We start from the raw sequence: 57671 nt of genomic DNA, 5'->3' as shown, positions 1-57671 counted from the left end.
CTTTAACAGTTTCATCGTTTAAATATACTCTTCCAGGGACTAACATCCCTTTTTTATAACTTGATGGGATTTCCCAGACACAATCTCTTATTTTTTTTAAAGTTCCTTCAACTTCCATAAGATAACTCTCCTATCGATGATTTATTTAAATTTAAAATTTTATTAGAATATTTAGCGTCTTAAAAAAGTAAGATAACATCTAATTTAATTTTTGATCGAACTTTTAAAAAAAGGTTTTTATATTTGATGTTTTTGCATATACAAAATATAGTCAAGTGCAAAAATTTTTAGATTATCTATTCAAATAAATGGTGAAATATTGAATTAATTTAAAATCATTGCACTGGACTTTCCAAAATATTATACATTAATTATGCTCCTACTATAAAAAATAAGAACTTTTGAATAATTTAATTTCAAGTTGTTAAGGATAATCCATAATTCCTACACGTCGGGGAAATTTTGAACAAATACCAGGATACATCTTTTTTCCTTCTAATTCCAATTTTTCAGCTATCTCTACCTCAAGTTCCTTTTTAGTTGCAGATATAAAAAAAGCATTTTTACAGATGGAAAACTTAATATCTTCTTTTCCAAATTTTATTTCAAATTCAACTTCCCTTTGATATTTCATATTATACAAAATATCGTTTAAAATATTATCAGACAATTTAAGGAATTTATTCTCCTTAGGTCTGTGTGTATTAGTTCCAGTAGTGATTTTTTCAATTAAAAATGGTTCACAGCCTTCAGTACTTGCGGCTTTCTTGTTTATCCAGTACAGGCCCATAATGATCTTTCTTTTGGGATGTATATTTCCAGTTATTTCAGCAGCACTCATTTTTATCCACATTTAAATAAAAAAGTTAATCCCTTTTAAGTATTTTGACTCTTTCGCTGAGCTGTGCATTTTGATCAGTTAAACCAATAATTTCATCAGGAATTTCGCCCAATTTCTCTCCATACTTTAACTTATCAGTAACAGTTTTTTGCCTTCGGATATACGTTCCGACGTGTATATTGAATCCAAAGGGTAGATGATTTTCACATACGTCCCTTACTTCATCCATAACTGGTTCTGCTTCGATTTCCATCAGAACTCTGCCTGTTTTAACCTGTAAATCAATTTCCTGGCCTTTAAGAGTTATAACCCTACGGTCAGGATGTCCGCTTTCAGCTGGAGGGAGCCTTTGTCCTTGTAAAACTATTCTTTTGACGCCTTCAATTTCATCAATGTCTTTTAACAAATTTTCAGTTGTATCAGCGCTCAAATACCTGTGCGGGAAAATTTCAATGTCCATTCCATCATCTCCTTAAATTTACAAAACTATACAATCCTTTCATTATATTTAATCGTTTTGAAGCCTTTTTATGCCATGATTAAATATTTGCATAAACTTATCCTTTGATACAAGTGGCCTGCTGACAGTATCCTGCATACTGATAGAGATTTTACCTTCTTTAATTAACTGGCGGCCAGATTCCCTGGCCGTTTCAATGATATCTTTTACAGGTGCCCCCTGCTCCAGCATGCGCTTAAGAAACAAAGCATGGGGTCTGAGAAGAGCCCCTGCAAACTCAAGATCAGCGTTTCTGCAATAAGCTTTGATATGAGAAAGCACTGCGTCGAAGTTATCCATCTCCCACAAGCCACAACTGGATACAAGTGCCAGTTTACCATGTGTTATTTCCCTGTGAGGATGTCTCGTGTGGCCTTTTCTCAGCTCGATGGATGGCATTGCTCGGGGCAGTAATCTCTCTAAAAACATCTGCATATACGTATTAATTCCATCACAGTACACCGGTGTGGCTAAGACAAGGATATCCGCCTTGATCGCCTTAGGCGCAAGCCAACGCATGTCGTCGTCCAGAATGCATTTACCCGGAGTTTTCATCCAGCAGCTGACTTCACCTTTACATGGCTGGATGTTGAGGTCATTAGTGCAATAAATTTCTACCTCAGCCCCTTCTTCTTTTATTCCCTCCAAAAATGGATGTAGAATCAGTGCCGTATTTCCTTTATCTTTATTTGGACTTGAATTAATCACCAAAACCCTCGGAAACAAAGCATGCGAATCTTCGATTCGCTGCGTTAAAATTCTCTGAATTTTAACAGTTTCCGGGGCCTCAAAATCGGAGATTTTAAAGGATTTCATATTATCACGTATTAAGCTAATTTAAGTATTATTTTTGCTTAAATTCACATTTCAAATATCATTCCACTAAATAAATCTAAAATATCATAAATTACCTATACTCATTAAACATATTCTTAAACCTCGGCAACAGCAAAATATAAAATTTTTTCAGACGGAAATCTGTTTTCGTTTTTACCCTGATAATATAACTTTTTAAGATCTTTAGTGGTTGAACCTTGTATATCTGAAAATCCAAACTGGCCTAAGAATTCCTCGAGTCCATTTTCCTTAATGCCAAACTTAAAGATATTAGCATCGGGTCTCTGCTTATTTCCTTCCTTAACTCCAGAATCAAGTAAATAATCAAATACTACAGCACTACCCTTACCTGAATTTTTCACTATAAAAGAAAGTGTTTCGGCAACAGCCTCTGGGGTAATGTAATAAATAAATCCTTCCATAATGAAAAGAGTCTTTAATGAAGCATTGTAACCTTTCTTAAATAATTCTTCACTGATTTTTTCCGATTCAAAATCAACAGGTACATATACCACATTTTCTAAGTTAGATTGGAACATTTCTTTGATTTTTAGGGTTTTATATTGTTGGGTGGTTGGATGATCAATTTCGAAGACATTAACATTTTCCAGTCCCTCAATCCTATAAGCTCGAGTATCAAATCCAGCTCCTAATATTACCAGTTGCTCAAGCCCTTCCTTGACTGATTTTTTCACAATGTCATCCAAATACCTAACTCTACTTACAATTGAATTAATACCTGCTTCAGTATCAGCTGCCATTTCCGGATGTTCAACGAGAACTTCCCACATCTTAGGATTTATAAAATGAATTGCCAATGGATCATAACAAATACGTTCATCTTCGCTTTTAGAAGACTCATATGCCCTTACATTTGCAATTAATTCAGCTTGACCAATTTCAGTTTTTAATTCTTCAAATTTTCTTTTATCTCCTTTATATTGGCTTGATATCTCTCTGGCATATTCCATTAAATCATTAAACTCTTTCCCTTCATTTTCTGTTGTATTTTTTTTCAAAATATCACCTCATTTCATTCAACCACAGCATATACAAATGATGCCATGTCATTAACTTCTCGGTTAGCATTCTTACCATAGAAATAAACTTTTTTGTAATCACTACCCATATTCTTTATTTTATAAAACCCTCTCTCAGAAAGGAACTTCTCAATTGGTTCATTTATGCTTGATTTTACAGGCTCTCCACGCTGTTTTGCAAACTCATAAACGTATAAAACTACTGGTTCTATACATGACCAGTGGTCGTTATTATAACCAATAGTATACAACATATATAAAACTTTGGATTTTAGAAATAAAGATTAAAGAAAGTAAATTGTTACTATCCATACATTATGGTGTAAAAGTTTTTAATATGTTAATAGCTCTTAAATAAACAATTAAATGCTAAAATAATAAAATAAATTAAAATTAGAGTTTAATAAAAGATATTTTAGTGGTTAGTTCAGTCTAGATCTTTTTTATCATCCATTTTGATATAAAGCTGGCTTATAAAATCATCAAGGTCTTTACTAAATTTCACATAATTGACCCCTTGACCTTTGAGTATCATCCTAAAATCGAATGGTAAATTACCTATATTTTCGCAAATTAGCATCTGTACAGCTGTTATTTTCAGAGGATCTACATCAGATCGTATTGTTCCTTCTTTTATACCTAGTTCTATAGAGTTATATAAAGTAACGAATATTTCCTTACGTAACTTAAAAATTTCTTTTATAGTTTCATTGGCATCAACTTTTAATAAATTAGATGGAAGATGTATAGAATAAAGCATACTCTGCATCATAATTTCAGAATAATCACTGTGCAGCATATCACTTAAATCAAATCTCCCTGATTGGAAGTAATTATAAGCTTGGAAATAGTCAGTATATGTTCTAATAAATTCATTATATGCCTTTTTGAACGCAACGAGTTTTTCAAGTCCAGTATCCTCTTTTTCAACTTTTTCTTTGATCATTGTACTTAAAATAGTGACCCCTCTCAAAACTACGGCATAAAAAAGTTCTTCCTTATTATCAAAGTAAATATATAGAGTGGCTTTACCTAGACCAACTTCTCTGGCTATACCATTCATAGAAACGTTATCATATCCTTTTGAAAAAAAAAGGGTTTCTGCAGCATCTAATATATCATTACGCCTTTGTTCTCTTTCCCTTTCCTTCCAATTTGAAACTGACATTCTCTCACCAAGATATATGTTGTTACTTGTTATCCTAATACTTTGACATTTATAATCAAAAGTATAATTAATTAAACTCCCAATTCTGGAAGTCCCAGTTAACGGTTTTAATCTATGAAATTCAATATTTCACAATTTCATTTGTAAATAGTATAATGATTTTTGCACTTGAATATAAAATCGTATCTATTGAAGATCAGGTACAGGATTTATCAATTAAAAATTCATGTAATAATTAAAAAATAGCAGTGCAAATAAAATAAAGAGTTTCATATCATATCCATTAAATGCACTGAAAATTAAATTAAAATGCACTTAAAGAATACATCATTCTATTTATTCATGATCATATGGCGTAAAAGATTTTCAACATCCATAAAATATTTTTCACTGTTAATTCCCCTGCTTTCCAGAATTCTTATGTGATCAGGGGGTACTTCTGACATACTTTTAGAAATTGCAGATAATAAAATAGAAACTTCTACAGGATCTACATCCGGCCTAACAGTTCCATCAATTATGCCAATTTTAAGGGAATCACGCATGATATCAAACCTTTCTTTACGCAAGCTCATGATCTCCCGGGTGTATTCACTTACTGGAGGAAGAAGCTGGAAATCAGTATTATGAACTATAGAATAAAGCCTTACATCTTTACTGATTTCTTCTGCATATTCCCTATTTACTATATTCTCCATATCAAACCGTCCAGACTGGAAATAGTTGTAAATGTGGATATAGTCAGGATAATCTTTTGTAAATTTATGATATGCAACTCTAAATGCAGCAACTTTGTCAATCCCATTTTCTGCAGCTGCAACTGCTTCTCTTATCATTGCATTTAATATACGGGTTCCTCGAAGTACTATAGCAAAAAATAACTCTTCTTTATTTTCAAAGTAAAGATAAAGCGTTGCTTTACTTAATTCAACTTCTTTAGATATATCATTCATAGAAACATTATCATATCCCGTTCTAAAGAACAACCTTTCGGCGGCATCGATGATGTCCTTTCTTCTCTGCTCTTTTTCCCTTTCTTTTCTGCTTTTTATGGGCATACCATCACCTTGCTGACTGACAGTAATATAATATCCGCTGGTTTATATATAAAAGATGAATTTATTAATAAAAGTTTGGTTTTAAACCTGAAATAAAGTTAAAAATTAGAATTAAATTTAATGTTCATCTGCATATTGTGTAAATGTTATCATCAAAATTATTATGTAATTGTTGATTAAAATGGAATTATTTTGAACAAATTCAACCTAACAGACTAATACCATTAAAAAAACAGTGAAATTCGCACTTACATGTATTATTTAAAAAAAACAGTCACCAATTAAAAATTATAATTCGTGTTAAAAGTTTAAAAAAAAGAGAAGGGAGTGGAAATAATCCACCGTTCTCTAAACTTAGTTTGCAGGGGAAATTAAATCCCTTTCTCCGCTAGGTAAGAACTCTCTGAGTGCTCCTTTAGCAATGCATTCTCTTGGTGCAGTAAAGTCAAATGTTAAGTTTTTATCTGCAAATGCAATTTTAATTAAAGGATTGACACAGAAAGCGTCGCCTCTTGCAGCGTGAGGAGCCTGAGCTATTCCAGCGTATTCAGGCTGGTGACCTACGTTCATAGCGTAGTTAGGGTAGTTAGGTCCTCTGAGTTCGTGGATTAAACCTTCGTCGCTTCTTACTGATAGGGAGTTAGAAGCTCCACACTGATCCTGAAGGTCGTATCCGTAGAATCCGAGTCTGCTGTGTACTTCTTTGTGTAATATCTGGCTTAAGTACCATCCGTTAATTCCAGCGTTGGAGTTTCCAGTTGCAAATGCGGTTGAACAACCTGCAGCTGCTGCAGCGACTGCTGCTCTCTGAGATCCACCAAAGTGGCTTTCTAAGAGTGTTGGAATTTCGTACTGTTCCATTCCGTAGAGAGTTACTTCAGTTGTTATGTCTTTAACAACATCCATATCTGCTTTAGCCTGGCATAAACCAAATTTATCTTCTACGTATTCTTTACCGTAGTATAAGAAGTCGTCGAGTATATCGTCAGTGTATGCTGCGGTAGCATACTGAGTGAATCCAACACCACCAGACATGTAAGATCCGAGCCAGATCTGATCGTATATTGCTGCACCAGCAGCTATAACTTCAAGACTTACTTTTGCAGGGTCTTCAGATACTCTGGAGGTCTGGATCATATCAGCTAAAACTCCGAACTGAATTCCACCAGGTTCGTTTGGTCCTCTTGCTCTTCTTGATGGTAAGATAGCACCCATTCCGATAACGTCAGCGTGTTTAGCTGCGTATGAGAAATCAGCAATTGCTGCTTCTCCTGCACAGAGTTTGTATGCTGAGATGAAACTCATACCGATCTGCATTGCAGACCATCTTGATACGGTACCACCGTCACATGATCTAACTACTGCTGTAGGGACTCTGCTGACCTGGTATGTTTTCTTTCCTACGTATTTTTTGAGCATTTCAGCCTGTTCTTCTGGGAACTCTTTGTTTATGTCTATGAGTACTCTTTTGTCGAGCTCATCAGCGAGGTTGTCGTCTCCAGTGAATATTTTAGCGTAACAATCGCCTACAAGACCAGGGTTTACTTCTACCATGTGTTCCTGTACAACAGCTCCACCAGGGAGTGCGTGGTTGATTGTTTCCATGTATTCATTGATTGTTTCTGGAGTAACTTCAACACCTAAACGTTTTTCGAGAACTGCGTGACCGGTATCCATACCTACAATAACAGTCCTTTTGATATCATCTAAAAGCTGCTGGATAGCTGCGTTGTTGATAAAGTGGAGGTCGTCTCCTTCAACATATGAGTCTGTTCCAGAGATTTTGTATGCCATTAATTTCCTTTGTCCTAATGGAACTCCTATATCAGGGTTGTAGAATGGGACTCCGCCCCTTTCTTCCATTAGTTTTTCAGCTTCTGCATTGAATTCTTTTTTCCTTGCAGACTGTTCCCAACCGCCGAAGCAGTAAAAGTTGGTGTGATTTTCATTTGGGTCTTCGTCAAATTTACCTTTTAAGGCTTTTGCGAAAAGCTTTTTTTCGTCTATCATTAGTCATCACCCAATTTACATTTTAAATCGTTTTTGAATACGCCTAATCCATATCCGCCTTTTGTTCTAGCGTCGTGTATGGTTTCGACTACTTCAATTGCTTCTTCATCATCTCTCATGCTTACGTTATCGTACCTGTAGATGGTGGTAATTTCTGATAGATGTTCATCATCTAATGGTTCTCCTACAGCTACAGGTTCGTCAAGAGGTCTTCCTACTTGGTCTTTAACATAGGATACTTGACCGTCTTCTTCGTTGTAAACGTATCTCTGAAGTGCGTCAAACATTAAACCGTTTTCATCGAGTCTTAATGAGTGCCCGTGTACGGTTGCACCTCTTATACCTGTTTTTGCAGGGTCGAATAATTCAGTTTCAATTAAAGTTTTAGACATTTTTTCTAAGTCAAGTTCCCTGATTTCTACAACTTGTCTTCCAGATAAAGTACCTGTGTCTACTCCTCTGAACCTCCACATGTAGGTTCGAGCCCTGTCATAAGGCTGTGCTGGAGCGTTGTACATGGAATCTGCAAATTGGACATATCTGGTCCTGACACCTTCTTTTGCACCAGGAATAGGTTCCACGAGTTCTTTCATCATGTCTAATTCAAAGTCCATTTCTTCAAGAGGAGGGTGTACTGTTTTGTATCCTTCCCCAGGGTTTCTGTGACCTAAAATTTTAACTATATCTTCATCTGCTACTTCCCTGATCTTTTTGAGTTCATAATCAGGGTTCATATGGTTCCTACGATTTTCAGCAATTTTTGTTTTTCCAGGTGTGTATTGAGCTTCATACGACATTTAATCACCTATTAATCTTACAGTTTCTGAGGATTTTGCACTTGGATCCACCATTCCAATCAACCGTGGATCAATACTTTTATCAAATCCTATACCGTATTTCATATAATCTGAAACAGTGATATTTGTTTTTGTGAAAATACCTACTGAAACATCATATCTGAAGTTAAGGGCATCACTTAGGATTTTTTCTAGTTCCTCTTTAAAGGAATCCAGTTTTTCATGGTTTACAGTTACTATGATTTCTCCAACAGAAACTAAAAGTTCAAAATTCTCTTCTTTTACCTTAATAACCTTTCTATCTTCGTGATTTACGATAGTTCCTTTTGCAGGTCCGTACCCCACAACTCGTGGTAAAGATTTACCATTTACAAGAACCCTTAAAATTCCATCAAGGTCCATTATAGAGTTCAGTATTTTTTCAGTTGTTTTGGGTTTTAAAAGTCTGTGGGGAAATATTTTAACATCCACAGCTTTAATTTCGTTCATAAAGTCACCTTAAACCTGCGGTTTTATATTTTGTCTTTTATCTCTACTGCACCTTCTGCAACGTATTTGATAGGTTCTCTAAGGTAGTCAATATCACTGTAAACAGTTCCTACTAAGCTAGAGGTAGATTCAACAGAAAACATCTGTGTACCTGCGTCTAAACACATGGAAGCTGCGTTACAAGGTACAGCATAACCTTTACTGTGTCTGGTTACAACGTGGTTTCCGTTAAAGGTTCCAGGACCTCCTCCACCGTATATACCGTGGGAGAAGAAACTCATACCTACACCAGTACCCTGTGCTCTTCCGTAGTCAACACCAGGAAGACCAGTTTCGTATTCTATTATATCGTTGTAGTAAAGAAGTGTAGAAGCAACACCCTGAGCAGCTCTGGATGCACCTATGTTTACTATTGTTGAACTTATTAATCCAGCAGCAGCATAAGCGTTCCATAAAGCCCAGTCAACAGGTTCATATATTTTGTATCCTGAAGGCATTGTTTTTGCTACTTTAATGACTCCGTCATCAAGTGCTCTTTCTACCAGTGAAGCGATTACTGTTCCTACAGTACCTTTTCCGTTTGCTTTAACCAGGTCGAAAACAATGTTATTAGCATTTAAACCCTGGTATGCAAGTCCTAATAAGTGGGACCTTTCAAATGCACCTAAAGCATCACCTATTTCAAACATTGCTGTTTGTTCTAATATTGCGGATAATGCTACTGCATTTAATGTGTTTTTCTTGGTTACTGCTACAATGTGGTTAGCTGCAATGGTCCTGAAACCGTAACCTAAACTGTCGAGCATAGCTGGAGGTGCAAGTAGTGCTGCGACGTTAGCTCCTTTGAAGTCTACACTCTGTGGGTAACTTCCTAAAACTGCGGTTTTTATTGCAGAAGCATCAAATTGATCTACATCGAATGTGTCTATGATTGCCTGGATTACAGCTCCACCAGTAACTAATGTGGAAACTGTGTAATCTGCTGCCATGTTCATTCTCTGTGAAGGCAGCTGAACAAGAACCTGAGCCCCATTGTTAATTTGTTTGAGATTGAAATCGTCATCTTCGTCTATTTGGATAATTTTTTGAAGTTTATCAGCAATTACGTCTACGTTTTCAACTATTGGTAAGTTTAATTCCCTTCCAGGAATAAAGTTTGCTTTTCCACCATAAGCTGCGTTTGCCAATGTTTTTTCTATCCCTGCTAAGTTAATAGCTACAGAACGTTTAACTTCCTGTACAATCTTAGAAATAGTAGGGTTGTACATTGGACTAATTGCTTCTAGAGGAACATTTTCTTCTAAAAGCTTTCCATCTACTCCATATAGGTCTATTTTATCTTCATATGTTGGCATAAAACTTACACCTCTTTATTTGTTTTCATTCTAAAATGAAATTTAAGGAGGATAAGAGACCATATTAGTCTCTCGCCCATTTAGCAGTTATTTTTTAAACAGAAATAGTTAAAATAAACCAATAGTGGCAAGTTATTCAGATAAGATCTCCCTAATCGGAGGGAAAATATGGTTTAACTCAACATTTTATTTCTGTTTAAAGGAAGTCATAGATCTCGTCGGAATTAGAAAATGATAACGTTAGGAGATTAATATAATCCTGGTTATTCGTTTCACATTTCCGTGGTTATGACTTAGTGCATTATTTGTAACCATCGGTAACCATGTTACTGGTGGTTACAATATAGCCAATGGTCATTATTGATATTTAAATGTTTTGTTTAAAAAAAGCAATGTACATATGAAGATAGAAGAAAACATAATTTTACTACATAAAACTGAAATAAATGTTTTCATAGAATTGAGGATTTAATATATCATTTTAATTAAAATAAATTTCTCTCAATTATTTTTTATTTGGATAAAAATATTACAAATATAACCGTAGGTTATTTTGTTACCAAATGATATTCTATAACTAGGAGTAAGTTAGTATATAAATGTTTTGGTTTTAAAGGCTGTATTTGGGCTAATTTCAAATTATTTAACACATAAAAATAAAATAAATTATTATTAACGCCAATTAAATCATACAATGCAAATAAAAAAAGATATTTTTAATCAGGGTTTAAATTAAGTATTAAAAATTAGTTAAATTCAATTTAATTATTATTAATAATTCCAAAAAATAATTTTATATATCCAAAATAACCTGCACCATATTCCCATCATCCTGTTTAACATCCATCATATGGTACGTAACTGCTTTAACCTCAGCCCTGCTTTCATGAATTTCGGGATTAAATTCTTCACCCCATGCTGTCCCTTTTAAAGAGAATCCTTCCTCTTTTTTCTCTATTTTGACTTTAAATTTAGAAAATATCAAAAAATCAACGTCCAGCATAACAAGAAATTCAGAAAGCCAATCATAGAGTAGAGCACATTCATCCTCTGATTCAACTTCGATTTTACGTTCTATTTCATGTTCTATTTTAGATGTATCTGTAATTACTTCAAACATTGCAAGGGCTGCATTTTCAAAGGCTTCTTCCAGCGTATTTCCATATGCCTTATAACCTACATCTGCTGTAACTTCAAAAAACTCAAACTTTTTGCTTTGACTATCGTTCACTGTGAAACCTCAAACTGTGTTAGAGAAAATATAGACATAAGGTTATATTAACCTTTGGATAATCTATGCAACTTCTCTTGGGAACTCTTCCCTCACTTTTTTAGCTTCTAACCCTCTTCCGAGTCTTCTTGCAACTTCTTCATAATACTCTTTAGTCTGTGGTGTTGTAGAAGGATTTACTTTATTTAAAGCTGCTTCAAAGTGTCTTTTTGAAACTTTTTCAATTTTAATATTTTCATGTAGGGCAATTACACCTGCTTTTCTGCACAATGCTTCTATATCTGCTCCAGAGTATCCTTCCGTCCTTTTAGAAAGATCTACAAGATTCACATTATCATCAAGAGCCATGCTTTTAGTATGGACTTTTAATATTTCAAGACGTGCCTTTTCATCAGGCGGTGAAACAAGCACAACTTCATCAAATCTTCCAGGACGTAACAATGCAGCATCAATTAAATCAGGCCTGTTTGTAGCACCAATTACAACAACACCCCTTAACTCTTCTAAACCATCCATTTCAGAGAGTAATGTGTTTACCATTCTTTCAACTACCCTTGGTTCACCTGCTGCAGATCCCCTCATAGGAGCTATAGCATCTATTTCATCAAAAAATATTATGCATGGCGATGCTTGTTTTGCCTTTTTAAATATTTCGGCTATTTTTCTTTCAGATTCTCCAAACCATTTGCTTAAAATCTCTGAGCCTTTAACTGATATAAAATTAGCCTTTGACTCTGTTGCAACCGCCTTTGAAAGCATGGTCTTTCCAGTTCCAGGCGGACCAAATAAAAGAATTCCTTTAGATGGCTGGATTCCAATCCGCTTAAAATCTTCAGAATTAGTTAACGGCCATTCTACAGCTTCCCTAAGAGTTTCTTTCAACTCCTGCAGCCCACCTATATCTTCCCAACGGATATCTGGAACTTCTATAAAGACCTCACGAAGCGCGGAGGGGTTTATTGATTTTAAAGCTTCCATAAAATTATCATTTGTTACAAATAATTTTTCCAGGACTTCTTGAGGAATGGTCTGCTCTTCAAGGTCTAATTCAGGCAGTATTCTTCTAAGTGCGTTCATTGCCGATTCTCGGCTCAAGGCTGCAAGATCTGCCCCAACAAAACCATGTGTTATATCAGCAATTTCTTCCATGTCTACATCATCTTCCAGGGGCATTCCCCTGGTGTGAATTTGCAGTATTTCACTTCTACCATCCCTATCAGGAACTCTAAGCTCTATTTCCCTGTCAAATCGTCCCGGCCTTCTAAGTGCCTGATCAAGTGCATCGGGCCTGTTTGTTGCACCTATAACTATTACTTTTCCTCTTTCTTTTAATCCATCCATGAGTGCAAGTATCTGGGCAACAACTCTACGTTCTACTTCCCCAGTAACTTCTTCCCTTTTTGGTGCAATGGCATCAATCTCATCTATAAATATTACAGTGGGTGCATTTTCTTCAGCCTCTTTAAATAAGTCCCTTATTTTTTTCTCGGCTTCTCCCACATATTTGCTCATAACCTCAGGACCGTTTATAGCAACAAAGTTTGAGCCGCTTTCATTTGCAACTGCCTTAGCAAGGAGAGTCTTTCCAGTACCAGGAGCTCCATGCAAAAGAACTCCACGGGGCGGATCAATACCAAGTCTATCAAATATTTCAGGATGGCGCAGGGGAAGTTCTATCATTTCCCTTACTTTCTCTATCTCCTGCTTTAACCCACCCACATCATCATATGTAACATCTGGAACCTTTTTTTCAACTATTTCTACAGCTTCAGGCCGCACCTCTATTTCTGTAACATCATTTATTCTTACAATACCAGCAGGGTTAGTTGATACCACTGAAAATTTAATTTCACCCAGTGAAAATGGAGTTGTAGATTCAAAAAATTCTCTAAAAACTTTCTCTCCCCCAGGGAATTCTCGGAAGGTCTCTCTCGTTCTCCGCGGAGATATTAAAGATAAAATATCTCCCCTTGCGGCTGCTCTCCCCATTATATTCCTTTTTATAATATCCCCAGATGCCATTATTCTTAATCCTTTTGTTGCAGGGGCCAGGGTAACTTTTCTGGCAATTCTTATTTTAGCATGCCTTATGGTTACAGTTTCACCTATAGATGTGCCTGCATTTGATCTGGTGAGGCCGTCCATTCTCACTATTTCAAGCCCAATATCTGCAGGATAGGCATGTCCAACTATTGCACCTGTTGTTCTTTTACCAATTATTTCAACAATATCGCCAGGTTCAACGTCCATTTCCGCAAGTAATTCATTATCCATCCTTATAATACCCTTTCCAACATCTTGCTGTAATGCTTCTGCAACTCTAAGCTCAACTTCGCCAAGTTCAGGCATTAAAATCCCTCCGTGAAAGTAAAATCAAATAATGGACAATATACTCTAATATTTATGTTAATACATTGATATATATTTTTGTAAAGTTATTCCTCCCTATTCTGATTACTTTTCATGCGCTCTCTATCTCTTCCTTTAAGTAACTGCAAATAGAGGATTTAAACAAGGAAGTGATTAATATGTTAAAAACTAGTAGAAATACCACAATTGATCTTAGAAAAAAACGAAATTATATAAATTTAGAAGAAATAAACATGGCATCCTGCATTACAATAGCAATGATTGTACTTATTTTCGTTTTAAGTGTTGCAGTATTTGCTTCATTCCCAAATTCAAATATGCCCGCAGGTATCTAAAACAAGCCATATGAAACTCCACATAACCAAATAGCCATACATTTATCTTAAATTCAATTATATTTACAGCAAACAACGTAACTTTTTATAATTATTTAGTGAAAATTAAATTTACATGCTTTAGAAATCATAGGATTTCATCATCAAAAATATTTGGTTATTCAGCATAAGTCAAAGAGATGTCTAAAGACGAGACATACATTTTTGGATTTCTTCCGTGTCGAATCTGAGTATTATAATCCTTGAGTTACCTTTTACTCCTTTTCCAGTGAACCTGGTATCTATAATCCTTAAAAATTCAAGTTTATTTAAAATACGGTTAAAAGAAGCATAACTTGACTTAGTTTTCTTACTGAACTGACTGTAAAGTTCACCTGCAGTTAAATCTACGTCTGAAGTCCGTATAAGATCCAGTAATGTTCTTTCATCATCAGATAAAGACTTGAGAGTATACATAAGATTTATAGAACCCGTATTTTTAAGTGCCTCTTGAATATGTTTTCGCTCTATTGTTTTAGATGCATCTGCTTCAGCTAGATTTCCGCTTATCCTTAAAAGGTCGATTCCTACCCTTAAATCGCCATTTGATACCGTGTATTCAGTGATTTCATCCAGTAATTCATCTGAAATCACCTCACTGTAAAAACCAATTCTTGCCCTTTCTTTTAATATATCTTTTATTTCTTCTTTTGAGTAGGGATTGAATATTATTTCCTGGGGGATGAATATGGAATTAACATTTTTATCAAGCATGAACCTGAATTCAATATCAGACAGAATAGCAAATACACCAGTTCTTACACCTTCAAATGATTCATGAGCTCTTAAAATATCATAAAATATCTTATTAGCATTCTTACTGTAAAATAAGTAATTAATATCATCTAATGCAACGATAAGGGCCTTACCTTCGTTTGAAAGGTGCTGCATTATATTTTGATAAATTCTTGAAAAGGGAACCCCTGTTTCTGGAGGAGTGTGTCCAAAAATCTTTTGATAAATCTGTGAAAATATGCCAAACCGGGTTGTATGTATCTGGCAGTTTATATAGACGCAAACCACTTTATCTGAGGTCCTTTCCACCATTTCAAAGATCTTTTTAATGGCTGTTGTTTTCCCGGTTGCACACGAGCCAAGTATAACTCCATTAACTGGCCTTCCGCTACGTAGTGCAGGCCTTATGCTGATTGCAAGGGCCTCCATTTGTGATTTTCGATACATGAAATTGTCTGGAATGTAGTCTGGATTAAATGCATCGATGTTTTTAAACAGAGTTTCATCATAGAGGAGAAGGTCATCAATGTCCATGTTCTTTACCTAAAAACTCATTATCTGAGTGGTTTTTAAATGTATTATTTTTATATCAATACTAGCTTTATTTTTATCTATTTCCTTATAAATCTATATAATACATACTACTTGTAGGCCCCACTATTTAATTATTTATTGATTCAATAAAAAAACATCATCCATAATCTATTTAGTGTAGTTATTAAAATTAAACAAAAAATAAAGCCACATATCTAATTTTTAAGGCTAGAGTTATGTAACTATAAAAAGATAAGTACTATATAATAATAAAACCCTTAAACAACTCTAATTAAGGTAAAATCCAGAACAATAAGATAACTATAATTAAAGTTAAAGAACCACAGCCAACCAGATTCCATTTTATCCGTTTATTATAATTAGATTTTAGTGGATTACTGCAAAATACGCATACTTGAGAAGTTTTTACATTTTCTTTTCCGCATTTATGACAAATATTGGAAGTATTGGGTAATTTCAATATTTTACCGCAAAATACACATATTTTTGAACTATTGATATTTTCTTTTCCGCATTCCGGGCAAATGTTTAACTTACTGGCTGATTTTTCTTGATTGTATCGTTTATGGAGTTTTTTAACATATCTTAAAGATCCTCCACATGGACACCTGCCAAAATTATCGAGGGATTCTCCCGCCTGAAGTACATAATAGCCCTTGCACTTTTCACAAACAAGATAAGGCATATAACCACCGTTTATGTTTTCCAAAATTCCATTAACTGGAATTTATCGCAGAAATTCTAAAATAAGAACTACTTCCACCACATAAACTATATATGCCTTAAATCTAATTCAGCTAAAATAACTGATATATCTAGAAATCTTAAAGCCGATTTCTTCAAATTATCTCCTCCTTTATGCCACATAATTATTTTTTAGAAGATAATAATATTATTTACTACTATATCCAAATAGAAAGAATTATATTATTTATTATTAAATAATGATAATGTTCCTGTTTATTTTATTTATTTAATTCCAAAAGAATGATTATATACGCTTAATAAAACTGAATTTTATTTTTTATATTAAATAAAAACATATTAAATATTTATAATAGGTATAATCATCCATAAGCTTTGATAATAGAGATAAATATTATCAATTAAATTTAATTCTAAAATTAAGTGTATTAACCTGCTGAAAACAGTTTAAAGCCCAACATGATCAATCCAGATCTAATTTCTTGGCCAGTACATTATTACCAGCATTCCCCTAAGACATATAATACCGCCTATTATATCAAAACGATCAGGAATTACCTTATCAACTTGCCATCCCCTAAGTAGCCATAACTATGAAAACTCCACATAAGCAGCGTAAACTCTTCCAAAATTTGCTGGCTGAAGGGTTGCAACTATTCCATACTAAAATTGCCCCACCTACAACTGCGATTCAAAAGCTTCCCCATCACGAAGCCAAATCCATATAAGATATCCTCCACCTATCCACAGAAGCCAGCAAGTACAAAACCCTCAAAAGCGTAGCATTCGAAAATTAAAAAATTTTTGATGCATGCGAAAAATTCCATTTTTCGCTGTTACGAAATTAAAAATTTTGTGAGTACCAAAAATCAAGCATGAAAAAATCTTCGATTTTTTCTGCCCCAAAAATCTAGATTTTTGAGGATTTTGAGGGATTTTCGAGTGTAACTGATTTAATAACTTCCATTTTGGCGTCTCCTCTTAAAATAAATGATTTATAATTGGCACATATCAACTAAAAAACTTACAAAATCATTTTTTATTATATCATTTAAACTATCTTTTTTTAGGCGTTTTTAACTTATTTATTTCAAGGTATGAAAATATATTAATAATATTCATCATAGTAATATTATTGTTTTGGAAATATGTTACTTAAATTCCTATTTCAAATGGTTCTATTTCCAGAAACACTTAAAAATCTTTAATTATTAGGAGAGTTTTATAATGCCAGATTGGGAAAAATACCATAAAGGTAGCTGGGAAAATTACTGGAAAGATTACTGGAAAGAAAGTGCTGGAGCAGACTGGACAGAACATGAACGAAAATACAGAGAAATGGGCAAAATTATGAATAAATTGGGAGAAACACAATTTAAAACAGCAGAACTTATAATGCAGCTTGCAAATAAAAAAGAAGGGGAAGAATACGAAAAAGAAATAGACAGTTTAGAAAATGCAATAAAAGATCTGAGGACTGTTATAGATAAAAAAAGCAGCGAATTAAAGTGAATTAATTTATTTCCATTATCTTTTTAAAATTAAATTAAGTATAAATAGTTTTTTTAAATATTAACACTCTAATTTTATTGTAAATCCCAAACAGTGCCCATTTTTATCATGGAAAATATTATTCAAACTTGATATCATCAACACCAGGCACGCTTTCTCCACCAGACATATTAACTATTTTTACATTTTCATTTTCTGCAGCCCACTGCGTAAGTTTTTTAGCATAATTCAACTTCATCTGCTTAATTTCATCAGCTTTACCTTCTGCTTCAGGTAAATCAGGCCTAGAATATTTGGTTACAATATCCCCAAAGTCCATTCCTGCAAGAAGTATAAACCTTGCCCCAAGTTCAATTGCCAGGAATATGCAACGGTCCCCATCTGTAAAACCGCCGAAATTGGACACATTTTCTAAAGGTACACTTTGAGTAGTCCCCAAAATTCGTTTTAACTCTGGAACATATTTTTTTATTTTATCAATATTATTTCCATGGGCATGAACAGCTAGAATCGCTCCTCGCTCGTTAGCCTCTATTATATCATCCACATTACCGTCTAAATCCGTAACTATAATGTCTGGAACTATATCTTTCTCTAAAAGTGCAGTTGTCGCCCCATCTGCTGCAATTAGCGTGAATTTATTTAGATCTAGTTCTTCCAGCTGATCCAGCTCGTCCAGTTCTTCGATATTTCCTTTAAGGGAAGGTCCAGCCCCAAAAATAATGGCCATATCCTTTATGTTAGTTTCGGCTATGGTTGAACTGTTATCTTCATTTAAAAGGCTGTCTAACAGTTCTGCAGATTTCTCATCATCCTCACGGCTGAAACTGAATTCTTTTAGTATTTTGTCATACCATGAAAACCAAGCATCAAGATTCATGAAAGTGGATATATTATTTTTAATAAATAAATTGTTGGAATTAAATTCAAATTTAAAAAATATGATTAATTGAAGTAAAATCATAAAAATTTAGGGTGATAAAATAGTTTGACTATTTAAGAATCAGGGACTGAAGTAAAGGTATATTAACTGTTTAATTGATAAACTTATGTGTATCTCAAAAAGAGAATCAAGTTTAATATAGTTTTTAAAATTGGAGGTTGAAGGAAAAACGGAGCGTGCAAAAATCTTCGATTTTTGCTACGCCAAAAATCCACGGTTTTTGACGTTTTTCCTGAACTTTTGAAAATTTTTATAAAAATTTTCGAAAGCCCGAACACTTGTGTTCGGTGGCCCCAAATATGTAATATTTGGAGGTTTTTTAAAATGGAGGAAACATTGCTAATGATACCCGGACCTACCAAAGTAGCTCCGCGAGTACTAAAAGCCATGTCAGATGCAGTGATGAACCACAGAAGTGCTCAATTCGCTGATATTTTAACTGAAGTCAATGAAATGATGTCAGAAGTATTCCAGACTGAAAATCCATCTTACACTATAACCGGTTCTGGAACAGCTGCAATGGAAGCTGCAGTTGGAAATGTCCTTAATAAAGGAGATAAAATTTTAAATATTGTTGGCGGAAAATTCGGAGAAAGATTTGCACAGATAGCTGAAGCTAACGGCGGTAATTTCGTTAAGCTTGATGTGGGATGGGGTAAAGCAGTAAATCCCGAAGATGTCAAAAATATTTTAGAAGAAGATGATGAAATTAAAGCTGTGACATTAGTTCACAACGAAACTTCAACAGGGGTCGCAAGCCCAATCGAAGAAGTAGGTAAAATTGTTAAAGATTATAACGCTTTATATGTTGTAGATACTGTTTCATCCCTTGGAGGGGACGACGTAGCTGTAGACGATTATAACATTGATATTTGTGTAACAGGTTCACAGAAATGTCTTGCCGCACCACCAGGAATGGCAGCAATCACAGTAAGTGATGATGCATGGGATGTAATCAATAAAGTAGACTCCAACTCATATTACTTAGACGTAAGGAAATACAAAAAATACGCAGAACATACACCATCAGAAACTCCATACACACCTTCCGTATCCTTAATGTACGCAATGCGCGAAGCATTAAACATGGTAATGGAAGAAGGTCTTGAAGCTAGAATAGAAAGACACAAATTAGCTGCATCAGCCACAAGAAACGCTGTTAAAGCTCTTGGTCTTGAACTATTTGCTGACGAAGAGGTTTCATCTACAACCGTAACTGCTGTAAAAATGCCTGAAGGCATAACTGATAAAGACATGAGGGGCACAATGAGAGATAAATATGGAATTGTGCTTGCCGGTGGTCAAGACCACTTAAAAGGCAATGTTTTCAGAATAGGCCATATGGGTAATGTTAACTACAGAGATCTTGTTGTTACAATGGCTGCTCTCGAAATGACTTTAAAAGGTCTTGGAATGGACGTTTGTCTCGGAAACGGAGTAGCAGCAGTAGAAGAGGCTTATCTTATAGGATAATTCTCTTTCTTTTTTACTATTTTTTTCGAACTGTTTTATTTATTCTGAAAATTAAAAAATAAAATCTTTACTTAAAAGAGCAAGTGCGGAATATTCATTTAGACATGTCTAAGCCGTAAACAGTTACAATAATTTGTGCAAGTGGGAGAACTGTCCAAGGGGCATTTCTTTTAAGCCATGCTGTAGAGCTTCTAATTTTAGAAGTGTTAATTTCATCTTTCTTTAATTCTTCCCTTATTATACTAACTTTTCCTATGACTTCATCTTTATTATTTAAATTTAAAGATTCTATCGTGTTATATATTTGATTAAAAGTATTTTTTATCCTGAGATCACTTGAAGTTGTAATTTCATCACTATTTTCTGCAGCTGTAAAATTAGACATGCTTGAATTTTCTATTAAGTTTATTCCTTTACCAGTTATTTTAACTGAGCTAAATTCTACTCCCAGACCAGGAGATATGTCTACATACTTTTCATCACGTAACTGAAATGCATTTTCCTCAAGTAATTTATCATCTATTTTTAATTTATCCAGCAAATAATTGCGGGCAAGATAATATCCCGGATTTTGATCGTTAAACTCGTTTAATATATCCAATATTTGTTTCTGTATCTGGTTCATAAGTTCACGCGCCTAGTTTATAAAATTAGTAATAGTCTAGAAAAATTGATTTATAAAGTTAGTATCTGTAATTAACAGTAGTACTAAAATTATTCTTCCTCTTCAGGCCATACATCCTGAACATCGACATATTCCAAGCTTGAATATGGTATCATCACATGTCCCTGGTTAAATTCTATCAAAACATATGTTTCTTCATATATTACGTCTGTAACATCTGCAAAATGCTTCTTGTTCTGCTTATTTTTAAAATATACATCAACAGTTGCCATTATTTCAACCCATATTATATTATATCCATTTTAAATTATAAAATTATCAGTACTAATAAAAAATAGGTTTATTTTTCATTATTTTACATAAAATAAATAAAATAAGCATATTTTAAAAAATGAAGTTAAATTAGATATGAAATCCGATTTTTAAGTAATTAAAAACATGAATTAGTAAGCTGTTTTTTAATATAATATGGCAACATATTACTAATCTAAACTTCAAAAATAACTTTAGACTGGTAATCACCGATTATAAATGTAATTCCAGTCTACAATCCACATTAAACTATAAATATAAACTTAACCTAAAAATAAATCCAAATCAAACATGGAATTATATTTCCAAGTAATTTTAAAGACCATAAATTAACAACTTATTTTTAATACTACATAACAACATATTAATAATTCAAACTCCAAAAATAACTTTAGACTGGTAATTAATGATTATAAATGTAATTTCAGTCTACAATCCCCATTAACTTATAAATAAATGATAAAAGGTGAAAATTATGCCATGCGGGACGATTGAGGAAGTAGAACCATTTTTAAAGGGTCTCCTGTACCCTGCAACTAAACAGGATATAATGGAACAAGCTAAGAAAAATAATGCAGATTATGTGGTTTTAGAAACATTAGGTAGTATGGACGAAAAAACATATTATGATCGTAAAGGTTTAGTGGGAGTACTCAGGAAAACAATTGCAAAAAGCTGAGAAACAATCATTCCACATTATAAATCATCGTTGGCCCATAAACATATTTTTTTATATTTTAAATAAGAGTGCTAATTTTAAACTGTAAATTTTTAAACGCTTTTTAATCACTCAAAGTTAACTTCTATTTTAGATCAGTTACCACAATATTTATTCATATTAATAACAGACTCATAAAAGTAGAATATTAATGGTGAAATTATGGGTTACCTTGTCTGTAAAGATTGTGGAGATTATTACGAGCTTCAACCTGGAGAAACTGCCAACGATTATGATCGGTGCCGGTGCGGAGGAAAACTCATATATAGAAAATATTTAAACAGCAGTATTGATGACTTTAATGTTTTATCTAAGGAAAAAAGCTCTAAAAGTAAACTAAATAGTTCAAAAATGATTAAACCTCTAGGATTAGGCATATTGTTTATCTTTGGCTTATTAATTAAATTCCATGCTTTTAATTACATAATATATTATTTTGCACGTTCTAATTCCAACTTTTTATTTTCGTCCCCAGTTTATATGGTCCTTTTAATAGTTTTGGGGTTCTTTTTAAGTTATCTTGGAAGATACGTCCGGTGATAAGCACCTAAAATAAAATAGTTACTGTAAAAAATTACAGCTTACTTATGTTTACTAACATCCTTAAGAATAGCAAGTATTGTTTTTAAAATAATGGGGCCATCCATACGTGTCTGGCGCAAAATATAACCGGGTCGAAGATAAAATTCCCTGAAAGCCTTCCTTTGCATTTTTCTAAGCTCTTCAAGAGAACAGTCCACAGTTTCAAGGACAGGGGTCATTAAAGAATATTTGGACCAATCATTTATCTTAATTAAGTTCTCTTCCTTTGCTTTCATGTAAAACCTGGTGCCAGGATAAGGTGTTGCCAGTGAAAAAATAGCATAAGACGGGTTTAAGTTTTTAACGAAATCTATTGTATTTCTAATGCTTTGTTTAGTGTCGCCAGGCATTCCAAGCACTGCAGATGCTATGGTCCGGACATCAAGCTCCCTTGTAAGTTCAAATGTCCTTTTAATTTTTTCGATGGTTGTCTGCTTATTTAAATTATCCAGCTGCTGCTGATCTGCAGATTCAACACCTACAAAAAGAGTTATGCACCCCGCGTCCTTCATTTTTTCTAAAATATCCTTTGACAGAGTATCTACCCTGGCTGTACATCCCCAGTATACATCTAAATCCCTTTCTTTCATTTTTGTGCATATCTCTTCAACGCGCCTCTTGTTTACAGTGAATGTATCGTCCATAAATGCGATCATATCAGCATCATGGTCGTTGATCAGGTGCTCCATCTCATCGACAATATTTTCAGCAGACCTTAATCTCAACTTGTGGCCGTGCATAGCTGCTGATGAACAAAACGAACATTGAAATGGGCAGCCTCTTCCCGAAATAAGTGTACCTACAGGTAATTTCGAATTTAAAATTTTATACTTGTCCATAGGGAGAAGGTGCCTGGCAGGAAATGGAATTTCATCCAGGTTTTCAATAATTGGCCGTGGAGGTGTTTTAAAATCTTTAGTAGCTATTCCCTTAACTTTTCTTAAATCACCGCCGCTTTCAATGGTCTCTGCAAGTTCAAGCATGGTGTATTCGCCTTCACCACAAACTACAATATCTACAAAATCGTTCTTTAAAACTTCATCATACGTAAAAGTAGAATGATATCCTCCTAAAACAACATATGCATCAGGACACACTTTTTTCCCAATTTTAGCAGTCCTGAGGCCCTGATCGATTGCAGGTGTCACTGCAGTAACGGCTATAATATCTGGCGAATACTTAGGAATTTCTTTTTCAAGCTCTTCCCAGCTCATTTCAAGGGCAGAACCATCTATGATCTTAACATCAACCCCATTTTCTTCAAGAACAGCTGCTATGTATGCTATTCCCAGTGTAGGGGCTACAAGACCTATGAATTTGTATTTTGAAGCGGTATCTGGCGGATTTATTAATAAAACTTTCATTGTATCACCCTTCGCCTTTTGTGTAAAATATTATAAATTTAAATCAATTCATTTAATATCGCATCATTCTAAATAATATTATTGTTTTAAGTAAATCAGTTAGTCATTTTACATAATAACTTAATAAAACATTTCTTTCTCATTTTCAAGTGAAGTTATTGTTTTACAACTATTCAAATAATGCCAATAATTATGTTACACTTCAATAATTAAATTAACGATATATAAAATTGCTTTAAGAAAGATAATTTGAATAATCTACTTTTTTAAATATTACAAGTAATATAAAATAATTAATTAATAATTTAGGGTTTTAATTTAGGTAAAATAATGCCTTCTTCCTTATCTACCATGATATCAATTAAATAGGGTTCATTTAAATCTAAAGCATTTTTAACTGCATCAAATATTTCACCAGGAGCATTCACACGTTTTGATTTGATTCTGTATGCATCTGCAATTTCACAGAAATCAGGATTTTCAAGTTCAACTTCGTATCTCTCCCTGTAATGCATGTCCTGCCACTGTTTTATAATTCCAAGGCAGCAGTTGTTTATGATACAAATTAAAATAGGAAGATTCTCCTGAGCAATTACTGCAAGTTCCTGTATTGTCATCTGGAACCCTCCGTCGCCGACCACCAGAACTACCCTTTCAGCAGGGTCTGCAAGTGATGCACCAATTGCTGCAGGCAGGCCGTAGCCCATAGGTCCAAAACCTCCTGAAAAAAGCAATGAAGAAGGTCTCGTTACTTTCTTAAGTAAAGTAACCCATGTAGTATGTGTTCCTGCATCACTTATTGTTGTTGAATCATCCGAAGCATCCAGTATCTCTTTTACAGCTCTTTGAGGTTTAACTGGAATATCATTATAATTAGTTTTAATTTCATAGGTTCTTTTATGATTATCTAATTCATGAAGCCATTTGCCAGTGTTTTTAACAGTTATATCTTTCATTTTATCTAAAAACTGGCCAACATTTCCCTGAATCTTAACATCTCCTTCTAAAACTTCGTTGTCAAGATTTACATGAATTATTTCAGGGTCTCCAATTCCGAGTACAGTCCTTTCTGAGAATCTACAGCCAAGTGCTATCAGCAGATCACAGTTTTTACCTGCAAAATTTGCAGCGGTTGTGCCTCTAAGTCCGATCATTCCAAGACAAAGTGGGTGATCTTCCGGTAAAACACCCCTAGCAGAATACGTTGTCGCAACTGGAATGTTATATTTTAAAGAAAAATCTCGCAGTTCGTTTACGGCATGTGCCCATATTATCCCAGTTCCAGCAAGAATAAGTGGTCTTTCAGACATTTCCATCAATTTAACTGCATCACCAACATCAGTTAAAGAAATATCTTTCTCTTCAACATTTTCAGAGGTAAGTGAGAATGTATCGACATAATCATTTAAAACATCTTTTGGAAAGTTTAAATGAATCGGTCCAGTTTTCCCATGCTTTATCATTTCAATTGCTTTTTTTAATTTCAAAGTACCATCGTCTGGGTCTTCAATATGGAATGTTTCCAGCGTAATTGGCCTGAAAACACCTTCAATATCAATATCCTGGAATACATTCGTTCCTTTAAGATCAGTGTCTACATCCCCAGTGATTACAATCAGCGGTATCGAATCTTTAAAAGCAGTTGCAACACCCATTACTAAATTTAAAGCTCCAGGGCCAGCAGTTGAAATACATACCCCAAATTCACCAGATACCCTTGCATAACCGTCTGCAGCATGCACTGCTCCCTGTTCATGGCGCATTAAAACATGTTTAATCTTTGAACTCCTCAGTGCATCGTAAAAAGGCAAAATCTGTTCTCCAGGATGTCCAAAAATAAATTTAACACCATTTGATTCTAAAATTTTAATCAGTGCATCTGCACATCTCATTTTATCATTCTTTAGATTCATCATGAATAAATATGGTTTTTATATCTATTATAGTTGCTGTTAGCGTTATTATTCCCATTAAATTCTTTTCCAGCCGCTATATTACCCCTATTACTGTCAACATTTTTATCTTGACTATTTTCATGTTTAAACAAAATAGTTGTACAATTTTACTAAATTCAAAATTTAAGATTATTTAATTTATATTCTACTTTAAAACAAGCCTTCAAAATATTCCAACGTTAAAGTCCATTATACGTTTGAAACTACATATTATAATATTAATTTTCATTCCGATTAACTAAATTAATTATTTAATTAATTAAATTTATATATTCCAATTATGAATATCATTAAATTATAGCAGGTTTATTTATAATTACAAACCCGCAGAAATAAATTTTATGTTAATATAAGGTGCTTATTAATGTCTGAAATTCCAAAAAAATACATACAATTTGATTTTTCAAAAATTAAAACGTATTTAAGAGCTAATGAAGAGCATAATATATTATATCTCCATGCATTAATTGCAGTAATAGGAAGTTTAAGCGCGTTGCTCATTTTAGAAGGTGGAAAAGAATCATTACCTTCCACCATACACTACTTACTTGTACTTATAGAAAAAACATGCGTAATTATTGTAATTGCTTATATTGTTTCACGTATTAAATATTTCCAGGAGATATTAGCAGGTAAATTCACCCTTAAAAATCAAGCTGTAGTTATTTTACTATTTGGAATAATTTCCATTTTTGGTTCATATTCAGGGATAGATGTATTCGGCGCCATTGCAAATGTTAGAGATCTTGGCCCCATGATAGCGGGTTTAATTGGCGGGCCAGTAGTAGGTTTAGGAACTGGACTTATTGGTGGGCTTTACAGATACTTCTTTTTAGGGGGACCAACCACAGTACCCTGTTCAATAGCTACAATTCTTGCAGGACTATTTGCAGGAATTATATTTATAGCAAACGGGCGTAAATTCATCGGAATCCTGGGCGCGGTGATCTTTGCAGTTTTAATGGAAATGTTTCATATGTTACTGGTTATTCTCCTCATACATCCATATTCACAGGCACTGGCAATTGTGGGTGAAGTTAGCGTCCCCATGATCTTCGCAAATGCCATGGGAATACTTGTTTTTTCGTTTATAATATCAAACCTGTTGAGAGAACAGAAAACTACAGAAGAACGTGACCTGTATTTTGACGAACTTGAGCGGAAAAAAAATGAGCTAAAAGTAGCACAAAAGATTCAGCAGACTTTTATACCAGACACAATTCCGTTATTAAATGATTATGACATCTCTGCTTTTAATATACCTGCAAAAGAAGTTGGAGGCGATTTCTACGATTTTATTCCAGTTACAGATGATAAACTTGGTATTGCGATTGCCAATGTTTCTGAGAAAGGTGTCCCTGCAGCGCTGTTAATGGCCCTATCCAAAACTATTGTCCAGACAAAAGCCAGGGAAACTCAGCATGTTTCTGACGTGATGGAGTACTTAAATAAACTTGTAATGATTGAAGCAGACTCCGGAATTGATTTAGCACTATTTTATGCAGTGCTGGATATGAAAAATAAAACTCTGCGCTATATCAATGCAGGTAACGATTCTCCACTGCTCTTTATAAAAGACAGTGAAAGTATTGTAAAGCTCATAAATGAGAACTTCCATTTAGGTAAAATAATAAACAGGGAGTTTGAAGAAAACGAAATAAACTTAAATTCTGGAGATATACTTATTTTCTACACAGATGGAGTCATTAACGCTTTAAATGAAGAAAAAGAGCATTTCGGAATTGAAAGACTTAAAACCCTCCTTAGAGAAAACTACAATCTAAAACCAGAAGAGATGATCCAGAAAATAAATCAGGAAATTTCATCGTTCAGTAAAGATAAGTTTCAAATCGACGATATGACCCTAGTTGTCCTGAAAGTTAAATAAATCGACTTTTGATAAATTCTGGAAAATATTATTTCATCTTTTATAATTTATTTTTAATTTTACTCAATTCTTATTTTTAAATTTTATTTTAAATAAATGACAGAAACACCTTGTTTTGTCTGCAAAATCAAATATTTACAGTTCTGAAAATCCTTGATTTCCCCTCAACATGCAAAAATTTCTAATTTTGCAATTACGAAACACTGGTTTCGTAAACATTGAAAATCATAGATTTTTGACATAAATTTAACATTACTGTGACTAAGTTTGCGAAAGTTAAAAGATCGGAAATTTTTAATATTGAGGAAATTTCCAATTTCCGATGGTTAAAAGTGGGAAATTTTTAACCATCTATAAAACAAAAATAGTATTACTGTAAAATTGAGGATAAATTTAATCACATGATTTCAAAAATCTTGAGGGATAAAATGCCAAAGGATTTGGAAGCTTTACTCAAAGAAGAAAGGATATTTAAGCCTACAAAAGATATTGTGGAAAAAAGCAACATCACGCAGTGGATGAATAAATATAAAATAAAAAATTATGATGAATTACTCAAAAAAGCTAATGATAATCCAGACTGGTTCTGGGATGACCTTGCAAAGGAACTTGAATGGTTTGAACCTTATAAAAATGTATTAAAATGGGACCCGCCCCATGCAGAGTGGTTTCTAGAGGGCAAATTTAACATAGCCCATAATGCATTAGATAGACACATTAAAAACGGCAAAGGAGATAAAATAGCTTATATTTGGGAAGGAGAAGATGGAAAAACCAGGAAAATAACTTACCACCAGCTTTGGTGTGATGTAAACAAATTTGCCAATGCATTAAGGGAATTAGGTATTGGGAAAGGAGACACTGTAAGCATTTACCTGCCGATGATACCTGAACTCCCAGTGGCAATGCTTGCATGTGCCAAAATTGGGGCTGTGCACTCCGTTGTTTTCTCAGGGTTCTGGGCAAAGGCATTTCAAGAGAGGGTAAACGATTCAAAATCAAAAGTGGCCATAACCACAGATGGATTTACAAGAAGGGGAAAATTAATACCTCTTAAAGAAAACGTGGACGATATACTCCAGAATACACCTACAATCAAGAATCTTATTGTAATTAACAATGCAGGCATAGATGTTAAAATGCATGAAGGCAGAGACCTCTGGTGGCATGAAATTACAGAAAATATGAGCGAAGAGTGCGAAACTGAAGTTATGGACTCTGAAGACCCATTATTTATTTTATACACCTCCGGGACAACAGGAAAACCAAAGGGCGTTGTACACGTTCACGGGGGGTACGCTGTTGGAATTTATACCACTTTAAAATTCGTTTTTGACCTTAACGAGGACGATATATGGTGGTGTGCCGCCGACATTGGATGGATAACAGGCCACAGTTATATAGTCTACGCACCGCTTTTACTTGGAGTGACATCCATCATATTTGAAGGTACTCCAGATTATCCGGACCCAGGAAGACTGTGGAAAATTGTAGAAGGTTATAAAGTAAATGTCTTCTATACTGCACCTACGACAATACGAATGTTCATGAAATACGGCCCCAAATGGCCTCAAAAATATGATTTAAGTTCAATAAGGCTTCTAGGATCTGTAGGTGAGCCTATAAACCCTGAGGCATGGGTATGGTACTATAAATACATCGGCAGGGAGAAATGCCCCATAATGGACACGTGGTGGCAGACAGAAACTGGAATGCACCTCATAACCCCTTTGCCAATATCGCCGCTTAAACCCGGCTCTGCAGTTATGCCTTTCCCAACAGTCCAGGCAGATATTTTAGATGATATGGGAAGGTCTCTGACTGAAAAAGGAGGGCACCTTGTAATCAAAACTCCATGGCCTTCAATGCTTCGAACCATTTACAGGAACCCGCAGAGGTACATCAAAACGTACTGGAGCGCATTTAAAAATATGTACCTGAGCGGGGACGTGGCGAGAAAAGATTCTGACGGTTATTTCTGGATTCAGGGCCGTGAAGATGATGTTTTAAGTGTTGCAGGGCATAGAATCGGGACTGCAGAAGTGGAGTCTGCCCTTGTAAGTTATGAATGCGTGGCAGAAGCTGCAGTGGTGGGAAAGCCTGATGAAATAAAGGGCGAAGAAATTGCAGCATTTGTTATACTCAAGGATAATTTTAAACCCACACAGGAACTAAAAGACACCCTTAAATATCATGTTAGAGTTGAAATAGGCCCTGTTGCAACTCCAAAATACATAAGCTTCGTTGATGACCTCCCAAAAACAAGGAGCGGAAAAATAATGAGGAGGGTCATAAAAGCCAAGGTTAAAGGTGAAGATGTGGGAGACACAAGCACCCTTGCAAACCCTGAAGCTGTTGATGGTCTTGACAGAGCATTGTAAGATTTAAATAAATATCAATAACCGTAAACATCAGTATTGGAGTCATGCTGGCCAGGTTTTACTAGATATAGCCCTTTAAATCCTTGCTCAACAAAATTTAGGCCGTTGACTTTGATAATCTGGTAAATTTCACTATTTTTTAGGGTAGTTTCATCTAAATATTTTTCAAAGTTCTCCACAGCTTTCTTTCCAATGCCTAATGCCATTCCATAAACCAAAAACTGGTTAATATCATCAGGAGAAATATCTGCATTAGTTATATCCCTGCCAGAAACATACGACTTAAAATCGTCCAATTCATTCATAAATTCTGTTGAATCTCCTCTAAAGAATTTATTATTCGAATATTCATTTTTGAGATGCTTTTCCCAGCTTTTGTATCTGCTTTCGAATTTTTTGGAAGCTTTTAAATTTTTTAAATCATCCTCTATAAAATATAATGAAATTACTCCTTTTTTATCATACCGCTTCAAAAAGTTAATTACATCTAGTTCATAGGGTTTAAGTTTATTTACACTCTTTTTTTTATTTATTCTAACGATAGGGCCTGAAGAATGGTTATTTTTTTTAGCAGAATTAGAATTAATTGTATTTGAGAAAATGATATAATTTTTATTTATTAAATCCAGTAAAGTTGCCTTAAATCCATCTTCATATCCATTTAAATCTGTTTTTTCATTTAAATAGGTATTTAATAATTCTGGAGAATAATTAAACATGTTTTTTGGAGTAAAAATGAAATTTGAATCATTTAATAATGATGATTTTTTTATATACTTCGTATAGACCACATAACTAACCAAAATAACTACCAGCAGTATGAAAAAGACCTCTAAGAGAACATTGAATTCCATTTAACACACCTTTTCATTTCAATTAACAGAATACTGTTATGGCGCACTATCTGTAAAATAAGTAATATAAAATTATCTATTTTTGTTATATTCAAAAAAAAGGAATTTAAAATGTATCCAAATAAAAAAGGAACTTAAAATATTTAAAAAATATTATTCCGACTCTTGATAACTTCCGTTATATTCTCCAGAGCCTGAAACCTTAAATACAACTGCTTGGGCGATTCTTTCCCCTTTTTTAATCTGGTAGTCGAATTCACCGTAGTTGTAAACCATGAACTGGAGCGTTCCATAAAATCCAGGGTCACCTACTGCTGTATGGACTGAAATAAAGGACCTGTTAAGGGTGGAACGCGGGCGGTAAAGCATTGAATATCCCTTTGGGATTTTAACTTTAGGCGCCACTGTGACTGAGTAAGCTGTTTTTGCTTTTAAAGTGTAAATTGGACCTTCAAGTTTTTCTAATTCTGGAAGATTTTTTTCGTTGTCAATTAGAGAGCCTGCACTTTTTTGAATAAACACGTCTTCTAATGGTAAATCGATCCCTGAAGGCTGTATGAGCCCTTCAAAATCTGGAAATAGTTTGATTAATTCTGTTTCGCCTAGAATACTAAAACACCTCTAAAATTTTTTTTACAAAAAAATTTTCGTGGTTCGAAAAATACAGTCAAAATCAAAGATTTTGACGCATAGAAAATCAGAGATTTTCTAATGCTTGTATTTTTCTCAACCTCACTTATACCTCTTTTTTTCCTACTAAACTCCATAAAATTCATATTAAATAATTATACTAATCGGATAAACCAATGTCTACATTTTTGATACATTTCACTTTTAGTTTTATAAAATTAACCCATATAAATCTTTTTAAATTTCCAAAAAATAAAATTATTTTTCAGATGATCTAATCCTTAAAATGTCCAATGTATAGTTTAATATACAACATAGAAAAATTTTAAGATAGAACTTATTTTTTATTCTAATAATGATATAGGTTCTTTTTTAAGTTCTTTTGACATTTTCAAACATTTTCTCGCTTGAAAGTTTTGATGTGTTCTCTCCAATGCTTTCCCTTTAATTTCCAATATCATATAGTCATTAGGTGTGTCTTTTAGCATTTCATCAGTTATTTTTATTGCGTCTTTATATTTTCGAAGTAATAGCAACGTTTTTGCCTTATTTAAATAAGTATAACCAACATATCTACGGCTCAATGATTTATTAAAATATTTTAAAGCCTTTTTAAAATCTTTATTTTTAAGACATAATTCTCCTTTTTTAGCTAAAATTAATGCATCATTAGGGTAATCAACCATTAACATTTTTAATGTACTTTCAGCTTCTTTAAGAAGTTTATTTTCCATAAGAACATAGAGTTTATTAGCCAATATTTCTGTACTATCCTTTTCAATTTCTAATGCTTTATCAAAGTATTTTTCTGCAAGATCAAGATATTTTTTCTTTTTTTGATATTCTGAATTAATTCCATATATAGCTCCTTTTGCATTTAATAGAAAAGAATCTTCAGGATATATATCCAAAAGACTATTAACCATTTCCATTGAAGGAACTAAATCCACCATCTCGGTTAATAAGGTTATTTTGGTATCTAGTAATATCTTAGAGTTCTTATTCTTTTTAATATAAGGATCTATAAACTCTAGCGCTTCTTCAGATCTATCAAAATCTCTTAATATTCGTGATTTGGTATGAATTGCAATTTTAGAGTTAGGTTCAATAGATAAAGCTTCATTTATTGTTTTTAAAGATTTTTTAAAATATCCTTTATTTTTTAAAATACTGGCTTTATTTATTAGAGCGAATTTATTTTGTTTATCTAGTTTGAGTACATCATTATAACATTTCAATGAATCATTTAGATTGCCTAATTCCATTAAAATATGGCCTTTATTTAATAAAACAGGAATATTATTGGGTGTAATCTTTAAAGATTCATTAGTAAAGAATAATGCATCCTCTCTCCGCTTTATGCTTAAAAATAAACCACTCATTTGCTGATAAATCATAGATTTTATATTAAGATCAATATTTTTTAAATCTAAAAGACTTTCTTTAATATTTGTGGCCATTTCATCAAGACTTTTTGGAATATTTTTTTCATTATTAATTTTAAGTTTAAATTTCATGCCAAAATTAGAGCCGGCTCTCTGTGTTATCTTTAAAAGTTCCTGAGGACTATCTTTATCTAAAAATCTTTCAGGAATTTTTTCGTCTGGGAAATAATCGTGAAAAATATCTTGATATTGAAAAAGAATATCTTGAAAACGTACTCCCGTCCAATCAATAATCTTACATTGGAAATTATTCATTGCATTTTCAATTTCATCTTTACAATCTGGAGTGAGATGCATGTTAGACATAATAAATATTTTTTCAATTCGACTAGAAATTGCTTTATTAATTTTGTCACTTATATCTCGATATGAAATACCATTAGAATATTTTTTGCATTCAAACCTACATTTTTCAAAAATTTCTGTTATACCATCTGGCATTTTACTTTTATAGATAGCATCTATATCTCTTCCGCCGTCAGCACTCCCATCTCTCAAAGATACATTAGTAAAACCATCCATTGAACGTACTAACTCATAGCATAAATATTCAAAATCTTTATCAGTTAATTCTCCTATTATTGATTTCCATTCATCGGGCAATTTTACTTTTTCTGATGTCATTTATTCACACTATTCCTATATTATATGAATTACGGGTTTCTATAGTTATATCTTTTTCATCATATTCAAATGACTTTATAACCTTTTTGAAAGTTTAACTATGCAATTTTGCTTAGAATACTAAAAAACCTCTAAAACTTTTGCTAACAAAAATTTAGGGGTTCAAAAAATTGAAAATTTCCCCTAACCTCATTTATATCTGTTTTTTTCCGAATAAACCTCATAAAATTCATATTAAATGATTATACTAATCAGATAAACCATTACTTACATTTTCAACGTATTTCATTTTTTAGTTTTATAAAATTAACCAATATAAATCTTTTTAAAATTGAAGAAATTTACAATTTCCGAAGGTTAAAAATCGAAGATTTTTAATCTTTTCAAAAAATAAGTACTTTTCAAATATTCTAATTCAAAACCTAAAAAATAATATCAATGTATGTAATAGCTGTTTAAATTGTATATTATCTAACATAAAGATTCGCCAGACTTTACTTTATAACTTTTTACTGATAATTCCATTTGGATAATATATAAGTTATTAGTCCCAAAATTGGATAAACAACATTGCTATTGTTTAGTACATTTTTGTATAAAATCAATCATTAATGTATAAAATAAAGCATATAAATTTTTTCTATATTTTAGTTTAAAAAAAGCACAAATTTATTTTTCATTGTTATTCTTTATTAAAATAGACTATTTTAACATAAATATTTCTATTTTAGTACAAATTTAAAATTAATCATTCTTTCTTAATAGAATTTCGTTTAAGTCGAGTTATTGCCCCGAGGGGCTAACTAAAAATTAAAAAATTAACACTGCTACATTAAATTGTGTCAACAAGAAGATCTAAGTCTATTATTTGCCATATATACGGTAAGGTTAATAATAACAACACTAATTTCTGCATTACATGTGCCCGTCCTTTATCTGAAAATTCTAAAAATGAATGCCCTTTTTTTGAAATGAAAAACCATAAATATGCAAATTACTGTCAAGAATGTGGCTCAAGATTGTAAATATATAATCATTTAAAATTAAATTTGATCTTAGATTTTTTTAATTAAAATAAACAATTTACTCTATGGAAACTAAAGATTCGAAAAGTTTTTTTTACCTTGTACCTGAAATAGCATTTTAATTGTTATTCAAATTTTTATATCATTTTCGTTTATTCATAATATACTAAAAAAAAGAAAAAAAGAAATATTTTTTTGATACTATTACACAAAATCAAACATTAGCTGCTACTGAAACTACACCGTCTTTATTTGATTTTTACAAGTCTGATTGCTGAACCAATTAACTAAAAGTAATGCCATCACCAGGCAGACGTTTTATATATTACAATCCCACGGCCTGAACTCCGTATTCAGCTTGCTGTTGTGTAAATCCTTCAAATTTGAGCTGTTTAATTAATCCAGATCGTGAAAACGACATGGTATCTAAGTAGCTTTGAGCCTTTTTTGCTGCTTGCTCATTCCAGTCAGCACCAGTTTGATCTACTCCGTATACAGCTTCCTGTTGTGTAAATCCTTCAAATTTGAGCTGTTTAATTAATCCAGATCGTGAAAACGGCATAGTATCTAAGTATTCTTGAGCCTTTTTTGCTGCTTGTTCTTGACCCACAGTTGCACTTGTAACTGAACTATCACTTGATGAGGTATCTGTAGATGGTGTTGTGTTGGTAGCTTGGCTTGATACTTGAGTAGACACCTTTTTTATTGTAAGTTCAACAGAAGTATTTTCTTTACCTGCTTTAACAGCTTCAAATCTAATTGTGGCACTAGTTACATTTGCAGGTATTTTTACTTTATATGTAAATCCATTACCTGAAGTTAAATTAATCCTTTGAGCACTTATATTCAAATCAGAAGAACTTACAGTAAGATTTGCACCATCCTCTGTATAACCACTTATAGTATATTCTGTAGTGGAATTGTTAACATCTATGTGATAAGTACCAAGACTATCATAAGTTGCATTATTAAATCCAATTGTAATATGTTTATCAGGAAATAGTACGCCTCCAATAGCTCCAATTATAATTACGCCTAAACAGCATACAGCAACACTTGTTAAAGCTTTACCTTTTGTATCCCGTGCATTCCAAAATCTTTTTATTTGATCAAGTATACCTGCTGGTTTATCTAATTGTTCATTTTTTTGAATATTGTCTTGCTTTGGTGTATTTGGAACTTTATTTAAAGCAGTTCCACAATCTTCACAAAATGATGCAGTAATTTTATTTTGTTTTCCACAATTTGGACATATTTTTGCCAATTCATTCATGCCTCCTTAATTTTAGTTTTTTCAACTAAACAAAATCCATTTCATGGCTTTAAACAAAATTCCAAGTCCTAATCCTGCAATTAAACCTGTGGTAAACCTTAAAGCATTATTACTTTCTCTAAATCCAAAAAATTGAGTTAGACCATCTAATAATACAGGTATTATCATCAAAAATGCGATTGTTATGATTATTGGGTTATATTGTACATAAACAAAGTAAACAAAAAAATAATAAGAGAACATACTGATATAAATCCCTGTACACCTTGAACATACTGGAAAATACCATTTACCTATTTTAAATGTTCGTTCTGGTAACCTATGACATATAAACACTTTTAAAAGACTGTCTACATGATTATTTGTCGCTACTTTGGAATTTTTGTTTTTCATAAGAGCCAATATTATGTCCTTTGAAACTTAAAGATAATATTTGTTATCACAATCAAATAGAAAGAATTATATATTTAATCAAAAAATTAAAGTTTTTAATACCTGAAAATGAGGTATACACCTACATAAGATTGATATTCTGATTAAAAATAAGAATGATTTGTATTAAAGCAAATAGAAAAAAAATTCAACTATTATTTTTCAAATGTTCTAACTCAAAACCCATAAAATATAATGCTAATGTATATACTAGGTGTTCAAATTTGGATGCTATTGATTCCAGAGTCAGGAAATGCGAAGATGTATCGACAATTATCGATAAGAAAATGAGAACTAGAACAATTAAGTTTGAAAAGTTTATTATTCCTTTAAGTGATAATAACCCATTTGAATTAAATGAATTTATAAAAGTACTTCGAAAAATCAGATTTTGAAAAAATAGGAAAAATGTTAAAGCACTTGAAGACCGAACGAGAACAATTAAAGAAAGAAATTAATGAACTTACAATAATGGTAGAAACGCAACGTAATTATATAAGTTCACTTGAAAAGCCATTGAATAATGGAGCAAAGAATAAAGATAAAGCTAGTATTTTAAAGAATTTAATTAAAATATAAAAAAAATAGGTCAAATGATTCTTACTGGTTTGCCCTCTATGATTCTAGAATCACCATATATACTTTTATTGTAGTATCTACCTACTGCTCTTACAAATTCTTTTAAAGCTTTTTTTGACTCTTCCTCAGGTAAAATAATCCTAGTACCATCTATATCAAAGTTTACATTATCATTTAGAGCACTTTTTATTTCAATAAGATTCTCTTCCTTAATAGATTCAAAAGCTTCTCTACAAATTTGATTTCTTAAAGTTCTCTGTAATACTCTATCTCCTTCAATCAGTTCTTTAACTTTAGTAGGTTCTTCAAAATTATTAAAAATACTACATGAAGATATAATTTCTTTAGCTTCATTTGCAAATTGGATATCTAAATCAAATATTGAATAATAATTCTCACAATTATTAATTAATCCAATTTTTAATTTTTCTTCCTCATCTTCGCTTTCTTCACTCTCATACTCAAATAAAAACATGAAATCAAAATAATTATCGATAGTTAAATCTTCTTTAATTTCCATTTTTTTAAAGATTTCATCACTAATAAAAATTCTCTTTTTACTGATCTTTTTATTATTATCCCTATCATTTTCTTCTTCAAGTAATACATTACGTGGCCATACTCTCCTTATTTGGCCTATTACTTTATTTTCATCTTTATAATATATTACAAAGCAATTTAAATCTTTTTTTATATCTTTTAAACTTGTAACTTCTCTTGATTCGGTAAAAGCTTCCTCAGAAAATTCTTTCCAATTTATTATATCATCTAGGTTATCTACCTTTACAAGGGACTTATCTAAATTATCATCAGCTTGATCTATTATATCATATTCATCAAGATCTTCAACATTTTTCTTAAGAAATTCTCCTACATCTTTCTCTAAATTTGGATCTAAATTAGTTCCATAAAAATTATACTTAGTTTTTCTAGTTTTCCCAGATATGCTTCTTTTTTGACAAAAAACTAACTGTGTTTTAATATCTCTATCTTTTACACTTTCAATCATTTCTTTGAATTTTTCTATGATTTCTTCGGTAATTTAAATTCCCCCCAATAAACTTCGTTGCTTATTCTTTTTACATCTCGAGCGTTGTGTCCTAAAGGAAGTTCCTGTTTTGTTAAAAGAAACGCTTTATACACTGCTTTACCCTTCTTTATATTAATTTCGTAAATATTATATCCCCAAATAAGGTTTAATAACGGATTTATACAAAAAAGAGGCGTTTTAATATAGATGAATCCAAGAAATATAAAGAAAACAATAAGTGCAATGAATAATCGTGTATCTGGTGTAAAACCAAAAAAAGGTACTAAATAAACTATAATAAATGCTAAAAACTCTGAATTTTTTGACTCTACCACTGAAAAATGTTCTATTTGATGATTTGAATCCTCAAATTCATCTATAACATAATTTACAATGCATAAAATAAGAACTATGAAAACTGCACAAAGACCTATACTTAAGAATACATAAGGGTCTAATGAAGCAAACCTGATACACATAAAAACAATTAACGGAACATAAGCTAATGCGAAAAATGCCCATTTGGATATTTTAGCTAGTTCTAACATTATATTACCTTTATTTTGTGTATCATATGGTATTACGATTTAATTATATTTAAATCTTAATAATTTTAATAATGTGCACAAAAATTGCTTAAATAAAGACTTAAAACATATACAATGATATATTAGATGCTTAAAATTAATTAATTTGTGAAAATTTAATTTTTATTTCAATATTAAGCCAATATAGCTATTTAAAAGTATAATGATCCCATATACTTATTAAAAATACTTATCAACAAGTCACAAATATTAAACTTAAGTTCTACTATATTTCATAATAGAAGTTAAGAAGTATCAATAGTAGAAGTACATTAAATAGTTAACAAACTTGTAAAAAGATTTGATTGCAAAATAAAACTACAAAAACTTGCAATTTGATGAATTTCATCGAAGAAAATAGTTTTTAAATTATTTTTAATGAGTAAAATAGATTGTAAATAATAAAGCAAGATTAACAGTATTTAATAGTACAAAACTCTATGGACGTTAGAGACTGTAATATAGTCTTTTTTAATTAAATATAATTAGGGCGTGGATATATTGGGCAATAGAGATAAAAAAAAGGTGTATGATACAATTAAACACGGAGATATGAGTTCAATTGTAAGAGCAGCTGAAATATTTAATTCAATAGATATGGATCAAGCCTACAGAAACTTTCAGATGATAAGTACAATAGATATGAGCCAATTTTGGATAAATACAGATATAATAAGTTCAATGAATATGAGCCCTATCTTAAACAAGTTTGAAATGATAAATTTGATAGATATGAGCCCCATTCTCAATAAAGCCGAAATGATGAGTTTAATAGATACTAGCCCTGTTCTCAATACAGCCAAAATGATGAGTTCAATGAATATGAGTTCAACCTTTAGAGCGGTTGAAATAATGAACTCAACAGATATAAATCCTGCCTTAAGGATTGCTGATACATTGAATTCAATGAATATAAGTCCCATAATTACTGAAATAATAAATTCTATGGATATAAGCCCAATCTTATGGGCAGCTGATGCAATGAGCTCAATGGATATGAGTCCAATATTGTGGACATCTAATATAGCGAATTCAATGATGACTCCCCTCTTGAGAGCAGCTGAAATAATGAACTCAAGAGATATAACTTCATTAATAAATTCATTTAAAGGAATAGATACTTTTTATATAAATAGTGAATTTTTATCTTCAGAAGTTTTATCTTCATTAAAAAGTAGGGAATCAGATAATGAAATTAGTATTGCAATCCCTGCAAGAGAACCTATAGACGGATGTGAACCTGTAGAAAATGATTTTAGTATTGTTCCTATAGAAGAATCTGATAAAATAGTAGAAAAACCCAATAAGTTAGAAACAGCTATTAAAGAACTTGAAAACCTTCTGGAAAGTAAATGTAATGATGAATCAAAATATCAATCTTTACTTAAAAATAATCCTGTACTGTTCGGACATATGTATTCTGAAATAAAATCTCATGAAACTTTTGATGACAAAAATATCCCCGATTTTACAGGTGTTCGCGTAATTGATGATTGCAATGACATATTTGAAATAAAAGCTCCATTTATAAACTTATTTGGTAAAAATGGAGAACCTTTAATAGCTTTTCATAAGGCATGGGCACAAATTGAACGTTATAGCAATTTTGCAGAAGACCACAGAAACTATCTTTATGAAGAGAAAGGCTTGAAATTCGAAAGTCCAAAAATCTTTCTTTATATAGGATACAATCTCGACGAAAATCAAAGAAAAGAAATTCGTAAAAGAGAAAGAAATTCTAGTCTTAATGTTAACGTGTATACATATAATGATTTATTAATATCCGCTAAAAATATGCTTAAGGTTCATAGAACACTCTTTGAAGGTGAAGAAAATTCTTAATAAAAATTAATATTAATAAATTGATTGAGATGATTATTTTAATTATGTAAATCTAAGATATTGCATCCAACAAAGAGGGTCAAACTTTTTTAGTTAAATAAATTTTTCAGACAGAGAATTAGTATTGAAATTTGATAGGTTATAACCACTCATGAAACAAATTTTAGTGTATTTATTGAAATTTATTAAACTACGTTATATACAGGTTATCAAAGCTAAAAAGTTATATTAAATACTACAACTACCAGAATAAATACACCTAAAAAGACAGTACAACCGAGCATTATATATCTAGAAATTCTCATAAACTTGTAAACGGATGTTTTTTTATACATTTCACGATGTTTCTCCAATTTCTCCAGATATTCCTCTCGATTTTCCTTTATTTCAGGGTGTTTATATGAAATATATTTGGAGTAACCAGAGATTATAATATAAATTACAAAGGCTATTACTAACAGAAAGCTAATAAAACCATAGATAGCACCCATAATACCAATAATTCCTAAAATAAATGGAAATATAGTAGATATCAAAGTTCCTTCACGATTTCTTATATATTGATTGACAGCCAAACAACCTACAATTATAAAAAAAATACCCATTATTAAAGAAATTATTAAATAAAATATAACAGGGATTACCATAATCAATCATTTCTAAATAAAATATAAAAATTTTTCGACAATCCCAAAAACAAGTAACAGGTAAACCTACCGTGACCCAAAATCCCAAGTACATCCCCATTAAAAGAAACATCCCCACTAATTTTATTTACATACTCTTTTTAACCTATGTCAGCATAGATATATTATCAAATTAAAATAATCTCAATGATTTATTTTTCGACTTTAAAAACCAGAATTTCAGAAATACTTAACTAATTAAAGTATGTTGAAAACTTATTTATCTTAATTTTTATAAATACAATTACCTGGGAGGATTTACCTTGAACCATGAAGAAAATGAAGAAGTAGAATGGGAAGAACCTAAATTAGAAGAAGCTGTTGATATTTTCAGGAAATATTTTAAAATTTCATTTGAAGCAGCAGGAAAAGAATGGACAGAAAAAAACGATGCAGAAATTAGATTTGCAGTATTAGAACTGGTAAATACTCCACTATATGATATAAGACAACTTTTACTCGAAGAACCCTGCGATTGTGATGATGAAGATTGTGATTGCAAAAAATAAAATGTTACAAAATTTTTTCAAAAACTTTGAATAAGTAAACTAAATTAATCTAATTTTCCAAGAATTTTACCTTTTTCTAATTAAATTCAAAATTTTAATTAACAAATCCGGAAAAGTGTAGTATACATAAAAAATCATCAAACTAGCTACAATTACAATAAGCAAAGTAATTATTGATGATTGATCCAAGAAATTAAGCACCGTCATAGATAGCAGGGCCTTTACGGCCTGCAGTGTGCTCGTTCTGAATTTTTAAACTTGATTTCAGTACGTAAACTGTTAATCTTTCCCATAATTTCTGAATTTTCTGCATTTCCTATACTTACGCCCCTGCTTGTAAAAAGTTCATTTTGAATATGTTTAATCTCATTTTCTAAATTATCTATTTCTTTTTCTAAATCCGAACATTTAGGCATACCCTGCATAACACATACCCCCATTATATCTAAATATATTAATAATATATTTTATATTTTTATTATTAATCGGTATTAAATGTAACTCTGAATAAAACCATTGCTTTTCAAACAGCAAAATTAAGATATAATGCCATATTTACAACCAATGCATTTAAAGTATGATTGATAAGATTGCTTTTAAACTTAACAGGGCAAATTTCGTGTAAAACTAAATATATGCACCTTATTGAAGCAATTAGAGAAGTTGAACTTAGATTTTTGGCTTACGAGTTTAGAAGGTGAAACTTTTCATGTTTCTGGGGAAGAGAAGTCTAAAATTTCAAGCAAACACGGGAGAAGATTAAATTAAAATGACCTGTAAAAGCAGGAATTATTTTTTAATTAAGTTTTTATATTATTTTAATCAACCTATTTTTAAGATTTCAGGAAAGGTGGATCAATGGGGCATGAAAATAAAACAGGAGAATTAATAGGTTTATTAGAAAATGAAAAGTGGCAAACACGATATAAAGCCTTAAGTTCCCTAATAAAACAGGACGATAATTCAGCGTTAGAAATTGTAAAAAAAATGTTAAATGAAGATGAAAATGCGCATGTACGAGAAATAGCAGTTGAATACCTTAAATTTAACAATTCATTTCCCCTAAAACCAATTAATCCTGAAAACGTGAATCTCTACCACTTTCCAATCAAAAATTCCCACACTAAGTTAGGCATAATAAATGCTACTTCTGATCCAACTTTATCTGAAAATGAAGCAATAGAAAATATTAAATATAAATTAAAGCAAGAGGCAGCGCAATTAGGGGCTAATGCAGTAATTAATATTAATTGTAGAAAAAAATTTTTATTACTTAAACAGTTTAAAGCTAAAGGATATGCAGTCCTTATAAATGATGCTCCTGAAAAGATACATGTTGAAAAGTCAAATAAAGTAATTTTACTGGGAATCCTATATATAATATGGGGCTTAAGCTATTTTCTATTTAACGGCACATTTAATCTATTCAGTATCTTTATTTTAGGTGGTGGTTTAATCATATTTACTGCCGGCATATTCAAAATTAAACAGTATCAAAAGGATAAACTTTATTTAACCATTATGGCCTCAATAATAATAGTTATGCTGATTTTAACCTATATACAAATGTCCCCATATATCGACTGGTGGTTATAACCAAACATATTGGAACCTATCCTTATGAAGACTATCAATCCATGTTCGAAAATGCCTAATATTAGAATATACGTAAACTATGAGCTATAGAAAAGAAGTATTCACTGAAATTTCTTTTAAATAAATATATAATATTGATCCTGAAAAAGCGTATTATGGGACAAATAGACGAAATAACTTTATAAAATGGTATGTACTTGCAGAATCTCTTTATATAATCTTAATGATGATAGGACTCCCCATAACATACTTTAGGTTTAACCCATCAAGATATTATAGATTTAATATTAACACCATTGGTTGTGTATGCATATGTTTACATTACCTGGCTAGATCACTAGCATTAATTTACAAATCAGACAAAAAATAAAAGATGTTTCTAAGTCAATTTTTTAAAGGTTCCTAAATGAACCCAAAAGTTCCGTTACCTCTTCTTCACCCACATCTGACCAGTGCTGGTACGCATCAGCCACAGCAAATGCCCATTCATTCCGGAGATTTGCGCAGTACACTTCTTCAACATTTGGGAGTATAAATTCCACAGCATTCAGGTTAGCAGTCGGCACTGCAATAATTATTCTGTTTGCACCTGCCTTTCTCAAAGCTTCCACAGCAACTAACATTGTAAAACCCGACGCAATTCCATCGTCCACCAGTACAGCAGGTCGGCCTGCTGCCTGAACAGGAGGCTTTCCTCCCCTAAATTCTGCCACCCTATTTCTAACCTTATTACGTGTTTGCTCAATTCCAGCCTCCATAATTTCCTCTTTAAGCCCAATTCGAGATATCATATCTTCGTTTAAACGTACCGTACCGTCAAAAGCTACTGCCCCATAGCCTGCTTCAGTATTCCATGGGAGCGTAATTTTACTTACAACCGCAATATCAAGTGGAATTTGGAGCTTAGAAGCCACTACTGCTCCAACTGGAACTCCCCCTGCAGGAATCGCAAAAACAATAGCTTCTGTATTTTTATACTGCATTAACATTTCTGAAAGAATTTCTCCTGCGTGTTCACGGTTGCGGAAAACCGCAGTCCTATTTCTAAAGTCTGGGACGTCAAAAAAGTTATCCTCCAAATGAATTACCATAAAAACACTCTCCAGCCATTTTAATGAAATATTCTACCGTTGAAATGATATTAATTTTTGAAACTGCGCTATTTAACTCATTATTACAATATCAATGAAATTATGAGTTCCTTAATTAATACTTTATTTAATTTTATTTATTTCTTACTAAAGTTGGACTTTGTATTAAAAATATTAAAAGCTGCCCCTTTAAAATTAGCCGTAATCACTGCTTCCTAAATATTTCAAGGGATACTGCAATTCCAGTTGCATTATTGTAAAATACAGATGCCAGTATCCCCACCACATTCCCATTTTGAATTATAGGAGATCCGCTGTCGCCGGGAAGAGGAAGTGTTTGGAATGAAAACGAGAGATAATGATAGGTCCTTCCAAGAGTCATGATGTTACATGGATTTTTAAATTTACCTTTAAGTGCATATGCGGACCCAATTTCTGGTTTTTCAATATTTGAAAATTTTAATGCAGATTCAGGTGCGTATACCTCTGCAACTGCAAGATCATGGTCAACAGATATCTCAATTACTTTAGCTTTAAATCCATTTACCTTTAAAGTATCACCTAAACTGCAGCCCCCTACCTTTAAAACATGAAATGCAGTTAAAATACAGTTTTTATTTTCATATTTCAGGACTGCCCCAATAACTCCATCTTTACCGTTACATACTAAAGCCCCGCCTGCCTTTACTTTTTGAGTTTTCATTTTAACGCTATTTTGTTTTAAATATTAATTTAGTATTAATTCTTTAAATAATATGAATATAAAAAAATATGAAAATTAAATTGAATAATCTGCAAATTAGATAAAATAAGTGTTTATATCATAAAATAGCAACTTTAAAGTCATTATATGCCTATAATTACATTATGGACAATTTAATATCCAAACATAAAATTTAAAATAGTTATTATATAAAACAAAATAGTAATATTTAAATTATTGATAATCAAACATTCATAAAACAGTTTAGTAGTTATACATAATATGAGGCCGTAAAGATGACTGATCCAAAACCAAAGATACATAAACCAAAAATCCCATCCTGGGAAAAGAATCTGTTAATGGGAATGAGCATATTCCTTTTAATCTCAGGTATTTATATTTTGATATTCGGCGGCGTAAACGGTACTGAGAGAATTTTTGGACTGCTTATCCTTATTGCACTTGTTATAATTTATACTCCATCATTTTTCACCCGTGGAAGGATACGAGCCATACCTGTAGAAATTGAAATTTTAATTCTATTAATGGTTTTATTTGAGCTTGTAGGAGGCGATGCCCTCGGGCTTTATGTGAGCATTCCGCATTACGATAACTTCATGCATTTCATGCTGCCGCTCTATATCGCTTTAATAGGTATGATGGTTATTTATACAATGTACTTCTACGGAAGGCTTAAGGCAACCATACCTGCCATGGCTGTGCTTATTGTGCTTGTAACCATAGGATTTGGAGGCGTACTTGAGATGGGAGAGTACACTTACGATAAATATTTATCCCACACAGTTATCGGGCAAATCACTGGAAATACACAAATGCAGGGCTCTCCAACACAGGATCCCCTTGATGATACCATGAATGACCTGTTTACAGATACTGCAGGTGCAATTGTTGGAGCATTTATTGGTGTTTGGTTAATTAGAAGGGCTGAAAAGCGGGGTTCGCACTGGGAAGTGGCTGACGAGATTGAAGAATTGATAGAGGAATGAGTTGATGATCAATCATTTCTTTTTAATTGAACCAAAATTATAACTCATAACTTTTTCAGGACATGCATCCACGCATTCCCCGCACATGATGCATTCTGAATCAGATATAAACTTATTTTTTACCCGTCCGGATATATTGATACTCATCGGGCATTTATCATTACATATATCACAGTTTATGCATTTCTGCGGGTCAGTTCTTATATATAAAGAAGGATATTTAGCCAATTCTTTTATCCTTGTTCCAACTACCATAAATGGAGCTAACCAGCAAATATAAAGACATCCTGCACGTTTACCAACGGTAAAAGCGAGGATTGTTATTATCCCAACTCCAGCATAATATATAATATACTCCTGCAGCTCAGGAATGTTAAGTTTACTCTGATATAACAAGTCTATGTGATTTAATCCTCCAGATTTAAATATTGCAACAGCTATTGCTGATACTAATCCAAGCCAAAAAATATATTTGAGCTTTTTGAATTTTGTCGACTTTGGAGTCTTATTAACAACAACAGAACAGTACTCCTGAATCCCTCCCGCTGGACACAGCCACCCACAGAATGCCCTACCTACAAAAAGAGATGATAAAAATAGAGATATGTAAATAACCAGTCCTCCGACTATAACTCCCTGAACTGTTCCCATCATTACAGTCACTGGAGATAGAAATGGCTTAAATAAAGGGAAAATAAGGAGAGCTATCAAAAGTATTCCTTTTCTTTTATTCTGGCGATCCATATTTATTTCCCCTTATTTCACATCTGTTAGTTTTAGAGCGATCATATCCACATAAAACTGGATTACTTCATCAAAATACTCTTCTCCAATCTCTCTTTTGTGGGTTGAAAGAAGCAGCAAGCCGCGTATTACATTCGCCATGAGTGATGGGTCAATTTCAATTATAAGGCCTTCTTTTTGTAGTTTAGATAAGAAAGCAGTCATAGGCCCTAAAAAATCAGCGTTATTCCCCGAATCTGCAGTTGTCATTTTACGCCGTACCAGTTCAAATTCTCCAGGGATTAGTAATTTATTTAAAATAGGGTTTGAGTGAATTTCCCCAATTGCATTAATTAAAAAGCTTTTAATTATTTCTTTAACCGGTTTTTCTCTATCAAGTGTTGTAATATTTTCTTTTGCCAGGTTTTTAATTTCTTCAGACATTATCTTGAAATATAATTCTTCTTTAGAATTAAAGAACGTGTAAAAACTCCCCTTAGCAATTCCTACTGATTTCGTGAGGTCTTCAATGCTGGTTTTTTTAATTCCATACACTGAAAATAATTCTTTACCTTTCTCCATGAACATTTTATTTAGATACTCTTTTTCATTTTTATCGAAGGCTTTCATTACATAATCCCCTCTTAAAACTCTATGACTACTTTGGATTTTTAGTCATATAAATATATCGACATCACCACTCCCCAATAAATGATTTATTTTTGCCCTTTATACAAAATTAAAACACCCAGCAACATTAAAATTCCAAATAATATTCTTAAAACAGTTAAAGGTTCGCCCAGTGCAAAATAAGCAGTTATAGCCCCAAAAAGAGAACTAAGAGCAAATATAGATCCTGTTCTTGTCGAACCGATAACCCTGAGTGAATAATATATCAATACAAGCGAAAAGCTCACAGCAACAATTCCAATAAAAAGTAGGAGAGGCAGCCGGAACAAAGGTAAGGTAAAGTTCAGCCCCAAAATTAAAGACAAAAATAATAAAATTGAACCCCCAATTCCTGATTTTAAAGCAGTTATAAATATTATATTCTGTTTATGGCTTAAAAATTTGCTTAAACTGGTATCAAGGCTCCAGAAAAATGATGCTGAAATTACAAGGAGACTTCCAAACAGGCCCTGATTAAAGGAAAGATCCCTCAGGTCATTGGTGCTTAAAACTACTGCCCCTATTAACAAAAGGGCAAACCCTAGAATATCTTTTTTATGAACTTTTTCTTTGAGGAAAAAAATTCCAATAATGATAATAAATAGTATCTCTACATTTGTTAAAAGAGCAGCATTTACCGCAGTTATCCTGCTTAAACCACTTAAATATAATGCAGGAGCTATAACTGAGCCAAAAATTGCAGTTAAAAACAGAATCAAATATTCCTTTTTAGATATGAAGTTTTCCACCCTGCTTTTCTTGTTTATGGTCTTCAATATTCTATTTTTAAGGGGAGAAAGGTAAACAAAAAACAGAAACACGCTTGCTATTAAATATGTAAGCGCTGCAAGGGCGAAAGGGTGAAGATATCCAAGCAGTATCTTGTCCAGTGAAAACCATACCCCAAAAAGAATGGCCACCATTAATGCGCTTAAATATCCCCACGAACGATTCATACTACACCTGAGAAACTTTGAATTTAATTAAATTCACCAATTGATACTGTTTAAGACCTTTAATTAAATATCCCACAAACGATTCATATTACCCCACAGCTTTGAATTTAAGTAAATTCACCATTTTGTTTGATACTGTTTAAGACATTTAATATTATAGTGAATGACGTAACTTTTTAAACTTATACATTTTAGGTACATGCAAAATCGTAAATTTTGACAGCTGGAGAAAAAAATGCTATGCATTTTATTCTACGCATCAAAAATCTATGATTTTTGACAGCTGGAGAAAATGCAACGCATGCAAAAATCTTCGATTTTTGCTGTGTCAAATCAGAGCTTACAAATCTTTGATTCGTGCCCCAAAAATTCTTTGAATTTTTGAGGGATTTGACAACATTTTCTGTGTTTGCGAATTGAAACATGCGAATCTTTCGATTCGTGCCCCAAAATTCCTTGAATTTTAAGGGATTCGCAACCGCAAAAACCTCTGGTTTTTGCAGGCATCAAAAACAAAGCATTCGAATCTTCGATTCGATGCGTCAAAACAAAGATTTTGACAGTTTTTGATAGTAGTCAAAAATATTTGGTCATTCACTATGGAGTTAATCATTATAATTTTCTTTTTTTTTAACATGCCCCTTATTTCAAAACATTTATATATAATGTAATGTATTTTTTACATTAGATGTAACATATTTTTTACATGAGGTGAAAAAAATAGTAATTAAAAATGCATAAAGGGTTTAAAATGACATGTTCTATCCCAAAACTTAGATAATGAATATTTAAATAGAGACTAATCAATTAAACGCAAATTACGCTGATTAAAGCTCTAAAGAAGAAATGATATATAAACTAAATGAATATCGGAGGAATTAAATGAGCATTTACAAGTTATCGTTCAAAAATTTCAAAAGACGGAAATTGAGAAGCGCTTTAACCATGTTAGGTGTTATAATAGGAGTAACTGCCCTGGTAGCACTGATGGGTATTGGTACAGGAATGTCATCCTACATGAAATCACAGACAGAGACCATGATGGGTGATGTAACGATTGTAAACAGTTCTGGTGGATCAGGATTCATGGGATCTGCGGGAACTAGTTCCTATCTAAATTCAAAAGCTGTCTCTAAGCTAAAAAATATGTCAGAGCTTTACGATTTTAAAGAACAGACCCAATTTAACAGCCAATTAGGCAATATGCCGATAGTGGTAGTGGGGACAACTGAATGGGATCAGGTAAAGATGAACGGGACCCCCGGTGTTGTTATCAGTAAGTCAATCGTAGATGCTTTAGGTTATAAAATTGGAAGCAATATAACCATTGAAGGTAAGAAGCTGACAGTAACAGGAATAAGCAACGAAAGTGGGTTTGGAGCAGGGATTGTAGTTTTAAATATAGATAAAGCCCTTCAGATGAACGATGGTAAGATGTCAGTTATTACAGCAAATACCAAAGGCGATCCCGATACTGTAAAAAAAGAAATTGAAAGCACAGTAAATGGTACCAGCGCTATAACCAAATCAGATTACAGCAAACAGATTGATACCATGATGAACGGAATAACTATGTTTGTAGGTGCAATTGCCAGTATCGCACTGCTGGTAGGAGTTATAAGCATTATAAACATCATGCTGGTTAACGTTTCTGAAAGAACAAGAGAAATTGGAGTGTTAAAAGCAATAGGATTCAAAAACAGAGAAATATTAGGCAGCATACTTGCAGAAGCTGGATTTTTAGGATTTACAGCATCTGTAATAGGTGTAATAATAGCTGCAGTTTTAATGCAAATTGGAATCACATTATTTGCACAGCAACTGGGTATGGGAAGCATCAGCTTAACCCAGATGTTACCGGTATGGCTGGTGGCAGGAGTAATTGCAGGTGCTACTGTTTTAAGTATTTTAGCAGGTTTATATCCTGCGTGGCACGCTTCAAGATTAAATGTAGTGGAGGCGCTGAGATATGAATAACAAAGTGCTGGAATTTAATGACGTGTGGAAAACGTATAAAATGGGAACCGAAAATATACAGGCACTCCGGGGTATAAACCTAAAAGTAAATAAAGGTTCATTTATTGCCATAATGGGGCCTTCTGGATCCGGAAAATCAACACTGCTCCACCTGGCAGGAATTCTTGATATACCAAGTAAAGGAACTGTTCTACTAAATGGAAAAAATATCAAAGAGTATACAGGGAATGAACAGGCCGAACTTAGAAGAAAAAATATTGGGTTCATATTTCAGCGTTATAACCTAATGCCGCAGCTTACAGCATTAGAAAATGTTATGCTGCCCATGATTTCACCCGATTCCAAAAAAGCAAAGGAATTATTAGACAAAGTAGGATTATCCGACAAATACGACCGTTATCAGACGCAGCTTTCAGGTGGAGAACAACAAAGAGTGGCCATTGCCAGAGCTTTAGCCAATGATCCATCTATTCTACTTGCCGACGAGCCTACAGGAGAACTCGATACAGTAAATACACGGAAAATAATGGGATTACTAAAAGATCTAAATCAAGAAAAGGGATTAACTATTATAATAGTAACCCACAATCCTCTCGCTGCAGAATTCGTAGAAGAAGTAATTAAAATGCAGGATGGGGACATTCTGGATTTAGGATGGTAATTTTGGGTTTAAACCCCTTATCTTATTTTTTTTAAGAAAAATAAGATAAAAATAATTAGAATCTAAAAACAAACTTGTAAATCAAGAATATGGTGAAAAAAATGGTAATTGCAAAACCTGAATGGTTTAAAAAGAAAAATAGGACATCTTCAATTTTTGATATACCGCTGAAAGGATGGATCTATAATATAATTGCAATGTCTGTGATCTTTATAGGAGTAATGCTGCCCCAAAACATAATAACAGAAACTATAGTTGCAGGAGTTTTTTTATTTTTAATTATGGATGAAAATATTGTTTCATTAAAGTCACTTGATGAACGGGAACATATGCATTACGCTATTGCGATGAGAAATATGGCCTGGGGAGTACTAATAATTATGATTACAGGCTCAATAATCCTGATTAATAATTTTAACGGCACTGATATTAAAACAGGGTTGTACATCCTAATCATGATTACCGCTGTTGGAGGAGCCTTAATAAATAATATAACCAGACATAAACTGGAAAAGGAGAATTAAAATGAAAAACGCATTATGGTACTTAGGATTTTTAAGCCCGCTGAGTTTGCTGTATTTTGTAACTGGAAACATTGGATTTGCAGGCTTTGCAGCATTTGTGGTCTATTTCACAATTTACGACAAAAATGATGAAAGGTTACAGGCAAATGTTGGACTGGCAACCCGAAATACATTTCTTTATGTTATATTCGCAGGTGCGATATCTTTAATTTACATAAGCATGACTAAAGATATGTCTTACTTCCCACAAGCATTCACTCTGCTTTTTTCAGGCAGTATAATAATCTGTGTACTTTCATATTTCTTTTACAACTTCCGGGAAGAAGTAATAACAAAATAATTTTTCCATAAGGGGCGCTTTACGTATGTCAATACAGTACAAATTCGGCAGGAACCTCCAAACATATTATTTTAATCATCTGCGTGTTTTTGTGCTTGTATACAATTTCATGGAAGAACACCTATGAAAACAAGAATTAAAGAATATAGAAAAGAACTTAAAATGACTCAAGAGGAGTTAGCAGAAGCTGTTGAAGTAACACGGCAGACAATTATAGCTTTAGAACAGGGTAGGTATAACCCCTCTCTAATTTTAGCCTACAGAATTACTAAAGCTCTCAAAAGGGGATACATTGAGGAAGTATTCGAACTGGAGGACATAGAACTATGATAATTAATTTTGTAATAAGTTATTGAATAAAATGTAATATCTGTATAATTAAATGCATTACTTAGATTTATTGTATGTTTGGAGGTTTCAAATGAGCATTTATAAACTATCTTTTAAAAATTTTAAAAGAAGAAAACTTAGAAGCGCCCTAACTATGCTGGGTGTGATTATAGGCGTTACTGCCCTAGTGGTACTTATGGGTATTGGTACAGGGATGACGTCCTACATGAAAGAGGAAACTGAATCACTTATGGGTGATATTACCATAGTAAACAGCTCCGGCGGATCAGGAATCACAGGATCTACCGGCGACACATTTCTAAACTCTGCTGCAGTTTCCAAAATAGAAAACATGCCCCAACTTTACGATATTAAAAAAGAATCACAATTCTACACCCAATTAAACAACATGCAGATAGTTGTTGAAGGAATCAGCGACTGGAATCAGATAAAAATTAACGGTACCCCTGGCGTTGTTATAAGTAAATCACTTGCTGATGATTTTAATTATAAAATTGGAAGTAACATAACTATTAAAGACCATAAATTAACAGTAACTGGGACAACCAACGAAGGCGGGTTCGGAATAGGGCTTGTATTCATAAACATAGATAAGGCTCTTGATATGAACCATAATAATGTATCTACTATTTCTGCAAATACTAAAGGCGATCCAGATACTGTTAAAAAAGAAATAGAAAGTTCTATAAATGGTACAAGTGCATTCACAAAAAATGACTACACACAACAGATAGATAATATAATGCAAACAGTAACCCTCTTTGTAAGTGCCATAGCCAGCGTTGCGTTACTGGTGGGTGTTATAAGCATTGTAAACATCATGTTAGTTAATGTTTCTGAGAGGACAAGAGAAATTGGAGTACTTAAAGCGATAGGCTTTACAAACAGAGAAATACTGGGAAGTATTCTTACAGAAGCGGGTTTATTGGGTTTTATGGCTTCAGTAATAGGCATAATTGCAGCTGCCATTTTAATGGAAATGGGAATTATGTTATATGGACCTCAGTTAGGTCTAGAAAATATGAGCTTTACCCAAATGCTGCCCTTGTGGTTAGTTGCAGGTGTAATCGTAGGTGCTACAATTTTAAGTGTTTTAGCAGGATTATATCCCGCATGGAGGGCATCTAAACTAAACGTTGTGGAGGCACTGCGATATGAATAACGATGTACTGGTATTTAATCATGTCTGGAAAACATATCAAATGGGAACAGAAGAAGTAATGGCGCTTAAAGGAGTTAATTTAATTATAAATGAAGGCACTTTTACAGCGTTAATGGGGCCTTCTGGATCTGGAAAATCAACACTGCTCCACCTGGCAGGAATACTCGATACACCCACAAAGGGAGCTGTTTTAATGAACGGGAAAAATATCAAAGAGTATTCATTAAAAGAACAGGCAAAAATCCGGAGGGCTAATATTGGATTTGTATTCCAGCGGTTTAATTTAATGCAGCAGCTTACAGCATTAGAAAATGTTATGTTACCTATGATTTCACCTGATTCGGGAAAAGCCAAAAAACTCCTTGACAAAGTAGGATTATCAGACAAATACAACCGTTACCATACACAGCTTTCAGGTGGGGAGCAGCAGAGGGTTTCCATTGCGCGCGCCCTTGCAAATGATCCATCACTTTTACTGGCCGATGAGCCTACAGGAGAACTCGATACTCAAAATACAAGGATAATAATGGAATTACTCCAGGAATTAAATCAAAATGATGGGTTAACAATCGTAGAGGTAACACACGATCCACTATGTGCAGAATATGCAGACAGGGTAATCAAAATGCAGGACGGCAGCATACTCCGTTAATTAATTTTTTTTTGACTAATTTCATTTAAATTCTATTTTTAACCAGTTAACGTATTGAATTTAAGATCAGTATCTTTTTATTTAAGCACATCAACATAATCTCTCATGTCTATCATCATATGCATGGTTTATACAGATTACATGTTTACGGGTTAATTTAAATTTGAGCTTGTTTTAAAAGAAATTCCATTTATTTAATCAAAAATTACATAATAATTTAGTACTATTTGCACAATACTCCAACATGAGCTATTTTAATTAAGTTATAATTTAATTAAAAATTCCACTTTTAAAAAAGTAATTAAAGGAATATAGGCCTATCCCATTGCCAGATATTCCTTTAAAGAAAATGTGTTATGATGAGTGGGAATTTGTATGGGATATGCCTATTAAATTATTATACATTAAACGCATTACAGCACCAATCTTTTATTGAAGCTACTAAATACTTATCGAAGATATTACTGGCCTTAATAAATCCAGCAAACTCATTAACATATTTTTCGCCCCATTAAAATGGCCATAACACGATTACAGTATTAAAATAACAAACACACTAAGGACTGTAATAAACCTCCTAATAAATCTAACAGCTGGTATAAAAAGCCACAGCAGTCTACCATGTTTCTCACCTCCTTTAAACTAATTTTATACTATGCTGGTGGCACTAAAATAAAATACCTAAAAGGGAACCTAACAAACCTCCTAATAAATCTAATAGCTGGTATAAAAAGCCACAGGTTTCTATCATGCTTTTCACCTCCTTTAAACTAGTTTTAATACTTCACAGTATTAAAATAACTAGCAGTGCCTGTAATAAATCTTTATTAAACATAAAGGGTGTAACAAGTCTGATAAAATGTTTTATCACACTTTTCACCCCATAAAGACTCCATTACGCCTCAAATATTATAATATAAGTCCTAATAAAGGACTTACTAGCCCGCCTACTAATGATATAACAGGGCTTAATAAAGCCAATAAAGCTTCCAACATATTTTTCACCTCCTATAAATCCGTATTTGATTTTATTTAACACATTCCTAATAAACATTGTTTAAGTATTAATATTTGACTATTCAAGATTGCAATGAGTCAAATCGTGGAATTATTAGGATTTATAAAAGGTTAAATAGAGTTATTAACACGTTTTTATTTATATAATTTCAAATTCATACCTATGGGAGGACATACAAATGAATATACATTCTATTGTTCATTATGACTACACAGGTACTATTTTTAAAATTTGCAAATTTTCAATAGGGGATCCTCTAAATTATACTAAAAATCTAAAAAATAAGATATCAAAGGCAAAATTTCCTATTAAAAAATAAAGTTGAATTAAAACATGAAATAGAAATCTCTATCATGTGTTAGCTAAAGTATATTCGGTCCAGTTAGGTAGTAAAACATACTTAACGATATTTAAAGAATGATTTACTATCTTAACTAAACCTTTGCAGTAAAATTAAAAAATTTTAGGCTTGACTTACTGCTTGCAGATACTTAAAAATTTTTTCTTCCATTATCTATTCTTAAGAATACCTGCTTGATATTTTCAATTGATCTGCAAATTTCATTCATATCTTTATCGTTGTAAAAAGAAAAATCTTCTTTCGTTTCTTCAATTTTACTTTTACGCCATTTATCCAGATATTCATCACCTTTACCCGTAAGGGCAATTTTAATTACCCTCCGATCGCTCATATCATGTAATCTCTGGATCAACCCATCTTCAACAAGTTTATTGGTCAGATAGGTCATATTTTGTTTTTTCATCCCAATTAAGGTTCCAATTTCAGATATGGATAGTTCTCCCCTTTCTTTCAATATTATCAATGTTAAATAATGGGCAAATGACATTTTTATACGCCCATTACTGGTCTTATACTTCAAAACGTTTTTTTGAAAAAGTTGGTATAACAAAAATAAATTATCCAACATTTCTCCTAATTTTTCCTCATCCATTAATAATGCCTCCTCTATTCATATTATAATGTTCTATATAAATATTAATGTGATAATGTATTACACCTCCCATAATGTCCAATGTCAGATGTTAATAGAAACTTCAGCAGTTAAGCACATATTCATATTTTCATTCTTGAAAATCTAAAGCTTAATCAAAGTATTTTTGTATATTATTTATTTATTAAGTCTATTTAAATACATAAATGTGATATTTTTAAATAAAAGCATTATTAAGCTATTTAAATAAAAATTAAACTGAAATTTAGACTATTAATTTTTTAATGAAATGACTAATTGTGTATTAAATGCTAAAAATTCAATTCATACCAAATTAAAAAAATTTAATAGTTAATACGTCAATAGTATTAAAGTAAGATAAATAGTTGCATCCAAAAAATGCAACATTATTTCAGGCAAGTATCTACATTCGGAGGAATCAAATGAGCATTTATAAACTATCCTTTAAAAATTTTAAAAGAAGAAAACTTAGAAGCGCCCTAACCATGTTAGGAATAGTAATAGGAGTAACTGCCCTAATTAGTCTTATAGGTATTGGTACTGGAATGTCGTCTTATATGAAAGATCAAACAGCTTCCCTCATGGGCGACGTTACCATAACAAATAGCTCTGGAGGGTCAGGAATTACAGGATCTACAGGTGATTCATTTTTAAATACTGCTGCAGTTTCCCAGATAGAAAATATGTCAGATCTTTACAACATTAAAAAAGAAACACAGTTCACCACACAAATGAATAACATCCAGGTAATGGTTATAGGAATGAGTGACTGGAACCAGTTGAAATTTAACGGGACTCCCGGCGTTGTTATCAGTAAATCACTTGCAGATGAATTAAATTATAAAATTGGAAGCAATATAACCGTTAAAAATCAAAAAATGTCAGTTACCGGGATAACTAACGAAGGAGGAGACAATGGGGCATACGTGTTCATGAATGTTGATAAAGCTCTTCCTCTAAACAGCAACAAGGTATCAAGTATAACTGCAAATACTAAAGCGGACCCAGATACTGTAAAAAACCAGATTGAAAGTGCTGTAAACGGTACAAGTGCTTTAACAAAGTCAGACTACACCAAACAGATCGATAATATAATGCAAACAGTAACCCTCTTTGTAGGTGCTATTGCAGGTGTTGCATTACTGGTGGGAGTTATAAGCATTATAAACATCATGTTAGTCAATGTTTCAGAGAGGACAAGAGAAATTGGAGTATTAAAAGCAATCGGGTTTAAAAATAGAGAAATATTAAGCAGCATACTTACAGAGGCCGGTCTTTTAGGTTTATTATCCGCCATAGTAGGGGTAGTTGTAGCGGCGGTCATACTCGAACTTGGAATTATGTTCCTTGCACCGCAATACGGTATTAGCGGCATTAAACTCACCCAAATGTTGCCTTTATGGTTAGTCGCTGCAGTAATTGGAGGTGCTACAATTTTAAGTGTTCTGGCAGGATTATATCCCGCATGGAGGGCATCTAAACTAAACGTTGTGGAGGCACTGCGATATGAATAACGATGTACTCGAATTTAATGAAGTCTGGAAAACATACAAAATGGGATCAGAGGACATACAAGCACTTAGAGGGGTTAATTTAACAGTAAACAGCGGTTCATTTATTGCCATAATGGGTCCTTCTGGATCTGGAAAATCAACACTGCTCCACCTGGCAGGAATACTCGACACACCCACAAAGGGAACTGTCTTGTTGAACGAAAAAAATATCAAAGAGTATACAAAAGATGAACAGGCAAATCTCAGAAGGGCAAACATTGGATTTGTATTCCAGCGGTTCAATTTAATGCCGCAGCTTACAGCATTAGAAAATGTTATGCTGCCCATGATTTCACCAGATTCGGGAAAAGCCAAAAAACTCCTTGACAAAGTAGGATTATCAGACAAATACAACCGTTACCATACACAGCTTTCAGGTGG

At 32.7% G+C, this 57671-nt stretch carries 57 protein-coding genes and 1 pseudogene (1 of these 58 running past the window's edge); 21 read left to right on the top strand and 37 right to left on the bottom strand.

The annotated features are described in order from the left end of the window. The 14 genes from EJ01_RS11875 to EJ01_RS11810 form a co-directional block, all read right to left on the bottom strand. Window positions 1-118: the start of an RtcB family protein gene (locus EJ01_RS11875; protein WP_048080934.1), read on the bottom strand. The gene continues 1331 nt to the left of window position 1, outside the view; the window shows 118 of its 1449 coding nt (coding positions 1-118); its start codon is at window positions 116-118; the stop codon falls past the left edge of the window. Between the two features lie 306 nt (window positions 119-424). Next, on the bottom strand, window positions 425-841 hold the full coding sequence (locus tag EJ01_RS11870; RefSeq protein WP_048080935.1) for a hypothetical protein: 417 nt from the start codon (window positions 839-841) through the stop codon (window positions 425-427). A gap of 25 nt (window positions 842-866) precedes the next feature. Next, the gene (gene mcrD / locus EJ01_RS11865) at window positions 867-1301 is read right to left on the bottom strand and encodes a methyl-coenzyme M reductase operon protein D (RefSeq protein ID WP_048080936.1); all 435 of its coding nucleotides are present in this window, start codon (window positions 1299-1301) and stop codon (window positions 867-869) included. Between the two features lie 48 nt (window positions 1302-1349). After that, window positions 1350-2048, bottom strand: a complete 699-nt coding sequence (locus EJ01_RS11860) for a flavodoxin family protein (RefSeq protein WP_211251416.1) — start codon at window positions 2046-2048, stop codon at window positions 1350-1352. A 224-nt stretch (window positions 2049-2272) separates the two neighbouring features. Further along, window positions 2273-3196, bottom strand: a complete 924-nt coding sequence (locus EJ01_RS11855; RefSeq protein WP_245611202.1) for an SAM-dependent methyltransferase — start codon at window positions 3194-3196, stop codon at window positions 2273-2275. Window positions 3197-3210: 14 nt separating this feature from the next. Next, window positions 3211-3471 (bottom strand): hypothetical protein, encoded by a 261-nt coding sequence (locus EJ01_RS11850; protein ID WP_048080937.1) that lies wholly within the window; start codon window positions 3469-3471, stop codon window positions 3211-3213. 173 nt (window positions 3472-3644) lie between these two features. Further along, on the bottom strand, window positions 3645-4385 hold the full coding sequence (locus EJ01_RS11845; protein ID WP_048080938.1) for a TetR/AcrR family transcriptional regulator: 741 nt from the start codon (window positions 4383-4385) through the stop codon (window positions 3645-3647). 332 nt (window positions 4386-4717) lie between these two features. Continuing rightward, window positions 4718-5443: a TetR/AcrR family transcriptional regulator gene (locus tag EJ01_RS11840; RefSeq protein ID WP_048080939.1), complete on the bottom strand. Its 726-nt coding sequence runs from the start codon at window positions 5441-5443 to the stop codon at window positions 4718-4720. 354 nt (window positions 5444-5797) lie between these two features. Then, window positions 5798-7450 (bottom strand): coenzyme-B sulfoethylthiotransferase subunit alpha, encoded by a 1653-nt coding sequence (gene mcrA / locus EJ01_RS11835; RefSeq protein WP_394296581.1) that lies wholly within the window; start codon window positions 7448-7450, stop codon window positions 5798-5800. 2 nt (window positions 7451-7452) lie between these two features. Then, entirely contained in the window at window positions 7453-8250 is a 798-nt protein-coding gene (mcrG, locus tag EJ01_RS11830) for a coenzyme-B sulfoethylthiotransferase subunit gamma (RefSeq protein ID WP_048080941.1), read from the bottom strand. Next, window positions 8251-8739: a methyl-coenzyme M reductase operon protein D gene (gene mcrD / locus EJ01_RS11825; RefSeq protein ID WP_048080942.1), complete on the bottom strand. Its 489-nt coding sequence runs from the start codon at window positions 8737-8739 to the stop codon at window positions 8251-8253. It lies immediately after the preceding gene. A 23-nt stretch (window positions 8740-8762) separates the two neighbouring features. Beyond that, window positions 8763-10094: a coenzyme-B sulfoethylthiotransferase subunit beta gene (gene mcrB / locus EJ01_RS11820; RefSeq protein WP_048080943.1), complete on the bottom strand. Its 1332-nt coding sequence runs from the start codon at window positions 10092-10094 to the stop codon at window positions 8763-8765. 793 nt (window positions 10095-10887) lie between these two features. Then, window positions 10888-11325 (bottom strand): archease, encoded by a 438-nt coding sequence (locus EJ01_RS11815; protein WP_048080944.1) that lies wholly within the window; start codon window positions 11323-11325, stop codon window positions 10888-10890. Window positions 11326-11388: 63 nt separating this feature from the next. Further along, window positions 11389-13674, bottom strand: coding sequence for a CDC48 family AAA ATPase (locus EJ01_RS11810; protein WP_048080945.1), 2286 nt, complete (start codon window positions 13672-13674; stop codon window positions 11389-11391). Window positions 13675-13853: 179 nt separating this feature from the next. On the opposite strand from EJ01_RS11810, the gene EJ01_RS17340 reads away from it, so the two are divergent. Further along, entirely contained in the window at window positions 13854-14030 is a 177-nt protein-coding gene (locus EJ01_RS17340) for a hypothetical protein (RefSeq protein WP_157197555.1), read from the top strand. A gap of 183 nt (window positions 14031-14213) precedes the next feature. Here EJ01_RS17340 and EJ01_RS11805 read toward each other — a convergent pair whose 3' ends face one another. The 3 genes and pseudogenes from EJ01_RS11805 to EJ01_RS18110 form a co-directional block, all read right to left on the bottom strand. Then, window positions 14214-15338 carry an ORC1-type DNA replication protein gene (locus EJ01_RS11805; RefSeq protein WP_048080946.1) on the bottom strand — a complete coding sequence of 375 codons (1125 nt, stop codon included), beginning with the start codon at window positions 15336-15338 and terminating at the stop codon, window positions 14214-14216. Between the two features lie 292 nt (window positions 15339-15630). Beyond that, window positions 15631-16044: a zinc ribbon domain-containing protein gene (locus EJ01_RS11800; protein ID WP_048080947.1), complete on the bottom strand. Its 414-nt coding sequence runs from the start codon at window positions 16042-16044 to the stop codon at window positions 15631-15633. Between the two features lie 494 nt (window positions 16045-16538). Then, window positions 16539-16721, bottom strand: a pseudogene (locus EJ01_RS18110) (YnfA family protein). 570 nt (window positions 16722-17291) lie between these two features. On the opposite strand from EJ01_RS18110, the gene EJ01_RS11795 reads away from it, so the two are divergent. Further along, on the top strand, window positions 17292-17576 hold the full coding sequence (locus EJ01_RS11795; RefSeq protein WP_048080948.1) for a hypothetical protein: 285 nt from the start codon (window positions 17292-17294) through the stop codon (window positions 17574-17576). Window positions 17577-17694: 118 nt separating this feature from the next. Here EJ01_RS11795 and EJ01_RS11790 read toward each other — a convergent pair whose 3' ends face one another. Then, complete coding sequence (locus EJ01_RS11790) at window positions 17695-18456, bottom strand: 6-hydroxymethylpterin diphosphokinase MptE-like protein (protein WP_048081084.1); 762 nt, start codon at window positions 18454-18456, stop codon at window positions 17695-17697. Between the two features lie 387 nt (window positions 18457-18843). On the opposite strand from EJ01_RS11790, the gene EJ01_RS11785 reads away from it, so the two are divergent. Beyond that, window positions 18844-19992, top strand: coding sequence for a pyridoxal-phosphate-dependent aminotransferase family protein (locus EJ01_RS11785; RefSeq protein ID WP_048192885.1), 1149 nt, complete (start codon window positions 18844-18846; stop codon window positions 19990-19992). A 94-nt stretch (window positions 19993-20086) separates the two neighbouring features. Here EJ01_RS11785 and EJ01_RS11780 read toward each other — a convergent pair whose 3' ends face one another. Next, a complete protein-coding gene (locus EJ01_RS11780) occupies window positions 20087-20617 on the bottom strand; it encodes a hypothetical protein (RefSeq protein ID WP_048080950.1) in 531 nt (176 codons plus the stop codon). An 89-nt stretch (window positions 20618-20706) separates the two neighbouring features. Beyond that, the gene (locus EJ01_RS11775) at window positions 20707-20889 is read right to left on the bottom strand and encodes a hypothetical protein (RefSeq protein ID WP_048080951.1); all 183 of its coding nucleotides are present in this window, start codon (window positions 20887-20889) and stop codon (window positions 20707-20709) included. Window positions 20890-21404: 515 nt separating this feature from the next. On the opposite strand from EJ01_RS11775, the gene EJ01_RS11770 reads away from it, so the two are divergent. Further along, a complete protein-coding gene (locus tag EJ01_RS11770) occupies window positions 21405-21608 on the top strand; it encodes a DUF2795 domain-containing protein (RefSeq protein ID WP_048080952.1) in 204 nt (67 codons plus the stop codon). 201 nt (window positions 21609-21809) lie between these two features. Continuing rightward, window positions 21810-22187, top strand: coding sequence for a hypothetical protein (locus EJ01_RS16660; protein ID WP_052376132.1), 378 nt, complete (start codon window positions 21810-21812; stop codon window positions 22185-22187). 41 nt (window positions 22188-22228) lie between these two features. On the opposite strand, the gene EJ01_RS11760 is transcribed toward EJ01_RS16660, so the two are convergent. Continuing rightward, entirely contained in the window at window positions 22229-23593 is a 1365-nt protein-coding gene (locus EJ01_RS11760) for a B12-binding domain-containing radical SAM protein (protein ID WP_048080953.1), read from the bottom strand. Between the two features lie 305 nt (window positions 23594-23898). Continuing rightward, window positions 23899-25485: a thiamine pyrophosphate-binding protein gene (locus tag EJ01_RS11755; RefSeq protein WP_048080954.1), complete on the bottom strand. Its 1587-nt coding sequence runs from the start codon at window positions 25483-25485 to the stop codon at window positions 23899-23901. Between the two features lie 427 nt (window positions 25486-25912). On the opposite strand from EJ01_RS11755, the gene EJ01_RS11750 reads away from it, so the two are divergent. Together EJ01_RS11750 and acs are read left to right on the top strand one after the other, a co-directional pair. Beyond that, the gene (locus EJ01_RS11750) at window positions 25913-27436 is read left to right on the top strand and encodes a PP2C family protein-serine/threonine phosphatase (RefSeq protein WP_052376129.1); all 1524 of its coding nucleotides are present in this window, start codon (window positions 25913-25915) and stop codon (window positions 27434-27436) included. 428 nt (window positions 27437-27864) lie between these two features. Next, on the top strand, window positions 27865-29817 hold the full coding sequence (gene acs, locus EJ01_RS11745; RefSeq protein ID WP_048080955.1) for an acetate--CoA ligase: 1953 nt from the start codon (window positions 27865-27867) through the stop codon (window positions 29815-29817). 14 nt (window positions 29818-29831) lie between these two features. On the opposite strand, the gene EJ01_RS11740 is transcribed toward acs, so the two are convergent. From EJ01_RS11740 to EJ01_RS11720, 5 genes are all read right to left on the bottom strand, one after another. Then, a complete protein-coding gene (locus EJ01_RS11740) occupies window positions 29832-30671 on the bottom strand; it encodes a DUF2207 family protein (protein WP_048080956.1) in 840 nt (279 codons plus the stop codon). A gap of 153 nt (window positions 30672-30824) precedes the next feature. After that, a complete protein-coding gene (locus EJ01_RS11735; RefSeq protein ID WP_048080957.1) occupies window positions 30825-31280 on the bottom strand; it encodes a dCTP deaminase in 456 nt (151 codons plus the stop codon). A gap of 365 nt (window positions 31281-31645) precedes the next feature. Further along, entirely contained in the window at window positions 31646-33370 is a 1725-nt protein-coding gene (locus EJ01_RS11730; RefSeq protein ID WP_048080958.1) for a restriction endonuclease, read from the bottom strand. A 1350-nt stretch (window positions 33371-34720) separates the two neighbouring features. Then, on the bottom strand, window positions 34721-35668 hold the full coding sequence (locus tag EJ01_RS16655; protein ID WP_052376127.1) for an Ltp family lipoprotein: 948 nt from the start codon (window positions 35666-35668) through the stop codon (window positions 34721-34723). Window positions 35669-35689: 21 nt separating this feature from the next. Next, the gene (locus EJ01_RS11720) at window positions 35690-36061 is read right to left on the bottom strand and encodes a DUF2085 domain-containing protein (RefSeq protein ID WP_048081088.1); all 372 of its coding nucleotides are present in this window, start codon (window positions 36059-36061) and stop codon (window positions 35690-35692) included. A gap of 263 nt (window positions 36062-36324) precedes the next feature. Here EJ01_RS11720 and EJ01_RS17335 point away from each other — a divergent pair, with 263 nt between their 5' ends. Continuing rightward, window positions 36325-36495 (top strand): hypothetical protein, encoded by a 171-nt coding sequence (locus EJ01_RS17335; protein ID WP_157197556.1) that lies wholly within the window; start codon window positions 36325-36327, stop codon window positions 36493-36495. Window positions 36496-36689: 194 nt separating this feature from the next. Here the strand turns inward: EJ01_RS17335 and EJ01_RS11715 are convergent, their stop codons facing one another. Together EJ01_RS11715 and EJ01_RS11710 are read right to left on the bottom strand one after the other, a co-directional pair. Further along, window positions 36690-37688, bottom strand: coding sequence for a hypothetical protein (locus EJ01_RS11715; RefSeq protein WP_048080959.1), 999 nt, complete (start codon window positions 37686-37688; stop codon window positions 36690-36692). Between the two features lie 14 nt (window positions 37689-37702). Then, window positions 37703-38257, bottom strand: coding sequence for a hypothetical protein (locus EJ01_RS11710; RefSeq protein WP_048080960.1), 555 nt, complete (start codon window positions 38255-38257; stop codon window positions 37703-37705). Window positions 38258-38797: 540 nt separating this feature from the next. Between EJ01_RS11710 and EJ01_RS11705 the strand changes: the two genes are divergently transcribed. After that, complete coding sequence (locus EJ01_RS11705; RefSeq protein WP_048080961.1) at window positions 38798-40138, top strand: Shedu anti-phage system protein SduA domain-containing protein; 1341 nt, start codon at window positions 38798-38800, stop codon at window positions 40136-40138. 215 nt (window positions 40139-40353) lie between these two features. On the opposite strand, the gene EJ01_RS11700 is transcribed toward EJ01_RS11705, so the two are convergent. Further along, the gene (locus tag EJ01_RS11700) at window positions 40354-40713 is read right to left on the bottom strand and encodes a hypothetical protein (protein WP_157197557.1); all 360 of its coding nucleotides are present in this window, start codon (window positions 40711-40713) and stop codon (window positions 40354-40356) included. Window positions 40714-41087: 374 nt separating this feature from the next. On the opposite strand from EJ01_RS11700, the gene EJ01_RS11695 reads away from it, so the two are divergent. Further along, the gene (locus EJ01_RS11695; protein ID WP_048080963.1) at window positions 41088-41333 is read left to right on the top strand and encodes a hypothetical protein; all 246 of its coding nucleotides are present in this window, start codon (window positions 41088-41090) and stop codon (window positions 41331-41333) included. A 221-nt stretch (window positions 41334-41554) separates the two neighbouring features. Here EJ01_RS11695 and EJ01_RS11690 read toward each other — a convergent pair whose 3' ends face one another. Beyond that, on the bottom strand, window positions 41555-41758 hold the full coding sequence (locus EJ01_RS11690) for a hypothetical protein (RefSeq protein ID WP_048080964.1): 204 nt from the start codon (window positions 41756-41758) through the stop codon (window positions 41555-41557). A gap of 433 nt (window positions 41759-42191) precedes the next feature. On the opposite strand from EJ01_RS11690, the gene EJ01_RS11685 reads away from it, so the two are divergent. Next, window positions 42192-42929, top strand: a complete 738-nt coding sequence (locus EJ01_RS11685) for a HEAT repeat domain-containing protein (protein WP_048080965.1) — start codon at window positions 42192-42194, stop codon at window positions 42927-42929. 392 nt (window positions 42930-43321) lie between these two features. On the opposite strand, the gene EJ01_RS11680 is transcribed toward EJ01_RS11685, so the two are convergent. Together EJ01_RS11680 and EJ01_RS11675 are read right to left on the bottom strand one after the other, a co-directional pair. Beyond that, window positions 43322-44020, bottom strand: coding sequence for a phosphoribosyltransferase (locus EJ01_RS11680; RefSeq protein ID WP_048080966.1), 699 nt, complete (start codon window positions 44018-44020; stop codon window positions 43322-43324). A 205-nt stretch (window positions 44021-44225) separates the two neighbouring features. After that, entirely contained in the window at window positions 44226-44723 is a 498-nt protein-coding gene (locus EJ01_RS11675) for a S1 family peptidase (protein ID WP_048080967.1), read from the bottom strand. Between the two features lie 296 nt (window positions 44724-45019). On the opposite strand from EJ01_RS11675, the gene EJ01_RS11670 reads away from it, so the two are divergent. Next, window positions 45020-45730: a hypothetical protein gene (locus tag EJ01_RS11670; RefSeq protein ID WP_048080968.1), complete on the top strand. Its 711-nt coding sequence runs from the start codon at window positions 45020-45022 to the stop codon at window positions 45728-45730. 12 nt (window positions 45731-45742) lie between these two features. Here EJ01_RS11670 and EJ01_RS11665 read toward each other — a convergent pair whose 3' ends face one another. The 3 genes from EJ01_RS11665 to EJ01_RS11655 form a co-directional block, all read right to left on the bottom strand. Next, complete coding sequence (locus EJ01_RS11665) at window positions 45743-46474, bottom strand: 4Fe-4S binding protein (RefSeq protein ID WP_052376125.1); 732 nt, start codon at window positions 46472-46474, stop codon at window positions 45743-45745. A gap of 12 nt (window positions 46475-46486) precedes the next feature. Then, a complete protein-coding gene (locus EJ01_RS11660) occupies window positions 46487-47083 on the bottom strand; it encodes a TetR/AcrR family transcriptional regulator (RefSeq protein WP_048080970.1) in 597 nt (198 codons plus the stop codon). Between the two features lie 86 nt (window positions 47084-47169). Next, window positions 47170-48078 (bottom strand): DMT family transporter, encoded by a 909-nt coding sequence (locus tag EJ01_RS11655; protein WP_048080971.1) that lies wholly within the window; start codon window positions 48076-48078, stop codon window positions 47170-47172. A gap of 882 nt (window positions 48079-48960) precedes the next feature. On the opposite strand from EJ01_RS11655, the gene EJ01_RS11650 reads away from it, so the two are divergent. From EJ01_RS11650 to EJ01_RS11620, 7 genes are all read left to right on the top strand, one after another. Then, window positions 48961-50055 (top strand): ABC transporter permease, encoded by a 1095-nt coding sequence (locus tag EJ01_RS11650; protein WP_048080972.1) that lies wholly within the window; start codon window positions 48961-48963, stop codon window positions 50053-50055. Then, window positions 50048-50716 carry an ABC transporter ATP-binding protein gene (locus tag EJ01_RS11645; protein WP_048080973.1) on the top strand — a complete coding sequence of 223 codons (669 nt, stop codon included), beginning with the start codon at window positions 50048-50050 and terminating at the stop codon, window positions 50714-50716. Before EJ01_RS11650 ends, EJ01_RS11645 begins: the two co-directional genes overlap by 8 nt. A gap of 101 nt (window positions 50717-50817) precedes the next feature. Continuing rightward, window positions 50818-51240 carry a hypothetical protein gene (locus tag EJ01_RS16650; protein ID WP_052376123.1) on the top strand — a complete coding sequence of 141 codons (423 nt, stop codon included), beginning with the start codon at window positions 50818-50820 and terminating at the stop codon, window positions 51238-51240. A 1-nt stretch (window position 51241) separates the two neighbouring features. Continuing rightward, window positions 51242-51580, top strand: coding sequence for a hypothetical protein (locus EJ01_RS11635; protein ID WP_048080974.1), 339 nt, complete (start codon window positions 51242-51244; stop codon window positions 51578-51580). Window positions 51581-51703: 123 nt separating this feature from the next. Beyond that, a complete protein-coding gene (locus EJ01_RS11630; protein WP_048080975.1) occupies window positions 51704-51910 on the top strand; it encodes a helix-turn-helix transcriptional regulator in 207 nt (68 codons plus the stop codon). Between the two features lie 91 nt (window positions 51911-52001). After that, complete coding sequence (locus tag EJ01_RS11625; protein WP_048080976.1) at window positions 52002-53093, top strand: ABC transporter permease; 1092 nt, start codon at window positions 52002-52004, stop codon at window positions 53091-53093. Next, window positions 53086-53745, top strand: a complete 660-nt coding sequence (locus EJ01_RS11620) for an ABC transporter ATP-binding protein (protein WP_048080977.1) — start codon at window positions 53086-53088, stop codon at window positions 53743-53745. Before EJ01_RS11625 ends, EJ01_RS11620 begins: the two co-directional genes overlap by 8 nt. 1509 nt (window positions 53746-55254) lie before the next feature. On the opposite strand, the gene EJ01_RS11615 is transcribed toward EJ01_RS11620, so the two are convergent. Continuing rightward, window positions 55255-55716, bottom strand: a complete 462-nt coding sequence (locus tag EJ01_RS11615) for a MarR family winged helix-turn-helix transcriptional regulator (RefSeq protein WP_048080978.1) — start codon at window positions 55714-55716, stop codon at window positions 55255-55257. Between the two features lie 443 nt (window positions 55717-56159). On the opposite strand from EJ01_RS11615, the gene EJ01_RS11610 reads away from it, so the two are divergent. Both EJ01_RS11610 and EJ01_RS11605 read left to right on the top strand, forming a co-directional pair. Continuing rightward, complete coding sequence (locus EJ01_RS11610) at window positions 56160-57251, top strand: ABC transporter permease (protein WP_048080979.1); 1092 nt, start codon at window positions 56160-56162, stop codon at window positions 57249-57251. After that, window positions 57244-57671: ABC transporter ATP-binding protein (locus tag EJ01_RS11605; RefSeq protein ID WP_048192894.1), on the top strand; the 428-nt coding region annotated here is incomplete at its 3' end. The genes EJ01_RS11610 and EJ01_RS11605, both read left to right, overlap by 8 nt.

The organism is Methanobacterium veterum, from assembly GCF_000745485.1.
GTDB classification, from domain to species: Archaea; Methanobacteriota; Methanobacteria; order Methanobacteriales; family Methanobacteriaceae; genus Methanobacterium_D; species Methanobacterium_D veterum.
This window is presented reverse-complemented; position numbering and strand designations above follow the sequence as displayed.

Coding starts and splice junctions, on each gene's coding strand:
- EJ01_RS11620 (WP_048080977.1), top strand. CDS start 53,086: ATGAATAACGATGTACTGGTATTTAATCATGTCTGGAAAACATATCAA.
- EJ01_RS11630 (WP_048080975.1), top strand. CDS start 51,704: ATGAAAACAAGAATTAAAGAATATAGAAAAGAACTTAAAATGACTCAA.
- EJ01_RS11755 (WP_048080954.1), bottom strand. CDS start 25,485: ATGAGATGTGCAGATGCACTGATTAAAATTTTAGAATCAAATGGTGTT.
- EJ01_RS11760 (WP_048080953.1), bottom strand. CDS start 23,593: ATGAAAGTTTTATTAATAAATCCGCCAGATACCGCTTCAAAATACAAA.
- EJ01_RS11715 (WP_048080959.1), bottom strand. CDS start 37,688: ATGATTGAAAGTGTAAAAGATAGAGATATTAAAACACAGTTAGTTTTT.
- EJ01_RS11610 (WP_048080979.1), top strand. CDS start 56,160: ATGAGCATTTATAAACTATCCTTTAAAAATTTTAAAAGAAGAAAACTT.
- EJ01_RS11810 (WP_048080945.1), bottom strand. CDS start 13,674: ATGCCTGAACTTGGCGAAGTTGAGCTTAGAGTTGCAGAAGCATTACAG.
- EJ01_RS11615 (WP_048080978.1), bottom strand. CDS start 55,716: ATGGATGAGGAAAAATTAGGAGAAATGTTGGATAATTTATTTTTGTTA.
- mcrD (WP_048080936.1), bottom strand. CDS start 1,301: ATGGACATTGAAATTTTCCCGCACAGGTATTTGAGCGCTGATACAACT.
- mcrB (WP_048080943.1), bottom strand. CDS start 10,094: ATGCCAACATATGAAGATAAAATAGACCTATATGGAGTAGATGGAAAG.
- EJ01_RS11710 (WP_048080960.1), bottom strand. CDS start 38,257: ATGTTAGAACTAGCTAAAATATCCAAATGGGCATTTTTCGCATTAGCT.
- EJ01_RS11775 (WP_048080951.1), bottom strand. CDS start 20,889: ATGGCAACTGTTGATGTATATTTTAAAAATAAGCAGAACAAGAAGCAT.
- EJ01_RS11785 (WP_048192885.1), top strand. CDS start 18,844: ATGGAGGAAACATTGCTAATGATACCCGGACCTACCAAAGTAGCTCCG.
- EJ01_RS11790 (WP_048081084.1), bottom strand. CDS start 18,456: ATGAATCTTGATGCTTGGTTTTCATGGTATGACAAAATACTAAAAGAA.
- EJ01_RS11800 (WP_048080947.1), bottom strand. CDS start 16,044: ATGCCTTATCTTGTTTGTGAAAAGTGCAAGGGCTATTATGTACTTCAG.
- EJ01_RS11655 (WP_048080971.1), bottom strand. CDS start 48,078: ATGAATCGTTCGTGGGGATATTTAAGCGCATTAATGGTGGCCATTCTT.
- EJ01_RS11650 (WP_048080972.1), top strand. CDS start 48,961: ATGAGCATTTACAAGTTATCGTTCAAAAATTTCAAAAGACGGAAATTG.
- EJ01_RS17340 (WP_157197555.1), top strand. CDS start 13,854: ATGTTAAAAACTAGTAGAAATACCACAATTGATCTTAGAAAAAAACGA.
- EJ01_RS11645 (WP_048080973.1), top strand. CDS start 50,048: ATGAATAACAAAGTGCTGGAATTTAATGACGTGTGGAAAACGTATAAA.
- EJ01_RS16655 (WP_052376127.1), bottom strand. CDS start 35,668: ATGAATGAATTGGCAAAAATATGTCCAAATTGTGGAAAACAAAATAAA.
- EJ01_RS11685 (WP_048080965.1), top strand. CDS start 42,192: ATGGGGCATGAAAATAAAACAGGAGAATTAATAGGTTTATTAGAAAAT.
- EJ01_RS11740 (WP_048080956.1), bottom strand. CDS start 30,671: ATGGAATTCAATGTTCTCTTAGAGGTCTTTTTCATACTGCTGGTAGTT.
- EJ01_RS11675 (WP_048080967.1), bottom strand. CDS start 44,723: ATGAAAACTCAAAAAGTAAAGGCAGGCGGGGCTTTAGTATGTAACGGT.
- EJ01_RS11750 (WP_052376129.1), top strand. CDS start 25,913: ATGTCTGAAATTCCAAAAAAATACATACAATTTGATTTTTCAAAAATT.
- EJ01_RS11660 (WP_048080970.1), bottom strand. CDS start 47,083: ATGAAAGCCTTCGATAAAAATGAAAAAGAGTATCTAAATAAAATGTTC.
- EJ01_RS11840 (WP_048080939.1), bottom strand. CDS start 5,443: ATGCCCATAAAAAGCAGAAAAGAAAGGGAAAAAGAGCAGAGAAGAAAG.
- EJ01_RS11795 (WP_048080948.1), top strand. CDS start 17,292: ATGCCAGATTGGGAAAAATACCATAAAGGTAGCTGGGAAAATTACTGG.
- EJ01_RS11690 (WP_048080964.1), bottom strand. CDS start 41,758: ATGCAGGGTATGCCTAAATGTTCGGATTTAGAAAAAGAAATAGATAAT.
- EJ01_RS16660 (WP_052376132.1), top strand. CDS start 21,810: ATGGGTTACCTTGTCTGTAAAGATTGTGGAGATTATTACGAGCTTCAA.
- EJ01_RS11635 (WP_048080974.1), top strand. CDS start 51,242: ATGAAAAACGCATTATGGTACTTAGGATTTTTAAGCCCGCTGAGTTTG.
- EJ01_RS11625 (WP_048080976.1), top strand. CDS start 52,002: ATGAGCATTTATAAACTATCTTTTAAAAATTTTAAAAGAAGAAAACTT.
- mcrD (WP_048080942.1), bottom strand. CDS start 8,739: ATGAACGAAATTAAAGCTGTGGATGTTAAAATATTTCCCCACAGACTT.
- EJ01_RS11665 (WP_052376125.1), bottom strand. CDS start 46,474: ATGGATCGCCAGAATAAAAGAAAAGGAATACTTTTGATAGCTCTCCTT.
- EJ01_RS11845 (WP_048080938.1), bottom strand. CDS start 4,385: ATGTCAGTTTCAAATTGGAAGGAAAGGGAAAGAGAACAAAGGCGTAAT.
- EJ01_RS11870 (WP_048080935.1), bottom strand. CDS start 841: ATGAGTGCTGCTGAAATAACTGGAAATATACATCCCAAAAGAAAGATC.
- EJ01_RS11680 (WP_048080966.1), bottom strand. CDS start 44,020: ATGGTAATTCATTTGGAGGATAACTTTTTTGACGTCCCAGACTTTAGA.
- EJ01_RS11670 (WP_048080968.1), top strand. CDS start 45,020: ATGACTGATCCAAAACCAAAGATACATAAACCAAAAATCCCATCCTGG.
- EJ01_RS11730 (WP_048080958.1), bottom strand. CDS start 33,370: ATGACATCAGAAAAAGTAAAATTGCCCGATGAATGGAAATCAATAATA.
- EJ01_RS11770 (WP_048080952.1), top strand. CDS start 21,405: ATGCCATGCGGGACGATTGAGGAAGTAGAACCATTTTTAAAGGGTCTC.
- EJ01_RS11780 (WP_048080950.1), bottom strand. CDS start 20,617: ATGAACCAGATACAGAAACAAATATTGGATATATTAAACGAGTTTAAC.
- EJ01_RS11850 (WP_048080937.1), bottom strand. CDS start 3,471: ATGTTGTATACTATTGGTTATAATAACGACCACTGGTCATGTATAGAA.
- acs (WP_048080955.1), top strand. CDS start 27,865: ATGCCAAAGGATTTGGAAGCTTTACTCAAAGAAGAAAGGATATTTAAG.
- EJ01_RS11805 (WP_048080946.1), bottom strand. CDS start 15,338: ATGGACATTGATGACCTTCTCCTCTATGATGAAACTCTGTTTAAAAAC.
- EJ01_RS16650 (WP_052376123.1), top strand. CDS start 50,818: ATGGTAATTGCAAAACCTGAATGGTTTAAAAAGAAAAATAGGACATCT.
- mcrG (WP_048080941.1), bottom strand. CDS start 8,250: ATGTCGTATGAAGCTCAATACACACCTGGAAAAACAAAAATTGCTGAA.
- EJ01_RS11720 (WP_048081088.1), bottom strand. CDS start 36,061: ATGAAAAACAAAAATTCCAAAGTAGCGACAAATAATCATGTAGACAGT.